Genomic DNA, 56,607 nt, shown 5'->3' with positions numbered 1-56,607 from the left:
GGGCGACGATGTCCGGGTCGGTGTAGGTGAGCACGTGCTGCGCGCCGGCGGCGGTGGCCAGTGCCGCCTTTGCGGGTGAGCTCACGGTGGTGATGACGGATGCTTCGGCCCACCGGGCCAGCTGGATCGCGGCATGCCCGACCGCCCCGGCCCCGCCCGCCACGAGCACCACCTTGCCGGCCAGCGCCCCCGGCTGCAGCCGGCGCGGACCGTCTTCGGCCACCGTCAACGCGCGATGCGCCGTGATCGCCGGCACCCCGAGGCTTGCGCCCTGGTCGAAGCTCGCGTTCGCCGGCAGCCCGAAGACGCGCTCCGCGGGGAGCACGGCGTACTCCTGGGCCGAGCCGCTGTTCGCCCGCTGGTATGCGGCGAGCGCCAGCCAGACCCGGTCGCCCACCGCGACATGCTGCACGCCGGCGCCGACCGCATCCGCGATGCCGGCACCGTCCTGGCCGGGCACCACGTCGTCGAACGCGAGCTTCTCGCCCGGCGCCGAGCCGGCGCGGGACTTCCAGTCGGTGGGGTTCACCCCGCTGACCACGATGCGCACCCGCACCTCGCCGGCGCCGGGTTCGGTCACCGGCCGATCCACAAGCTGAAGCACGGACGGGTCACCGGTCTGGCTGTACACAATGGTCTTCATATCAGGGGTAACGCAGCCGCCGCCGGAATGGTTCCCGTGGCAGCACAACGGCCCCGCAGCGATGGTCGCTGCGGGGCCGTTCACGTGCGCGTGTGGGTTAGCCCTGCGCGATGGTCCAGGGACCGGTGGCGAAGACGGCGATGACCGACGGGCCGGCGCTGATCGGAACGGTGCCCGAGTAGGGGCTGGCGCCGTTGACCAGGCTGGCCCCGCTGAAGTTGCCGTTGGAGTATTCGACGTCGGTGTACTCGAATACGGCGAAGACGCCTTCAGTCTCGGAGCCGAGCACCAGGTTGGTCGCGTCACCGTTGTAGAAGAACACGTTCTCGCCGGTTCCGGCGGTCGGGAGCTCGGTCGCGTAGGAGATAGGCGCAACGTCGATCGTCCAGGGGCCATCTGCCGTGATCTTGAGCGAGACAGCAGGCTCCTCGGAATCGAGCCCATACAGACCGTAGGCGAGGATGCCGGTGTACGCACCGAAGGCATTCACGCTCATTGCCGACATAGTGGGCTGGTTCTGCGCGTCCAGCACCTCTACGAAGAAGTTACTTGTTCCCGCGTGGGTTGCCCGCACCAGTCCGGCCGCGGTATCAGCCGGCAGCGTGACGACCGAGTCACCGGTGCCGGACTGGCTGATGGCCTCGAACGTGCCGTACTTCTCGTCGGCCCAGGCGGCCAGGTCGGTCGGCTTGGCCACGGTCTCGGCCTCGACCGGCGCGGCGGCGGTGCCGTCCAGCTCCTGAGCGGACTGCGAGATCGCTGCCACAGTCGCCGCGGCGGTTGCGCCAGCCACGGCGCCGCCGATGCCACCAACCACAACGAAGATGCCCGTGATAATCCAGGCCAGGACCTTCTTCTGGTCATAGCCGGTGAGCGGCTGGCCCTGCTTGTCCTTCGTCTTACCGATGAGCACGATGATCAGGTCGATCAGCGACCAGATACCGAGGCCGCCGGCGGTCACGAGCTTGAGCACGCCGGTGCCGATCTTGCCGAGGTAGAACCGGTCGGCGCCGAAGCCGCCCAGGAGCCAGGCGAACAGCCAGGTGGCGACGAAGCTCCGCTGCGGGTGGACCGGCGTGGTCATCACGATCGGATCTTTGGTGACGGTGGGGGTGGACATGTGACTCCTTGGTGAGCGTGACAACTCTGGGAGCCGACAGCCGCATGGACCGACGTCGCGTGTGTCCCCCCAGAACACGTGTCTAAAGGATAGGGCCCTTGGCCCTGATCAACGGACAAAACAGACTCATATTTCCAAGCTGCGCTCAAGGCACCCCGGCAGATGTGGCAAAGCGCCCGCCCCGACTCGTCGACGCGGCCGGCCGGCCGGGCAATCAACGCGCACTACCCCGAGGACGCCTACGGAAAGACCAAGCCCGGCGTGCGTGACGCTCTCGCCGAGCTCGCGCGGTGAGCGCCCAGGTGAGCAGGGCGCCGGTCGCGAAGAACGCGCCGAGCAGGGCCGAGCCGGTCCACCCCGCGGAGTCGTAGAGGGCGGTGGTGGTCGTGGCGCCCAGAGCGGAACCGAGAGAGTAGAACACCATGTAGGCGCCAATCGTGGTGCTGATGCGGTCGGAATAGGCGGCGGTGAGGATGTGCTGGTTGCTCACGTGCACGACCTGCACCGCGAAGTCGAGCAGGACCACGCCGGCCACCAGAAGGATCAGCGACCAACCGAGCTGTCCGATGGCCAGCCAGGACACGACCAGGGCAACGAGCGCGATGCCCGCGATACGGTTGGCCTGCCCCGTGTCCGCCCAACGACCGGCGCGACCGGCACCCGCCGCGCCAGCGAGGCCGGCCAGGCCGAACAGGCCGATCTGCGCCTCGCTGAGGTACCACGGCGAAGCACTCAGGGGCAACGCCAGTCCGCTCCACAGTGCACCGAAGGACGCGAACAGGAAGAACGCGATCAGTCCACGGCCCAGAAACGCGGGATGCGTGAACATGCCGGCGAAGGAACTCAGCAGCGACCCATACCGGGAGACGCGCCCCCGGCCATCCGCAGGCAGCAGCAGCAGGACCAACCCGGCCAGCGTCGCCGCGAGCACGGCGAGCACCACGTAAATGCTGCGCCACCCCCACACCTCCGTCAGGAGCCCAGCAAGCAGGCGCACACCGAGGATGCCGATCAACACGCCCGACGTGACGATGCCGATGTTGCGGCCGCGCTCGGACGGTGCCGAGAGGGCCGTCGCGTAGGCGACCGCGGTCTGCACCACCACGGCGAACAGGCCCGCCATCGCGAGTCCGACAAACGCCAGCCACGCTTCCGAGGCGACCGCCACCACCATCAGGCCCGCCGCGACCACTACCAGGTGCACCAGGATCAGGCGCCTGCGGTCGAGGAGATCCCCCAGCGGCACCAGGAGAATCAGCCCGACCAGGTAACCGAGTTGGCCCACGGCCACGAACCATCCCACCGCGTCGACCGGCACACCCAGATCACGCCCCATCTGGCCCACGACCGGCTGCCCCGCATACACACTCGCCACCGCGACCCCGCAGACCACCGCAAGCAGCACCCTTGTCCATCCGTTGATATCAACCACCCCTTTCAGTTGCAATTTGCTACTCAACGAAAGCTAGGGCAAACTGGTTGCACAATGCAACTCAACGGAGGTGTGATGCCGGACGCCCCACCCGCACGCGTCGTGTGGACAGACCCGAACTGCCCGGTGGCCCGAACGGCCGACCTGGTCGGTGACCGCTGGAGCCTGCTGGTCATCCGGGACGCGATGGACGGCGCCCGAACCTTCACCGATTTCGTTCAGCGCACAGGCATCGCGCGCAACATCCTCACCGACCGACTGCGCAAGCTCACCGCACACGGCCTCCTCACGCAGGTAGATGCGCCGTCCGGCACCCGCAAGCTCTATCAACTCACCGACGCGGGCAAAGACTTCTTTGCGGTGATCGTTGCCCTGCGGCAGTGGGGCGAGCGTCACGCGTTCGCCGACGGCGAAGATCGATCGGTGCTGCTCGGTGCGGATGACGCCCGCGTTCCGCAACTCGTGCCGAGAGCGACGGACGGAACGGTTCTGACAAGCGAGAACACCCACGTCCGGCGGACGGCGTAACGGCACGAATCCGGCTATCTCGACTTCCAGCAACTCAACCGGCAGCTACGGAACCGGCGCGCCGGCCGCTATGCCGTCGGCTCGAACGTGATCGCGCCCGCCCTGGCGAAATCCCGGATCAGCACGAGAGCCTCTTCCACCAGGACCGAGTCGAACGTTCGTCCCTGGTCCTTTTCGTTCTTCTCGACGCTGAGCCGCCCCTCGTGGTCTGCGAGAACCTCTGTCTTTACAGCTAGGGCTATCTCTCCCAGAGTGCGCTCACCGTCGACGAACGGCAGAAAGCGCGCACCAAGCTCCGAGACAGCGAAGGGTGCGTCGTCGCCGGCACGGAGGAGATATCCCTCGTCCAGGTCCTCGACAACGGCTATGTCCCGCCGCGGTACCGGCACCACTGTGAGGTCCTCAAAGCCGGCGTCGCCCGCCACCAGCGCTATGAAACCTTGACCTGCCAACCAGCCGAGCAAACCCAACTCTTCCGCCGTGAAATCACGGTCACCGACGGTGGGGTCGAGCGAGCTGATCAAGGTGCAATACGCCGGAGTCAGCTTCACCCCACGCTTGTCGCCACCGGTTCGGTCACCCACCGTAAGCGTGTGGCCGCTCTCAAAAGGCGTCAAATAACCCAGTCCCACGTAGCGAATTCCGGGGTTCACCATGGCCGGGTCGTAGTGGATGGTCATATGCATCGCGCTCAGGCCTGAGCTTTCTGCCCGAATTCCCCGAGTAGTTGATTCAATTCCGCAGGGTTGGTCGAGTGCGGTGCCCGTGCGAGTGGCATCTCAACGGCGATGAGGTCAGACTGCGCCGGGGGCCGCCCGTGGCCGTCGAAGAGCGCAAGCTGCATGAGCCGATCAGCGTAGCCTTCGGTGCGCGGTGACTCGTACCAGGTGAACCCTGTGTAGCCAGGCTCCACGGCAAGGGGATCGAAGCGCCAGCGCTCGACCCGTGCCCTCGACTCGTTCTCAACGGTCTGGTCTTGCCGCGCTGCCCGCTGCTTCTTCCGGCGAACAACGATGAGCGCGATGCCCAGCCCGAGGAACAGGGTAAGGGGTATGGCCTGCGGGATAATCGATCCCGCAGCCCCAGGATTGATGGCCTCGCAATCGGCTTCGCTGAGGAGGATATTGGATGGGTCGTCGAGGGTCGCCAGACATTCTTCGTAGGTGAACCCGCCCGTGGCAGGCGCGGAATCCGTGACGCTCAGCGCGAAAAGCTGAACCAGCAGGCCGAGCATGAACAAGCCGGCCACAGCGAAGCTCACTATGGAAGCAACTTTCAGACCGGATTGACGCAGACTTGCCGGGCGCCGCATGAGACGCTGCTTCTCGTCATTGGGGATCTCGGCCTGGGCCTGCCCGATAGCCCGCGCCCAACCCTGCAGCCAGTGAGAATCACGATCGCGCAGTGTCTGCGCAAGCGCGAAGGCCGGCTCCCGCCAGGCCAGAAACGCGACCCCTTCGGGTGTCTGCCGCCACCTGGCGAATTCATTCCATGTGATCTGCTCGGCCAGCTCATTCTGGCGCTCGGCCATGACGTGCTGCAGCGCAAGCTGCTCCTCTGCTGCCCGCGCCGCGCGAGCCGCCTGGAATGCAGTTGCGGCCTGGAAACCCGCGCCGACCCAGGCGCCGGTCGCGGCGCTCCGTGCGGCCTGGCTCGTTGTGGCGTTGCTCTGAGCCGACTGCGCCGTCGAGCGCGCGGTGTCCTGTAGGTGACGTTCGCTGTTGTGCAGAGAGTTGCGGATGTCGCGGATGTCTTTGGCCATAGCTGTGTTCCCCCGTTGTCTGAGCCGGCGCCGGTGACGTGGCACAGTTGCCCGTGCCCTCCTCTGCCGACCTCCACCTCATCGGAGTGTAATGGCCGGACCAACCGGGCGACAGCAGCATTGGTCGGCGTCAACCCCCGACGGAATCTCCACCGAGGGCGATAAACTCGCATTACCTCGTGAATGGCTGCGGCGGCTACGCCTCCTCGGCGTCGAACCGCTCCCGCGCCCGCTCCACCTCGGGCATGTTCTCGGTGGTCCAGCGCAGCAGCGCGTCAACGAGCTCGTTGAGCGTGTTGCCCACCGGCGCGATCCGGTACTCCACCGCTACCGGACGGGACTGCAGAACCACTCGCTCAATCATGCCGTTGCGCTCGAGCCGGCGCAGCGACGCGGTCAGTGACTTCTGTCCGATCGCCGGGATGGCTCGGCGCAACTCGTTGAACCGCAGGTCCTTCCCACACAGCACGTCGAGCACCTGCAGCGACCACTTATCGAGCACCTGGTCGAGCAGCTCGCGGTGCGGCGCATCCACCTGGAGAAGTTCAGATCCGGCCGGAGAGGTTTCATTCACGACACCTAGTCTCGTTGAAGTTCCCTTCGTGCACTAGGTAGACAGGAGATACCACTTGAAAACCTCGACGAAAGCAGCCCTATGAGCGTCCAGACCCTGTCCCCCGCCAACATGTTCCAGCCCGTCCCGTACCATCACGTCGCCATCGGCACGGGCACCCGACACGTACACGTCGCCGGTCAGATCTCCCGCGACGGCGACGCCAACCGCATCGCCACCGGCGACCTCACCGGGCAGGTCGCCCAGGTGCTCCGCAACACGGCTCTCGGCCTGGCCGGCGCCGGTGCGACCTTCGCGGATGTCGTGCGGCTGCGCTTCTTCCTCACCGACGCATCCGCACCAGGCCGGGTCGAGGACTTCATGGCCGGCATCGAACTGGTGGCCGACGAGCTGGGGCTGCCGCAGCCGCTGCCGCCGGTGTCCGTCATCGGCGTGGACTTCCTCTTCGAACCCGACGTGCTCGTCGAGCTCGAGGCGTACGCCGTGCTCGACTGAGCGAGTGCGACGTTTCGCGGGTCAGGCGCCGTTGCGCACCAGGCGCGCCACCCGCGAAGCGGCGCTTGGCCCGCGCAACTCGGAAGGCCGGCCGCGCGGCACCCACCCAGTCGGCGGGAACTGACGTGCGATGCACCTACTGAACTCCCGAGAAGTCGCTTTTGAGCCCTCGGAGCGCCCCCAACGGGCCCCAACTGGTACCTCGACGGAAGCACTCTCGCGAGGTGACAGCTGGGACCGCTTTACTCACCACCAGCGGAACCGGCGGGGCACCGCGCCGGCCAGTGTCGCCAGCCCGCCGAGGGCGCAGAGCGCACTGACGCCGGCGAGAACTCCATCGCCGGCTGGCCCGGTGAGCAGCAGGATACCGACGCCGAGCGCCACCACCCCGAGGGTCAGCCGCCACGCCAGGCGCACCCGGGGACTGTGCTCTCGTCGGGCGACGCCACTCCTGCTCGGCCAGCCGCTGCGGGGGCCGGGTGGGTTCGGGTTCTCCACCTCCGGGCCGTCGACGACCGCGGCGAACTCGTTGACCCACCGGCCGGTTCCTACCTCGGGGCAGTTCGCGTGCACGCTGTCCCTGATGGGCCCGAAGTCGGCCGGCGACCCCCGGTACATCGCGGCCGTGAGGCTCACGTCGAACTCGACGCGGCCATCCGCCCAGCAGGCGTCATACCGCACGCGGCGCACCGGCCGGCGACGCCACCGGGATTCACCGATGAATCCGGTGGCGCGCACGGCGACGGGATGGTCTGTGGTTGCAGGCATAAGTCGATGCTCACACACCCAGTCCGCAGCAGCGCCCGCCCACGCCACACCGCGGCGGTCGTGATTGTGGAGACCCCGCACCCCGCACCGGCGCTACACTTCGCGAGCCGGGCCGCGGATGCGAGGTACACCAGCCGCAGCGCGCCCCACGTACAACGGCCGAAGGGCGACCCCGCACCGCGGAGCCGCCCTCTGGCGATGCAGAAAGAAGCTAAACGGCCTCGGCCGCCGCCTCCTTCTCCGCCTTGCGACGAGCCTTCTCGGCGTCGAGCACGGCCTTCTCGGCCGCCTTCTCCTCCGCAATCCAGACGTCACGCTTGGCCCCGGGCACCCAGCCCTTGTCCACAACGCGGATCTGGTAGACGATCGCGACGCTGACAAGCACCACGGCGATAAGGATCGCGAGAATCACTGCGAGGCCGCCGCCCACGCCCACGCTGACGCCCACGAGGGTGCCGAACCAACCGAAGTCGGCGTCACCGAAGGTGCTGTTGGCAAAGCCGAAGTCGCCGAGCACCAGCAGCAGAATGGCGGGCAGGATGGTGATGATCACGCCGTTGACGAAACCACCGATCATCGCGCCGAGGCGTCCGCCGGTCGCGTTGCCGTAGACACCGGCTCCACCACCGGTGAAGAAGTGCGGCACCATGCCGGGCAGGATCAGCGCGAGGCCGAAGACCGGGTTCAGCCAGACCGCCAGCACGCCGAGGGCGAGGAGGCCACCGGCGAAGGAGCTCAGGAAGCCGATCAGCACGGCGTTGGCGCCGAACGGGAACACGATCGGGATGTCGAGCGCCGGACGTGCGCCGGGGACGACCTTCTCAGCGATGCCCTGGAACGCGGGAACCAGTTCACCCAGCACGGTGCGCACACCATAGAGGATGATCGCGACGCCGACACCGAACTGCAGGGCCTGCGCGAAGGCGGCCATGATGAACGCACCCGCGTCGGCGGAGCCGAAGATGTCCAGGGCTTCCTGCAGCGGCAGGGCGATGAGGCCCCAGATGGCGAAGACCATGTAGATGAGCACCATCGACAGTGAGGTGGCGACCATCGAGTCGCGCAGGAACTTGAGGCCCTGCGGGAACTTGATGTCTTCGGTGGACTTGCTGCGACGGCCCACGGCCTGACCGGCGGCACCGGCGGCGATGTAGCCGAGGGTGCCGAAGTGGCCGATGGCGATGGTGTCGTTGCCGGTGATCTTCTTGGTCCACGGGTGCACGAACGCGGGCATGACCACCATGATCACGCCGAGCAGCAGCGCACCGATGAGAACGACGAGCCAGCTGGCCCCATTGCCGAAGCCGACGGAGAGCACCACGGTGAGCATGGTGGCCATGAAGACCATGTGGTGCCCGGTGAGGAACACGTACTTAAGAGGAGTGAACCTGGCCAGGACCAGCATCACCAGGAACCCGAGGGTGAGCACGTAGGCGCTCTGCGCACCGAACTCGTCCTGCGCGATCGCGGTGATCACCTCGTTGGTGGGGATGACGCCCTGTGCGCCGGTCACCGCGAGGATCAGGGTGCCCAGCGGGTCGAGGGAGCCCACTACGACGTTGGCGCCGGCACCGAGGATCAGGAAGCCGAGGGCCGCCTTGAGTGCGCCTCCGATCACCTGCCCGGAGTTGCGCTTGAGCGCCATGAGCCCGATGGCGGTGATGATGCCGATCAGGTACGCAGGCACGTTGAGGATCTGCTGTCCGATGAAGTTCAGTACGACGACGAGCCACTCCATTGTGGGAGCTCCATATTCTGTGAGAAGGGAAGGTGAAGGGGACTACTCGACGGCGGCGGTGAGCTTCTCGGTGATCTCCTCGAGATCGAAGAAGTTCTTGATGATGATGACCTCGGCGGGCACATCGCCGAGTTCCTCGGCCAGCTCCTCCGAGGTGAGCACGATCTCGGCCGTCTGCGCGGCGCCGCGAGCCACACCCATGTCGGCGGCCTCAACATCCGCATCGATACCGAGCTTGGCGAGAACCTTCTCGGCGTTCATTTTCAGGAGCACTGACGTTCCAATGCCCATTCCACAGACGGCGACGATCTTCATGGGGTGCCTTTCGATTGGGTGAGACGAGAGAGTGAAAAGGGGATGCGTGGGGGCCGCGTTACGCAGCAGCGGCGGCGAGTTCGCCGAGCACGGCGCGCACCTCGTCGGAGGAGGTGGCGGTGCGCAGCCGTTCCATGGCCGGCCCGTCGGAGAGCACCCCGGCCAGGGCTCGCATCACCTGGAGGTGAGCGTCGTGGTCAACGGCGGCCAGGCCGATCACGACGGTGACCGGGTCGTTGGCCTTGTTGCCGAATTCCACCGGGGTGGCCAGGCTCACCCAGCTGAGTCCACCGGTGAGCACCGCGGGCGACGGCCGGGAGTGCGCCAGGGCGATGCCCGGGGCGATGACGATGTAGGGGCCGTGCTTCTCGACGGCGTCGATCATCTCGTCGGTGTAGGCAGCCGTGGTGGCACCACCGGAGACCAGACCCGCGCCCGCCAGACGAATCGCGTCGCGCCAGTCAGAGGCATCCGCCTGGGTCTGAATCGACGACAGCGCTTCGGCGAGGTTGAATGCCACGGGTGAACTCCTTTGTTGGGTGCGAGCCGTCTCAACCTGCGAGAGCGACTGGGATGACTGTATAAGCCTAGGCGACCTTTTGTCTACAAGTGCACCAAAGTTTATTGAGATGCCGTCATCGACCCTCGAGAGTCAGTGCCTACGCGCGGAGCGACACACCGCTGCCGCCGGCGCGGGTGAGCCGGCTGATGCGGTCGGCTTCGAAGAGGGCGTCCTGCGCGATGAGAGAGGCCCCGGTGACCCCGGCAATGTGTCCGAGCCGGGTTTTCTCCACGACCAGGCCCTGCAGAGCGAAGTCCCGGGCGCCGGCGAAGATGGCCTCCCGGATGGGCCCGAGGAACGGCTCGCCGGCCTGAGCCAGGTTGCCGCCGATCACCACGGCCTGCGGGTTGAGCAGCCCCACCACGTGGGCCAGGCTCCGCCCGATGGCGGTGCCGGTCTCGCCGAGCAGCCGCAGCACCTCGGCGTCGCCGGCCAGCGCGAGGCCCACGATGTCGTTGCTGGTGCGCACGCTCCGGCCCTGGGCCAGCAGCTCCTGGCGCATCACGGCGCCGCTGGCGATCGTCTCGAGGCGCTGCATCCGTGCGCCGCCCGCGCCCACCGCGCTCAGATCGCCGGCGCCCCCGCGCGAGCCGTGGTAAATCGAGCCGTCGAGCACAAACGCGAGCCCAACGCCGATGCCGGCCTTGAGCACCGCCACGTCGCGGTAGGCGCTCCACGCGCGCCGCACCTCGGCGAGCGCCATGATGTTCACGTCGCGGTCCACCGCGAAGACGGCGTGTTCGTAGCGGCCGGCGAAGTAGTCCTTCACCAGCACGCCCTCCCACTGGGCGTAGACCTGCGGGGTGGCGAGCCTGCCGGTGACGAAGTCGACCGGGCCGGGCACGCCCACGCCGATGCCCACCACGTCGGCGCGGGTCTTGCCGAGCCTGTCGAGCATGTGGTCGAAAACCTGGCCGGCCCACTCGAAGATCTCCGCCGGGCCCTCGCTCAGCCCGATGTCGGCCTCGTCCTCGCTGAGGATGGCGGAGACCAGGTCGGTGATGGCCAGTCGGGTGTGCGAGCCGCCGATGTCCACGGCTAGCAGCAGCCCGGCGTTCGGGTTCACCGCGAACTCCTCCGGCGGGCGGCCGCCGCGGGAATCGAGCTGCCCCACGCTCACCACGATCTCGGCGAGCAACAACTCGTCGAGCCGCCGGGCCAGGGTGATGCGCGACCAGCCGAGCTGATCGATCAGGTCGCTGCGGGTGGTGGCCCGGCCGGAGCGGATCAAGCCCAGCACCACACCCGAACCGGTGGAGAGAGTGTGCGCCATCGAATTCCCGTTCCTTCCGAAGAACCGGACTGCGCGCTGACACGGCAGCCAAACCTCTTGTTGACTTAAGTACATTTGTATACCAAAGTGTCTCGCATGGCTACCGAAACGAAGAAATCCCCGTCAACGACGACGCACACCGAGCTCGACGCCCGAGCCGTGGCGAGCGCCCAAGCCTTGGCCGCCCACGTGGTACAGGCCAAAGGTCACGGACACGGCGGCACCGCCATGGCATTGGCACCAGTGTCCCACGTGTTGTTCTCCCGGGTCCTGCGCCACTCCCCCGCCCAGCCCGACTGGCCCGCCCGAGACCGGTTCGTTCTTTCCGCCGGTCACGCCAGTCTTTTGCTCTACACCCAGCTGTTCCTCACCGGCTACGGGCTCACCCTCGACGACCTCGCCAAGAGTCGCACCCTGGGCTGCAAGACCCCCGGCCACCCCGAGGTGCACCACACCGTGGGCGTGGAGATGAGTACCGGCCCGCTCGGCCAGGGCGTCGCATCCGCCGTGGGCATGGCCATGGCGTCCCTGCACGAAAGCGCCGTGTTCACCCCCGGCTCCGCCCTGCTCGACCACACCACCTGGGTGCTCGCCGGCGACGGCTGCCTGCAGGAGGGCGTCTCCGGTGAGGCCTCCAGCCTGGCCGGCACCCTCGGCCTCGACAACCTGGTGCTGATCTGGGACGACAACGGCATCACCATCGACTCCGGCACCGACGCGACCTTCACCGAAGACGTGCGCGCCCGGTACCGGGCCTACGGATGGCGGGTGCTCGAGATCGACACCCCCAACGACCTCGACGCCCTCGAGGCCACCCTGCGCGAGGCCGCCGAGCGAACCGGCAAGCCCACCCTGGTGGCCCTCCGCACCGTGATCGGCGCCCCGTCGGCCAAGTTCGGCGGCACCTCCGCCGCGCACTCCGGCGGCTTCGGCGCCGACGAACTCGCGCTGGTAAAGACCACGCTAGGTTTCGCGCCCGACGCGCCCCTCAACGACCTCGTCGCCCCCGACACGCTCGAGCACACCCGCGGCGCCCTGGCCCGCGGCGAGCGGATGCACACAGCCTGGGAGGCCGACCTCGCCGCCTGGGCCACCCGGGAGCCCGAGGCCGCGGCACGCTGGCGGGCCTTCCGCGGCGGCGAGTTCTCCACCGCTGCCCTCGACACGGTGAAGCTGGGCGAGCCCGGCGAGGCGATCGCCACCCGCAAGACCAACGGCGCCGTGCTCCGCGCCCTGCAGGGTCAGGCCACGCTCTGGGGCGGCTCGGCCGACCTGGCCGGCTCCACCACCGTGGAGGTGGACGGCGACAGGTTCTCCGCCGCCAACCCGGCCGGCGAGTTCATCAGGTTCGGCATCCGCGAGCACGCCATGGCCGCCATCCTCAGCGGCATCGCCCTGCAGGGCCCGTGGCGCCCGTTCGCCTCCACCTACCTGGTGTTCAGCGACTACATGCGCCCCAGCATCCGCCTGGCCGCCCTGATGGGGCTCGGCGCTGTGTACGTCTACACCCACGACTCCGTGGCCGTGGGCGAAGACGGCCCCACCCACCAGCCGGTGGAGCAGATCGCGTCGCTCCGCACCGTGCCCGGCCTCGATGTGGTGCGCCCGGCCGACTCCGTGGAGGTGGTCGCCGCCTGGCGCCGCATCCTCGCCGCCCCCGACCGCCCGGTCGCGCTCATCCTCAGCCGGCAAGACCTGCCCGTGCTGCCGAGCACCGACTCCACGATCGCCGGCGTGACCGCCGGCGGTTACGTGCGCTGGCAGCACGGCGACGGCCACGACCTGGCGATCCTCGCCACCGGCAGCGAGGTGCACCTCGCCATCGACGCCGCCACCCAGCTCGCCACCGAGGGCATCAACGCTCGCGTGGTCTCGATGCCCTGCGTCGAGTGGTTCGCCGAGAAGAGCGCCGACTACCGCGAGTCGGTGCTGCCGGCCGCCCTCCGCGCCCGGGTCGCCGTGGAGGCCGGCCGCGGCGACGCCTGGTACCGCTGGATGGGCCTTGATGGCCGCGTCGTCTCGGTCGAGGAGTTCGGCGAATCGGGCAGCGGCCCCGAGGTGCTCCGCCGCCGCGGCGTCCACCTCGACGCGGTCATCGCCGCCGCGCACGCCGCCCTCGCCGGCACGCCTGCTGCCCCGCACGGCACTCCCGAACTCGTCACCAATTAAGGACTGTTTTCATGACCAACGTCTCCCTCGACGCCGCGAGCGTCGCCCGCCTCATCGACCACACCCTGCTCAAGCCCGAGGCCACCGCCACCGCCGTGACCGCCCTCATCTCCGAGGCCATCGAGCTGGGCACCTACTCAGTCTGCGTCTCCCCCTCGATGCTGCCGCTCAGCATCCCCGCCGGCGCCGACCTCAAGGTCGCGGTCGTCTGCGGCTTCCCCAGCGGCAAGCACCACAGCACCATCAAGGCCGCCGAAGCCGCTCTCGCCATCGCCCAGGGTGCCGATGAGATCGACATGGTCATCGACGTCGGCGCGTCCAAGGCCGGCCGCTTCGCCGACGTGCAGGCCGACATCGCGGCGGTGCGCGCCAGCATCCCGGCGCCGAAGGTGCTCAAGGTGATCATCGAATCCGCGGTTCTGACGGATGCCGAGATCGTTGCCGTCTGTCAGGCCGCCGTGGCCGCGGGCGCCGACTTCGTCAAGACCTCCACCGGCTTCCACCCCGCCGGCGGCGCGACCGTGCATGCCGTGCGCCTGATGAAGCAGACCGTGGGCGACCGGGCCCAGGTGAAGGCGTCGGGCGGGGTGCGCAGCTTCGACGATGCCCTCGCGATGATTGAAGCGGGTGCGACACGCCTCGGCGTCTCAGGCAGCGCGATCCTGCTCTCCGTTGCCACGGCAGCCGGGCAACCGGAAGGCTACTAACTACCCTCACGCATTCCGCGCTGCCGGACATTGAGTTACTGTTTTCCTCGGGTTCTCAGTTGTTTAGTCTGGTCACCGAAACCTTGAATCCGAGGCTTGCGAGTTGTTTGCCGTGCTGCATCAAGTTCAGCTTGCTGAAGAACGGCAGCCACTCCATACCGGGCTTCGTTGATTTAGCGAGTACCACGTAGGAGACAACGTAACGAGACTTGTCGACGGCCGAGGTACCATCCGGTACGAGGTCAAGCCATGCTCCCTGGGAAGCGATTGGCACTGACGAAACGATCTCCTTGCGTAGCTCGTCCCGGTAGCTCGGGTCGGAAAGAAACGTGCTGGCTGACACCGATCCTTGAGCGAAGAGGTGGCTAAGCGTTGAAGAGCGCGACTTCCGTTTAACGTGCAGTATTTCCCCGTTTGCGGAAAGGAGGTCGCAAAATTCTATGCCTGAAGCAGCACCACCCGGGCGCCTGATCTTCGCATCTAGAAGTAGAAATTTGTCGGGGTTAGCGGACGCCATTCTGGCGTTGTAGACGGGCTCGGTTTCAGCCGGCGTGCCGTCCGTCAGCCCAGCGGTGGAAGCCGGCAACGCGTTCACAAACAAGTCAACCTTGTCCACCAGCGACTGGCTCACATTGAACCATCGCCCCTCGATCAGAACGTATAGCTGCCCGTTGACACGCTGCTCGCTAACCAAGCACTGAAAGATATTCCATATTCCGTCGGGGTCTCCACCGCGTGCATAGCGCACGGACACTGACCTTGATTTTAGAAGTTCTATCGTCAGTGCCGCAGCGTTTGCGCCCAGTGCACTGAGATACGAGGGCAAGTCAAGGTCGTCGTATTCCGTTGTTCGCGTGCCTGCAATTCGAAAGGCGGCTATGTCCTCCCAATCGATAGGCTCGGGCATCGCCATATGCGTGTTGCTCGAATCGTTCACCCGAAGCTGATCAACCAAAACAGCGTTGAGAGTGCCAATAGTGCCTATGTCGTTGACCAGGGACAGATGATCTATCCACTCAAAGTCCGCAAGATAGGCAGTGTCCTTATAGGCGGCCAGAAATTCATCACATTTTGCTGGGAGGTCGTTGACCTTCGTAGCCAGGGTGACAACCAGCGCGTCGGACCCGGAGAGCCGCTTGGCGAGAGTTTTGTCCCTAGGCTCGCCGGTGACGGCTCGAAGGATATCCCGCGACACGTCCACTCCGAACGATGGCAGGTCGGAACTCTTACTGGTCTGAGTGTTCCTTGTAACCACCATGTCTTCGAATGTCTTTGTGTCCATACTCCGAATCTGAGCTGGGTCAATGCGGTTCAGCGCGACTCTCAGCCCGAATTGGCGTTCAATTTTGGAGGGATCTAAGTAGGACTTCGCGTACCCGAACGTAATCGCGAAGAAGCGCGAAGCACCCTTAATCACGAGAAGACCGGATGCTGAAGCAGACGACAGGCCGGTCATCGAAGTGTCGAGTACCGGCTGGACGAATGACATCCAAGCGGGAGGACGCGGGTGGGAGGGCGTGAAGTAAAACGCTCCGTTCAGACCGCTTGCCGGGACGAGGGCGACCTCGGTGAGATTCTTATCGGGCGAGATGGCATCACCTGGTTTCATCACGTCCTTGAGTAGAAGGATCGTGAGTCGTGTGCTTGTCATTCGTTGCCGCTGGTGTACGTGCGTCCGAAGACCAATCGTGACATGTCGTCCCTCAGGGGCCGAGTTGTCTGATGCCCAGTGCGAAGGCCCGGATACACGCTCATGCCGCACTCCCCGTCACAGTAGAGCCCGGAAAGAGAACACCAGTGATACTCGCAATAAATGGCGGCGCTACTCCGCTCTTACTTCCCATCGATTTCCCCCCAAGTTAGTGATTCTTATTAAGCGTGTCAGTGCGGCGCTGGCGCCAAGGCCAGTTCTCACCCCCAATCCGGGTACGGGCCGCGCACACCCACCACCTGTTCTTTCCAGTGTTATGGTGCGGTATCTGACTCTTTCAGCGGCGACCGTATGTGCGGTTGCGGTGAGCGCCCTCGCTTCATTGCAACGTGGACGAGGGACAAGGCTTGTTTGAGAAGCCATCTTGCCGAGGAGGTTCGTCCCGCGGCCTGCAAGGGCGCTGGTGTCGGGGAGCGTTGCAATTCAGCGACCCGGAGGTTCGATAAGCGAGTTCGTCCGACCAGAAGTCAGACTGATATGGCTTGAGACCGGGGACCGGTAGCGCTCGGGTCGTCGACGTTCTATCGGGAGGTCGCGACCGACGCCCTTACCATCGCTGTCCGCTTGCATTCAAAGTCAGGCAAGGGCAGTTCATTTTGTCTTCCTACCGAGGCAGGTTCACCTTGTCTGGTTCCAGCCTCCCGTGGACGCCTTGTCGGCGGCTCCCGATTGCCACGCAGATTTCCTGAGCCACTTCGGCCGGTGACTGATGGCTCCAGAACCGCATGGTCGTCCAGCCAGCGAGCCTCATAGTCTCGTTCGTCTCAGCGTCGCGCTCCACGTTCCGACGAATCTTGGGTGCCCAATAGTGGGCATTTGTCTTCGGGGGGACATAGTGAACCGGGCAACCGTGCCAGAAGCAGCCATCTATGTACACAGCGACTTTCCATCGGGTAAATACGATGTCACCGGTACGTCGCAAATTCGGTATCGGCCGCATATTCACGCGAAACCGCATTCCTCTCCGGTGAAGAATTCTGCGGATTGCAAGCTCAGGGCCCGTGTCCGTGCCCCGATTCGCAACCATAGACTTTCGAACCGACCCTGACGAGGCCCACGAACTTGACGCCATTGTTTAAGGATAGGTGAACGACGGCCGGTGTGGAATTGCGCACCTGAGGCAAGGACAAAGCGACGTTCGATACTGGGCCATGCGTTCCATCGTCGATCTTTGTGGTCGAACCCGTTAGTCAGACGTCGCGAAATTGCTGGCTTTCCTGAACCGCAGAAGTACACATCTGGCTCACCTGATCGTCTGAAAGCGCTCGAGTATCCACGAATCCAAGCCTTCTCCTTAGACGTGCGGTCACATCGCGAATAAGGGGTCGCCGGTCCCCGCCCCCTCCTGGTGTTGCCACCACTACCGCTTGCCCAAGGGCTCGGACTAGCCGCGGGTCCCCTCCAATCGAGCGCCGTTCAATGAGCTGGTTCAAGTCGCTTTCGGAAAGCTGTTGAAGTAGTTCAGGATCATCCTGGAACACGACTGCCTGCCACCAAAGTCGGGCCCATGTATGTCGGGTGAGATCTGACGCAACCCACCTCTCCTGGTTCCCCAGACCAAATCTCCAAGCGGTGACTGAAGGGAGAACAACAAGGGATAAGAAATTCCACACATCGCGCGAGCCAGCTTCAGCCCAGGTGAAATCCAATTCATCGTGGAGAACGAAAGCTGCCTCTCTATCGAAGGCGATGCGGTTGGAATCGCTTGCAGCCAGTGGATAGCCGAACTTCTTGGCAACCCCAGTCATCAGATGAATGAGACGGTCGATGGACGCTTCTGTTGCGCGGCCACCTCCTACTGGCGCGTAGACCTGTTCCGGATGCACGGACTGCTGCTCGAGCGGGCTGTCCGCGTGTAGGGCCAGGAAAAGTGGCTTCGCCACTGCCAATGGCAACCGGGGATAAAGAACGCTCATCGCAACAACCGCCCGAACCCGGCCTCGCGGGCGACACTTGTAATTCTCGACCGGTATTCCGAGAGCTCGCCTGCGTCCGTGGGCGGATGAAGGTTAGATGCACCAGGCGACTTCAGCCACCGCGAGAGCACCTCGCCCACCGACTCCGGGGGCCAATTCTCCACGAACTCCAGTTCCTCTCGACGTTCCAGACCGAGTTCGATGAACAAAGTCGCCACTTCAAGCTCTAACTGGTCGATCAAGAAAACGTCTCTCGGCGCCTTGCCGCCTCGGCCTATTGCTTTCGCCAGTTCGGTGTCTCTCTTATTGACCATGAGGAGATAGGAGCCCATGAAGGGGGCGTCCAGCTCGAGGGATGTCTGCAACGCCCAGCTGGACTCAGTCCCATAGTTGGTCCCGGCAAAATCAGTCATTGCAATTGGAAACCGTGCCGCCGTGCCCTCAAGGCTCACGCGCCACAGGTCCTCGGCAAGAATCGAACCGACGACTCCCGCGACCCCGCGCCGAGCTACCGACATGGGCTTTGTAAGTGCAAGTGTTGACCTAATCGAAAGCACGCCGCCAATCTGCTTGGATGGCAGGACGAGGTCGACCCGATGCAGCCCGCCGGATTGAACCCTCTTGCTCCAAGCCGCCGACGTCATACCGGTGGACGAGGATGTCCACGAGACAGTAATTGACATCTCCGCGTCCTCGGTGAGACCGGTCCCGGCCAAGACCTTCTCCATGTCAACCGAGACGGTTCTCGACATGGAAATGTCGGTGTCAGGATCCCACCACTCGATCACCTCGGGCAGTGTGGTCGGTCCCTCAAGGCCCTCCAGAAGCCACCCGCGAAACTCTACGGCACCTTCTTGAGGCAGGAGGTATGGGAGCACATCTCTGGTCATGCCCCGTCCAATCGAACTTGGAAGCGCACGAGAGCATCTGGAACATACGACACGACCACCCACCACTCTTCCTCGCGCCCACCGCGCGAAACTAGCGTCGCTCCCAGTGATTTCTCACTGCCGTCGAGCGGCTGCCATTCCAACACGACCGGGACTTCGGCGCCTCGTGGCGGTTCCGTCTCTTTTGCACCGCCATCGACGACAACTACGACACTTGCGACCAGGGTTTGTGCCTTCTCTGACGCCGGGAGTCGCACTCTCGCGACAAGATACGGCTCGCCGTCGAGGAGAACGATGGCTGGCGGTTGGATCACTCGAGGCTGCGCGGACTGACCATGACTTCCGCCGCCGGCACGTCCGCCTGACTTAGTACTGCTTGCTCCAACCGAGCTGACCGTTGGAACCAAAGATGAGAGTCTCGCCGCTAACGCGCCCAGGCCCTCTCCGCTCTCACCGGTAACGTTGACGCCGATTCCCAGCACATCGTTCACAGATTTCAGCGTGAACTGGCGGGCACCAGAAACGACCCCACGGTCTACGCCGGACAGGCCCTTTTCGACCCAATCGTCGTGCGTCGGAGGTTCCGCCAACGCGAAATGGGCGTCCGCGTCCGTGGAGGCCCTGAACACACCTGCATAAGCCAAGAGGTTGTCAGGATGTTCTGGTCCCTCGAGATAGTCGACAACCAACTCGGTCCATCTCATCCGCGCGACATGCCTACTCGGACCGTCGAAGGGGCGCGCAAGTCCAGAATTCTCTGAGTAGTCTTTGGCCGCTACTTGCACAATTCCTAAGCTGCCCCCAACTTTGGGCGTCACGGTACGTGTGTAGGTACTCGAAGCACCTGAACGCACGATATCGAGCGCCTCAACGAACGGAGTAAGTCCTCTAACATCCCGCGGGTTCGGCAGCTCCATCGGAACATCATCTACCAACACTGCGAAATTCATTTTCTGGGCATCTTCGTTGTCTGAGAACTTAGGCCAGAGGTTCCACAGGATAGACGAGGCAATGAACTCTGCGGCCTCGGCGGGAGTGCGCGGACGCACTCTCGTTCCATCGCCTTGAAAGCCCAGGTCGGGCGAGAGCACGACAATATCTGTCCCGGTTCGACCATCATGAAATCCGGGCATCCCCAGACGTGAGGCTACCGTCTCGGCATCGGTCCCGAGCAACGGGTCGGGGATGCCGTCGTCGGCTATTGATCCCCACCAGTGACGACCAGTGAAACGGCGATCCTGCGAGTCGTAATAGCTGCTACCGAGGCAGGCGCCCATGAGCCGGCGTGACTCCTCGTCATTCCCGCCGAGATAGCTATCCACGAAAATTGTCGAAGATTCGCTCAACCGGTAAAAGATCCCTTTTCCGAATCCATACGTGCCGCCGCCCAAAACCGTGTCGCTCGGCTCCCCCACGTTCCTAAGAAACTGAACGAAGTCGTTGCGCTCGTTCACCTTCGGCCTTTGACCTGCTCTAAGCGGACCTCGAAGGCCCACAGTGCCTCGATCCGAGATGGTCAGAATGGTCGACGCCGCTTCAACGGATCTCGACAAGTCAGGCATGCTCCGCCCTTCGGACGAGGGGAGCAGGAGCGATTTCCATGCAGCAGTATTTTCGCCGACGGTCGATATGCGAATGGTGAAGTCAATCTGGGATGCGCTCCCGCGAGCGTCCCAACTGTTCTGGGCGGCCTCCCGGACCATGACAGTCAGTTCATCAAGAGAGGGTCGGCCCAGTTGTTTAGCGATTCCCTCTGCCGCTACAGAACCTTCCGCCGCATACGCTTGGGACCACCACCCGACCGTCACGAGCACACGTCGCTGAGGACAGAACGTAGGTCCTTGCCGCTATCGTGCGGCGTGAGCGAATGAAGCCCAACTTTGTAATTCACTGCGGACACACCCGCTGGCAATTCGGATCCGATGAGGTCTAACTCAGTTAGCCGGGGCACATCAGCGATGATTGGCACATGGTTCATCTTGGCGATGGTGAATCTGTCAGTACTGAACTGATTCTCTTCGTATTGGCGGAGGCCAGCGCGCACGAGCAAATCTGCGAGATGGCTGTCTGAATTCGATAGTCTTTTCGCGTCGAGCGTGAGGTCCTGAAGGGATGATCCATCTGGATCCGCAATGATGGTGAAAACGAGGAGGTCGAGGGGCTGATGCCCGTGGCCTTCCATCTGCTTGATTCCATGGATTGTGATCGTGTCGCTTTCCCTACCTACCGCTTTAACCTCAAAGCAGCGTGCCGGCGCTTCGAAGTCGTGCGTCTCCTTTAGCGGCCCACGCCACCATTTGGAAGCAACTTCGGGATGGAGCTCGAGCAAGCCGCACAGGACTGTAAGTTCAGCAAAGAGTCCCAACTGTTGGCGATAAGAAAGAGCATTGAGCAGTCTCGCCCGGAACAGTTTTCTCCAGCGCGAAATGCACGCAATCGTCGCGACTCCCGGCTCGGTCGCTGTTGCGACGTCATCGAGTACATCGAGAATGACCTCATCGAACTCGCGGTTCAAGTCAGGATCAGCACAGAAGACGTCCACGAAGGATTCTGGCCGACCTCTTTCAAATACAAGTGTCGTCGCTTTAGTTCCTAGAACTGACGCGGTGTTTTGGACGACAACAGCACCGTCCGAGACCGGGATCATCAGGTGCCGAACGCCCGCCGAATCAAGAGCCACTCGGCACGCCCGACCAATTACCAGAACAGCAAGCGGGTAGGCGGCGATTGGCTTGTGTAGAGGCAAGTCGAGCACCGCCCACGCCCGTGACAGGTCCTGGCTTGTCGCCACGCTCATTCGGCGTCATCCTCGGTGTCATGGTCCAGAGCCTCCTCAAGGTCCTCCTTCTCGACGTCAGAGAGGTCAACCGCCACATGTGAGCCGGTGATTTGGTTCTTCAACTGCGCATTGCCCGGGAAGACGATGCCAAAACCAATCACCGTTGTCGCGGCATCAAGAGCAACGCGCCGCACAACGCCATCTGTCGGCTGGTCCCTGACGGGTTCGCTCACCGAATTGATCGGGTATATCACAATGAGTCCCTGATCATGATGGACCTTGTCCGCGTTCCGGAGCGTGACGAGTTTGCCTTCCGGCGCGGACTTGGCCTCGGCCACCGATAGGTCGAGGTCCAGAGCACGATCTTGCTTGCTCATGAGAGTCTTGATGTCCGCGCGGTCAGGGTTATTGTCATTTAGCTTCGACCGAATCAAAGTTTTCACTGAAAGGCCACCCAGGTCAATTGTCGACTCGCTACCACTCATCACCGCTACAGACCAGGTATGCAGCGACGAAGGCGATTCACCAATTTGGCGCTCGATGTACTTTGTCATCAGATTGCTGTCAAGGTCAGGCGAGTCGCCGTGGACCGTGTACTGGCTTAGGAACTGCAGGATTGGCCGAACAGGGACGTTTCGCAGAAGCTCATAGGAATCAGCGCTTTCCCTATCACCTGTAGCCAGGGCAGTTTGTACAAGATCACGCGCGGCGTCCAGATTGTCTTCGAGCCAACCGATGTCGTTCGACTGGAAATACCGCGTCTGCAATCTGCGTCCTGCGTATGAAACGAATGTGGGACGAGCCGCACCCATTTTTGCCGTAATCCGGAGAGAAGGATGGGTACGGATCCGAACGCCAACATCCAGCGGGGTCAGGTTTTGCTGCTGGTAATAATCGATATCGGCTCGCATCTCATGCTCAACCATTGCCAAATGACGAAATGCGCCTTGGAGCGCTTTCGTCATCCAGATTCTCGGAAGGTCTTCGTAACCACCGCGAAACCCGAACCAGCGGCCCATCTGGAGCAGAGTGTCGTAGGCAGTTGCGGCGCGAACGAAAAAGCTGACGACAAGCCCTTCTAAAGTGAGCCCTCGCGAAAGAGTGTTTCCTCCCACGGCAATGGCGACGGTCGGCTCATCATCGCTGTAAACGAGCCGATCCGTGCTCCGATAGTTATCGAGGACGACACGGGTGCTATCGATTGTCTGCCGGAGGTACGGAAGGATCTCGTCGAAAGTATTCTGTGTTCGATCCCAGTCCACTGCAGGAACGCGAGCGGACTCTGCGTCCCAAAAGGCTCTCCAAGCTGCGAGCTTCGCCGGGTCGAACCCGTCGAAATCGGCCAGCGCTTGCTCCCGCAGCTTCAGCAACGGCTCGCGGTACGAAACGTGGACATCATTCTTCACCGAGGTGTGTACGAGCATTGTGCTGTGCCCGTTGTCTCCTCGCGCGCGTCTAGCGGCAGTTGAGACCCAGAACCATCGAACTGCATCCGTCAGTTCTTTGGTCATTGTTGGTGAGAATGATCCAGCCAGCACTTTACCCATTGGCCTAAGCAGCGGAATGTCTTCGTTCGGGACGATTCGCACCATGTCATAGCCGTCAGGTGCAAGTCCAGCATCCTCACCCTCCGCCAGGTCCCGCCCGAAGATCATCTCCGGGCCGAAATAGCCATCTGGCCGGGGCAAATTCAGAATAAAGTCCCTCGGGTAGAGGTCATCGTTGGCTGATGGATCGATGAACACGTTGGCGAACGGGGTAGCCGTATAACCAACGTAAGTACTTCGCGGCATGAGATTGAGCAGCTTGCGGATTAGAGGGTTGATTCTGCCGGTAGCGACTGACGCTTGATCAGCCTCGTCATCAATGACGAGCACTCGCGCGGTGCGCAGGGCTTTTTGACCATCGGGCTTGGCTAGCCACTCTATGAGCCGTTCCAAGACGGTCGCGTTCTTCTTAACTACCGCCAAAACACACTTGTCCGAGAGCAGAGGTGCGGAAGGTGAAGCATCTGGGATGTGGAAGTCGCTCAGCTCTCCAGTCAGCGGCCACCACTTATCTGGATTCAGCTTTTTCAGCTGTTCATCCAGACGTCTTTGCGTCTGCTTACGCAGGCCATTGTGAATCCCAGAGAGGACAATCACCATTCTGTAGTCTTCGTCAGCTAGTTTCGCAATGACAGAGAGGAAGTTCGTCGTCTTTCCACTCTGCACGAATCCGACAACAAGGCCCCTCGAATCGAAGGCCGATTTGTCCGGCCTTGGAGTATGAGCGACGACAGTGCTTGACGCTGTGTCTAGTGAGTCCACTCGGTCTGCAGGCCAGTTCATCGAAGTGAAACTCTCCCGAAGCGGCGGCCAAAATAGATCGTCCTCACCGGGGCCGCTGTACCAGCCGGGCTTTCCAGCGGCGATCACTGGTGGTCCACCCGCCTGGACTTTGGCAAGATCGTGCTTGAAGAGATCGCGGTAAGCCCCTGCCTCCTCCGATCCCAATGAGGACTCAAAGCGAGAAAACGCGTTCTCTAATCCATGTTTTTTGGCCCAACCGGCAAAGACTGGATAGAGATCCATTGTTTCCCCCACATGCAATAGCTTCCTAGATCATTACTAACATGCGGGTTCACCTGCGCATCACCCTATGGGCCGTGAATCCCGAACTGGGGCCAAGAGACGATGAGAGCGTTGGCTTCAGGCTTGACCGATTCATCCAGGCAAGGAATGTCTGCGGTGCCGGCTAGGATCAACTCAGTATGAATACCATCTCTGTCCTAGATCTATTCGCCGGAGCAGGCGGACTCACCGCCGGCTTCCATGAAGCGTCCGACCGTTTCAAGACCGTGCGCGCCGTAGAAATGGACACTGCGGCTGCAGCCTCGTACGGCGAATCGTTCGGAAGAGACCTTGTCTACGCGGGATCCATTCAGAATTGGCTTGAACATGAAGTGGTCCCTCACGTTGACGTCATTGTCGGAGGACCTCCCTGTCAAGGGTTCTCCACACTTGGCAAGCAGGACGCCGAGGATGACCGCAATTCGCTCTGGCAGCAGTATGCGAAAACGATCGTGATGGCGCAGCCAAAGTACTTTGTCGTCGAGAATGTTGCAGCCTTCAGGAAGTCGCGGCAGTTTCAGGATTTCGTTGAATCCACCCAGCGGGGGGGATTGATCGAAGACTATGCCTTCGAGGATGCCATTCTCAACGCCGCTGACTTCGGTGCGTTCCAGGCGCGCAAACGGGCAGTCGTAATCGGGTATCGCCGCGATCTGAAGTTTCCAGGGTTCCCGATACCCACCCATCATGCACAACCGACCCTCCTAGCTGCGCACAAAACCGTTCGTCAAGCATTCGAGGGAATACCTTCGGCGGCGGCGGCCTTCGACCTTCCGAAGGACCGACAGGTCGTATTGAACGGCGACACCCTCAAGGGCCCGTTCACAGCAAATGAGCTTCATTTCGGACGCAATTATTCCCAACTCTCACTCGATCGTTTCGCAGCCATCGGGCCTGGGGGGAACCGATTCCAACTGCCCGTGCCATTGCAGGCACCGTGCTGGGTGAAACACAAAACCGGCTCGGGCGACGTCATGGGGCGCCTTCATTGGGACAGGCCCTCCGTCACCATCCGGACAGAGTTCTTCAAGCCGGAGAAGGGACGCTACTTGCACCCCACAGCGATGCGGGCGATCACGCATTACGAGGCTGCAGTGCTCCAAGGCTTTCCGCCGCAGCACAAGTTCGTGGGGTCAAAATCGGCCATCGCCCGTCAGATCGGCAATGCCGTCCCGATACCACTCGGCGCGGCGATCGCCCGGCAGCTCCTGGATTGCTTCCCGGAAGACGTCTAGCCCGCCACAACTTGAACGTCACTGCACAGGCCACCGAGGTTAGAGGATTGCTAATGGACTGACACAATTTCGACCATCGTGGTGCCATTGCGATGGATGGTCGGGACAGAACTGCCTGGCCTTCTCCCGCGAGGTCTTCGGTCCAGGCGAGGTAAACGTGCTCATCGGGCCGGGCTTCGTGGTGACCGTGCGTCACGCGAAAACCCCGATTGGGCCAACGTGCGCCGACGCTTGGAACAGAACCCGGTGCTGGACCAGGTCGTCGACGCCTACGCGCGAATGGTCGCCGGGCCGGAAAAGGAGATTCCGATGGACCTGACACCCGTTCGCCTAGGGCCGCAGAGTTCCCTGCCGGGTTCGGAGTGAAGTCCGGCCGGGGTGTTTCCGCAGCCCCGGGAAGACCTCCACGACGGCGCTCCTTAGCCGACCTTGTGCTTGAACATGTCAACATCGAGAATCAAATCAACTGCTTCTCCTAATCGGCCTCCTTTTCTCACCCAGTGGCGGCTGCATCGGAGCTATTTCTAGCTGAACGGTATGAACTGCTGCAAGTGCACACGAAGAGCTGGATCGCACACGTAGATAAAGGTGCCCCGGATACCGCGCGTCAGCAGGACAGCGTAGATATTGGTGATGAAACGCAAAAGGTCTTCGTCGGTATAGACCTTGCCAAGGACCGCGTTGTTTTCCTTGCCCTTTTTGTCGAAGTACTGTGACCGATCGACGACAAGGCGCCCAGCGCCGGCGTCGTAGCTCAGGTCGGGGCCGATAATGACTCCGGCGTAGTTGAGGTCGTACCCCTGCACGGTGTGGATAGACCCGACCTCCTCAAGCGAGGTCGAAGAGGCGATCCAGTCAGTCTGCGTGCCGTTCCAGCGAAGCTGAACGCCCGGAAGCTCGATGTCATAGGCGGATTTGTCAGTCTTAGTCGTCCAAGCCCAAGCGAATCCGGCCAGCAGTCTCGATAGGCCGACCTCAGCATCCAGGCGACGGATTTCGGCGTGCATGTCGGCGACGCTGTCGAACAGGCGAAGGTCGTATCCTTCAAATGCCTCAGGGCGCATTGGCAGCGAAACTCCCCCGACGTTTGGGCTGAGCATCCGTCGGACGTACCCGACGTAGTCCGCGCCGGCGCGTACCCGCATTTGGGTAGCGAGCGGATAGTTGCGATTGGCAGCGCGGGCACTCTCCACGAGCTGCGAGAGGACTTCGGGAGGAAGGTCCGCGGGCCGAACGCTCTGTGCGGCGTCAAGCAGGAGGATCTGGTGTGTGCTCTTGGCCCGGATCCAATCGAGCTGAGTCTTCGTTGTGTCATCGGTGCCGAACAGCTTCTCGGTGATCACCTGGAACTTCTTGTTCTGCACGCCTGAAGGTTGATTGGCTCGCTGATTCAGACGATGCGATTCGTCGACAATCAGCAGGTCAAAGTACTCGTCAGACTCCCCAACCTCGAAAGCTGTCATCACCATGTTGGGCCTTAATCCCGGCGTCTTCTTGAACACCTTCTTGATCGAGTTCCGCAGCGACTGTTGGGGAACCACTAGGCCGATTCGGATTCCGGAAAGGCGTTTCTTGTACTCACCGCCGAAGAACTCGGAGAAGAGGGAGTCACTATCAAGGTCTTCAGTCGGAACAGAATTTGCAATGTCCACGAGCAGCTTCAGCATGTAAATGGCGACAACGGTCTTACCAGTGCCGGGTTCACCCTGCACGACTGTCGTGCTCTTAGCTCCAGAACCCAGGTCCTCGAACAGGCCCTCGAGGATGCCCTCAACCGCGACTGCCTGGTCCAAGGTCAGTGCCTTGAACGGCGACAGCTTGAAGAGATCGCTGTTTTCTATCTCCGGGATACTCCGAGTGAAGACCCCATCTCGCCTGAGCTGATCGAAAACTTCCAGAAATGAGGCTTGATAGCGGTCTCGATCGAAGTAATCCGATTCGGTGATTCCATCGTTCCGATTCAAGACGCGGTACGAGCCGTCGCCCGCAAGCATCCGGATGAGATACGACTCGAGGTCGAGGCAGACCGACTTGTTGAAGGACTGGTCAACGATGACCCTGACAGTGTTTAGGTGTCTCTTGTCCGGGGCGACCAGATGCTGGCGCATCCGCGCCACGGCGTTTCTGGACTCGCCTACGTAGACGTCGTTTAGTCGCCCGCCCCGCGTTGTTGGGCGGCTGCCACTGGCATCATCCAGGACGTAAACAACTGGCCAGTTTGTGTTGCGGTGGTCGCCCGGGGCCCACGTCGAGATGGCGGTTTGAGTGAAGTTTAGATGCTCGATCTTAAAGCGCGTCATATTTGGTGCTGCGCCCCCGGGCCTTGTCGGCAGGGTATTTCGCTCTCGTGGTCACAAGCTTGTCGCGAACGATCTGATCGGGGTCCGCGCCGATGCGGTCGGCGAGCATGATGCAGTAGGTGAGAACGTCAGCGAGTTCTTCGCGCACCCGGTCCATGTCAGCATCGGCGTTCCATTGGAAGCACTCGAGAAGCTCGCTTGCCTCAATCGAGATGCTCTTTGCGAGGTTCTCAGGAGTGTGAAATTGTGCCCAATCGCGCTCCGCTACGAAAGCTGCGATCTCCTGCCGGATTGTCTGATCGACCATTCGGCCAACCTAGCAGTTGGGACATAGGCGGTCTGTTAAGTCAACGATGACTCGACGGGGACCGTAAGAGTCTGGATCGCGCTCCGGCACTAGGCTCCGGACATGACCGACGAGATCGAATGGCTGGTTCCACCCGCTGCAGAACCACTCATTAGCACGGACCCATTCGTTGGGATGCCCGGCGACGCCCGAGTTCAAGACTTTTGGCAGTTCGCTTTGGGCGACCTTCGAATGAATAACGCGCGTGGGTATCTCGCTGAATTCCTGGTAGGCAAGGCGCTCGGGATTGAACCGCTTATCCGGATCGAGTGGGACTCTTTCGATCTTCTCTTTGGCGACATCACAATCGAGGTCAAGTCATCCGCTTTCCTGCAGGCCTGGGAGCAACCAAGAGTTAGCAGATTGTCGTTCTCCGGGCTGCGGGGCACTCGCTACCACCCTCGAGCCCTCATGGGTGGGGAGGACCCATTGGGCAAGAGGTACAACGCCATGGTCTATGTCTTCTGCGTGCAAACCGCCACGACTCACGCTGAGTACAATCCGCTCGATGTGTCCCAATGGGAGTTCCATATCGTGCCGCGAAGCGCACTCGCGGCGATCGGACTACAGAGCATAGGCATAGGCAGGGTTCGGAAGCTGACTAAGGGGTCGACTGCCTGGGCAGATTTAGCCACCAAAGTCACTGAGGTGGCGGTCGGTGAAGCGAGAGACGATGACGACCCCGACTGGTGGAAGGCCTCTGTGTAGGAGTCGCTGGTGCGTGGCTATGCCCGTCAAGTCGCCAAGGGTCATGCGCCGTTTCAACCGACGTATCTGTTGCTCTTCCCGAGGTTGCACGACTGGCAGCGCTCTGAGCGACAAGATCGGCCGGTGGGAGCGCTGGCGGGATGACCGGCTGCCGTCGGTGCCGCGGGTCGCAGCCAGTGCCGATGCTGTTGCCGCGAACGCCGCCGGTCTGATCGCTCGCGGCGTGAAGCCCCCCCCCGCGGCAGGTTCGCGGTGGGTGGCCAAGCCCGGCCGGCGGCTGAGGATGGGCCTCGGCGCGGGGGAGCTCATCGGAGTGATCGCGTTCGGATTGCTGATGATCGGCGGCGTCGTCTCGTTCTTCTACGCGCCCTGATACGCGCGTAGGCCGCGAGCGTCGCCATGTAGAAGGCGATGTGGGTGCGCACGGCGCAGTGCGCGTGAGGTACCGTCGAGAAGGTATCCGCCATACGGCGCCTGTGGGGAAGGGGATCAACGGTGAGAGGCAACGGTTCGCCCGCGACGATGCAGGATGTCGCCCGCCTCGCTGGGGTCTCGGTCAAGACCGTCTCCAACGTTCTCTCGGGCTACGAGCACGTCAGCACGCGCATGCACGACAGGGTCATGAGCGCCGTGACGGAGCTGGACTACGAGATCAACATCTCCGCCCGCAACCTTCGGTCGGGGCGCACCAAGGTAATCGGGCTCGCCGTTCCCGAACTCAGCCAGGCTTACTTCGCCGAACTTGCGGATGCCGTCATCCGGGCCGCGAAGGCGCACGACTACACCGTGCTGATCGAGCAGACCAGCACCGACAACGACGAGATCGCCACGGTCGCCGCCATGCGCCGCCACGCCATCGACGGCCTTATCTTTAGCCCTATCGCGCTGGGCCCCGGCGACGTCAGCGGCCTGTCGGTGGACTTCCCCGTGGTCGTTTTGGGCGACTGGGTCGAGGGCAGCCCTGCTGACCACATCACCCTGCCGAACACGGCCGCGATCCGGACCGCCACCGAGCACCTGCTCGACCTGGGGCGCCGGCGCATCGCCGTCGTCGGCGCGCATCCGGAAGGGCCGGTCGGCACCAGCGCCCTCCGGTTCAACGGTTATGCGGAGGCACTCACCGCTCGGGGCCTCGAGATCTCGCCCGAACTGGTCGCCGAGGTGCCGCTCTGGCACCGCGCCGATGGCGCGGCCGCCGTCACGCAATTACTGTCCGCCGGCACGGATTTCGACGGGGTTGTCTGTTTCAACGACGCCCTCGCCCTCGGCGCCCTGAGCGCATTGCAGCTTGCCGGCCTGCGCGTTCCCGAGGACGTCGCCGTAGTGGGCTTCGACGACATCGAAGACGCGCGTTTTTCCAGCCCGGCACTCACCACCATCTCCCCCGGCCGCGAGGAACTGGCCCGCCTGGCCGTTGACCGGGTGCTCGCGCGCATCGAGGCCGGCAGAGACGCTGCGGAATCGGTGCACGTGGAGGTCGGCTACTCGCTCGAGGTGCGCGCGTCTACGGTTAGCCCCTCCGCGAAGCCCGTCCCCGCGGCCATGGAGCCCCTGCTCCACGACTAAGCCGGCCGATGCGCCCGTTTGGCACCGCGGTGTTGACAGCGCTCAAATCATGCCGTACCTTCAAATTTACATCGATGTAAATTACGTCGAAACCCATTTCTAGTGGCTTCCCGACAGCGTTGTGGGAAGCAGATTGCAGGTACCCAGTGAAGAAGCTGTTGGCCGCCTTTGCGGCTTCCGCCGTCGTCGTTTCCGGTCTGTCCGGCTGCGCCGCCGCCACCCCCGCCGCTAGCGAGGGGCCCGTCGCCCTGACCTTCTGGCACGGCTACACCGAGGCCGACGGCGATGTGCTCAACGGCATCGTGGAGGACTTCAACGCATCGCAGGACGACGTGGTGGTCACCACCCAGACCAAAACCTGGGCCGTCATCGACGACACCCTCCTCACGGCGCTGTCCTCCGGAGAAGGCCCCCAGATCGTCGCGATGCCCGCCGAGCGTCTACCGGTCTACGCGTCGAAGAAGGCGCTCGTCAACCTAGATGACTTCTACGCGGATGACACGAGCAACACCGCCGAGCTGAACACCGAGGCCGTGGCGATGGAGACCGTCGAGGGTTCCAAGTACGGCGTGCCGACCGGTTTCGTGCCGCTGTCGGTCTTCTACGACAAAGACAAGCTGGCCGCCGCCGGGGTCACGACCTTCCCGGCCACCTGGGACGACTGGGTCGCCGCCGCGAAGGCCACCACCATCGACGCGGATGGCGACGGCACGCCCGAACAGTACGGCATGGCGCTGCCCGACCACGGCACCGTCGGCAACGGCGTCTGGGCGAGCCTCTTCGAGGGCGGCGGCGGCTCGATCACGAACGAAGACGGCACCAAGGCCACCGTGGACTCGGCCGCCAACATCGACACCCTCACCTACTGGGCCGACGCCGTGCAGCAGGATTTGATCTCCCCCACCGGTCTGGACGGCATCGACGCCGACGCCCTCTTCACCTCGGGCAAGGCTGTCATGCACATCGGCGGCCCCTGGATGACGGGTCTCGCCACCGACGCCGGCATCAACTACGGCATCGCGGCCATTCCGGCCGGCCCCGACGCTCAGGCCGCGTCGGCGATTGGCGTCTCGATGGCCGTCACCGCTCAGGCGACGGACGCCGAACAAGCCGCCGCGCAGGACTTCCTGGCTTACTTCAACAAGAAGGATGTGGCCACAGCATGGTCGCTCGGTTCCGGCTGGCCGGCGCTGCGCACCGACGTGACCGCGGAAGACGTCAGCGCGAACGCCACCGTCGCCGCCCTCACCGAATTCTCCGACACCAGCCGGGCGCTCCTGCCAGGCGTCGTGAACAGCACCGATGTGCTGACCGCCGTGGACGAGGCCACCCAGAAGGCACTTGCCGGCGGTGACCCCGCCGAGCTGCTCGCCGCCGCACAGGCGTCCGTGCAGCAGGCGCTGGACAACTGAGCCGGAATCCGATGACGACCTCATCTCTCCAACGACGCCGACCGTGGCGCCCGCCCGGTCAGCTCGGCGGCAGACGACCGCTGAACGACGGCTTCCGCCGGCGGGCCGTCGTCGTCGGGTTCCTGGCCCCGGCCCTGATCATCCTCACGGCTTTCGTGGGCTGGCCGATGTTCTCGGCCCTCCGTCTCTCCTTCACCGACGCCAGCGGATTCGGGCAGGAGACCTGGGTGGGCCTGGAGAATTATGCGCGGGTCTTCACCGATCCGAGCATCCTGCAGTCGATCGGGAACACCGCGTTGTACGCCGTGTTGTTCACGCCCGTCGCCCTGATCGTGGCGCTGGTGCTCGCCCTCGCGGTCAACAGTCCGCAGCTGCCGTTCCGCGGATTCTTCCGCACCACCCTGTTCCTTCCGTTCATCGTGTCGCTGGCCGTCGCGGCGTTCGCCTGGTCGTACCTGCTCGACCCGCAGATCGGGCTGTTGAACTATTGGTTGCAGGCCGTCGGTATTCGGATCGGCAACGTGCTGGAGGACCCGGCGCTGGCCATGCCGACCGTGGTGCTCGTGGCCGTGTGGAAGAGTTTCGGCTTCTACATGGTGATCTTCCTGGCCGGCCTGCAAGACATCCCTAAGAGCCTGTATGAGGCGGCATCGCTCGACGGCGCGAACGGATGGCGCCGGTTCACGAACGTGACCTTACCGATGCTCAGCAACACCATGGCGTTCGTGGTGGTGATCGCGCTGATCGCGGCGCTGCAGGCATTCGACCAGATCTACGTGCTCACCGGAGGCGGACCCTACCGAAGCACGCAGACGATCGTGATGGAGATCTACCAGTCCGGGTTCAAGGACCTCGAACTCGGCTTCGCCTCCGCGCTGTCCTACGTCCTGCTGGTGGCAACTCTGCTCCTCAGCCTCGTGCAGTTCCTGTTCTTCGGTCGGCGTGGAGAGGACACCAGCTCATGACCAGCACCCTCAGCCGGGCGGCGCTGCCGACCCCGGCATCCACCCGAACCGGTCGCCGACGCCCACCACGGATCAGTCTGACCCGGGCGCTCTACTTCGTCGGCTTCCTGGTCGTGACTGCGGCGATCATGCTGCCCGTCATCATCATTGTGTTGACCGCGTTCAAGCCGGCCTCCGAAGTCAACGCCTTCCCACCCACGCTCACCCCGACCCAGTGGACGCTCGACAACTTTCGGGCGATCTTCTCCGAGCTGCCATTCGCGCGGCTGATCGGCAACAGCTTCGTCTTCGCCGGCGGGGTCACCCTGTTCGCCCTGGTGTTCGACTCGCTCGCTGCCTACGCGTTAGCCCGGCTGGATTTCCGTGGCAGCAAGGTGCTGTTGATCGTCATCATCGCCAGCCTGATGATCCCGTTTCAGGCGACGCTGATCCCGATCTACCAGCTGGTCTCCGACCTGGGCTGGGTGAACACCTTTGCTGGGCTGATCCTGCCGCGGGCGGCCGACGCGTTTGGCATCTTCTTCCTCCGGCAGTTCTTCCTGTCCCTCCCGCGGGACCTCGACAATGCCGCCCGCATCGACGGGGCCTCCGAGTTTCGGGTGTTCTGGAGCGTGGTGCTGCCCAACGCCATCCCGGCGCTGCTCACGCTAGGCATCTTCACCTTCGTCAACAACTGGAACGACCTGCTCTGGCCGTTGGTGTTCACCACCGAATCGGACCACGGCACCATCACCTCGGGCCTGACCCTATTGACCGGCCCCGGCGGCATCATCCCCCAGGGCGTGATGATGGCCGGCGCCCTCATCGCCGTGCTGCCCCTCGCGATCCTCTTCCTGCTGGTTCAGCGGCGCTTCATTGAGAGCGTCGCGAGCAGCGGCCTGAAATAGCCCGCCGCCATCCACTGACCACCATCACCACTGAATCGAGCAACATGACCTGGTTTGACGACGGCCGACTGCACTTCGCGGTCGGCATCGAGGACACCTTCGTGCCGCAGGCCCGCCCGGGCGAGCGCGCCATCGATGAATACGAGCTCACCGAGCACTACGCGCAATTCGCCGGCGACCTGCAGCTGGCCAGCGATGTGGGCGCTGAGTTGGTGCGCTGGGGGGTGCCGTGGCATCGGGTGGCCGTCGAAAAGGGCCGATGGGACTGGTCGTGGGTGGACGGCGTGATGGCGCGGTATGCCGAGCTGGGCTTACGCCCGGTGATCGATCTGCTGCACTACGGCACTCCCCTCTGGCTCGAGGGCCAGTTCTCCCACCCGGACTATCCCGACCACGTCACCGAATACGCCCAGCGGTTCGCCGAACGGTACGGCGACGTCGCCACCGATTACACGCCGGTCAACGAGCCCGTGATCCACGCCCTGTTCTCCGGCGAGTACGCGTACTGGCCGCCATATCTCTCGGGCCCGACCGGCATGGTGAGCATCGCCACCGCCCTCGCTGAGGGGTTCGTGAAGACTCAGCACGCGATTGCGTCGGTGCTCGGTGACCGGGCCACCTTTGTGCACGTTGATGCGGGCATCCGGTACTCGGGCGCCCTGGATGCCCCCGAGCACGCGGACACCGTCACGCGGCTTCGGCACCAGGGATTCCTCGTCGAGGATCTCGTCACCGGCGCCGTCGGGCCGGACCACCCGCTGCTGGGCCAGCTGGAACGGGGCGGCGCCGACGACTCTCTCCTCGACTGGTTCCGGGCGCATCCGGTTCGGCCCGATGTCATGGGCGTCAATTACTACCCGCTGCACTCCACCGAGGTGTTCGAGGCGGGCATCCATCACGGCGGCGGATTCGCCGATCCTCGGCCCTATGAGGACACCGGCACGGAGGGCCTGAAAGACGTACTCACTACCTGGGCCGACCGGTATGGCGCACCCGTGATGCTCACGGAGACGAGCGTGACCGGCACGGTCGATGAACGGCGTCGATGGCTCGATGCCTCGGTCGGCGCGCTCCACGAGCTCAAGGCCGACGGCGTCAACGTTGTGGGGTACACCTGGTGGCCGCTGTTCGACATGTACGAATGGACCTGGCGCCACACCGAGGCACCCCGGGCAGACCACTTGCTGACGATGGGTCTGCATGACCTGGTGGAAACACCGTCGGGGAGCCTGGCCCGGCGGCGCAATCCCGTGGCCGATACCTTTCAGCGGCATGCGACCCAGGCTCGGCTGGCGCCCGATGCGATGGTTGAGGATTCGGCTGACGTCGTCGCCTGACACCGGCAGCAGATACCTCACCTCGACCAGGGCCGTGGGCACCCACACTGGGGGTTGGCGGATGCGCCCCGTGCGCTCATACGCTTCAATTTGCGTCGTGTTGGCGCGCCCACGCGACGGGAATCCCTTTGACTCTGCCTTTAGCCGGTTGGTACCGAGACCCTGAAGATGGCGCGCTGCTGCGCTGGTGGACAGGCGCAGAGTGGTCAGATCAGCGGCGCACCGCCGAACCCATGCCGGTACCGCCGCCTGCCTACGTGTACGGAAACACAGTCGGGCCCGCAACCGCAAAGCCGGCATACGTACCAATGGCGAGTCACAGCACAGCGGTGTCGTATGCACGGAAGCCAACGCGCAAGGAGAAGGACCGAGAGATTCGTCGGAACAACTCGATGGCGTACACCGGGCTGGTCTTGGCCCTCGTCTCATGCCTCATCAATCCGGTGGCGATCCCGAGCGTGCTGGGAATCGTCTTTTCGGCGATTGGCATCGCGAAGTCCGCTGAACTCGAAGGCGCCGGGCGGCAGCAGACCGGCCGAGGAACGGCTATCGCCGGACTCGTGGTTAGTATCGCGTCCACGGCGTGGTTTCTGTGGCGGATCTCGACGCTGGTCTAGGCGAGGCTCGATCTCACCCTCCACACTCGTGCTCGATCAGTCGAGCCCCGCTCGCGCCGTTTATGCGTCGCAGGCGATTCCGTCGCCGTCACGGTCGAGGTCGTAGACATCCGATCCAACGATGCGGAGAGGACCGTCGACGTACGCCGGACCGTTACCACTGCCGCCGGCGCAGTCCACATCTGACGCGATCGGCACGCAGACGTCGGCGTAGTTGGAGTCGCAGCCGTTACTTTCCGGCACCGGCTCCGCTGCGACCACCGGCTCGGGCACTCGGGTGCCGACTGAGGTAACTTCGTCGACCGGCTGAACGCTGGTCTCCTCGCGTGCGATTGATCGCTGTCGCTTCCTGGACCTCAGCCTCAGTGGCGATAGCCGTCGGGGTGGGGGTCGGAGTTGCGATGCGTTTAGGCTTCGGTGTGGCGTTCGCGGTCGCGGTCGCCGGAGATACATTGGACGCGTCCGAGATGAGACTGGCTTGCGGCGACACACCCTACCCACGTGCACTGTCCACTCCCCAGTGCTGGTGGCAACGATTGGTAGGTGCAGTCGCTCCAATTGATGCATCCTGGTCACAGCTGACTCGACCGCCGCTCGGCTCCTCGAACGGCGGCAATTCGGCGGCTAGAGTTCTAGCGAAACGGCACCGACGGCTCGGAAGGGAAGAGCAATGTCATACCAGGCCTACCTCGACGCGATCGAAACGAAGACGGGCAAGACGCCCCAGGAGTTGCTCGACGAAGCCAGCGCCCGCGGCTTCGATTCGACAACGAAGGCCGGCGAGGTGGTCGCCTGGCTCCGTGACGACTACGGCGTTGGACGCGGGCACGCCATGGCGCTCTACGGCGTCCTGAAGAACGGCGCAGACGGCGCGGTCCCCGACAAGCATGTGGGCTCGGACGGCAGCCACCGGGACGAGTCCTCAACGCTGCGACTCGACGGCCTCGCCAAGCGCGAGAGCTGAATCACGCCGAGCCGCCGCACTGCCGGCGGCCGACACTGCCCGACGTCTCGCTGATCTCGGCCTGCTGGGCGGTCAGTCGAGGCCGTTCGCTCAGCCACAAGCTGGGCACTCTCTCTCGATAGGATCGACTCTGGCGGCCGTTCCGGGTGGAGCGGCGGATCGCCACGGGGGATACAAGGGAAACGCGTCCGGCATCCGGGCGCGGGTATACATGCAGACTTTGAACAAAACGTCCATGCTGGCCGCCACCACGTTGGCGGCAGCGACAGCTCTACTGCTGGCGGGCTGCTCTACCGCGTCGACCGGCGACGGCGTGGACAGCAATGCAAGTTCTGATGGAGCCCCCAAGGCCGGGGTCTTCGAGTTTCAGACCCCCGCCTACGGCTCCGAAGGAGAACTGGTCATCCGCATCCCGGAGTCCCTCGTCGAGGCCGCGGGATCCGATGCCGACGGGCTGCTGGTGGGCGAGGTGACGGCGAAAGCACGCGAACTGGACTCGTCCAAGTCGTGCGCTGTCGACCTGGCAATCGACTATCGCGGAGACGGCCTCGACGCGCTGAGCCGACCGTCGATGACGAAAGAGGAATACGCCGCCGAGGGCGAAGCCGAACTCGAAAGTGTGTTGATGCGGCAGTTCGGCGTCGAGACCGTGGAGGAAGCCGAGGCGAGCGCCCCGGGCGGCGCCGCGGAGGTAGAAGAGATCGTTGCCAACCTGGAGCAGGCGCCGTATTCCGCTAAGCCGGCGTGGTCGGCGCTGGACGCGACTCCCATCGACGATCTCGACGCCTCCGACCCCGAGCCGGGCAAGTACGTCTCCGACGATTCCAAGACCCTGACATTCGTGCAGTCGTGCGCCTCCGATCCGCTCGACGACGGCAGCTCGGATCAGTTCGACTTCCCCATCGAGACCGACGGCACAATCGACGCATTCGCCACTGTGGAGATGACCGTCATGAAGAACGGCACCCTCACCATCATTGAGGCGAGCGTTGCCGACTACGAGCTGGACTCGAACGGCGACTGGATCGGCTTCTAATCCTGTAAGAGCCGGGATGCGGCGGCTTGGTCGAGCCCCCGGGCGCACGCCCGGTGCTGAGTGAAGAGGGCGCGGAGCATCCTAGGCTCAGAGGTATGGCACCCGAGATCAGAGCCGCGTATGCCCGCCGTGCGGCGGAGTATGCGGAGCACCTGGGCTCAATCACGTCGGTGCATCCAGCGGACCTGCAGCTTGTCACCGGGTGGGCCGAGCGGCTCGACGGCTCACTGATCGATGCCGGCTGCGGCCCGGGGCAGTGGACCGGTCATCTCGCCGAGCGTGGGGTGAGCATTCGGGGTGTCGACCTGGTGCCGAACTTCATCGACCACGCCCGACAGGCCTATCCGGAAGTGTCTTTCGCGATCGGCGACATCGGTGCACTGCCGGAAGCACCCGGCACGGTTGCGGGCGTCCTCGCCTGGTACTCCCTCATTCACCACGAGCCGGCCTCACTCCGGGGTGCGCTTTCTGAGTTCGCGCGCGTGCTGCGCCCGGGCGGCGAGCTTCTGCTTGGCTTCTTCGAGGGCCCGGTGGTCGAACCGTTCGAGCACGCGATCACGACGGCGTATCGATGGCCCGTAGCCGCCCTGAGCGACGAACTCCGCGCCGCTCACTACGACATCATCGAGACCCACACCCGCACCGGGCCCGGTCACCGGCCTCACGGCGCAATCCGCGCATGCCTCTCCGCCAGAGCGGATGCCGCCCCGTCGAGCTAGCGCAGGCAGGAGTGATCAGCCGAGCACTGGCACCCTATCGAGTCATATCCCACAGGCAGCGCTAGTTGCGACGTGCGAGCAGCAATCCGGTGAGGTCGCGGTTTCGTTTCCGGGGGGGGGAAATCCGTGCCGGCCTTGACCAGGATGATCGAGCACACACCGCGTTGCGGTGGCAGACACGAAACGCGTCCGTCGCCGCTCCCCCGTGCTGGGACGGGGCGGCCAGGCGCCGGGCCAGATCGACGAGTTCGATGGCGGTGCTTGGCCAGCCGTTGGTGAGCACCAGCGACAGGGCGCCGGTGGTCTCGGCCCCACAGCGCAGGCAGCTCAGTGGGGTGCCGGCGACCGTGGCGCGGTGCCAGGGCAGCGTGTTGATCCGGGACTGCTGAGCGTCCAGTCGAAGCCATCCGCCCAGCACTCGACCAGGCGACGCAGTTCGGCCTGGTCGGTGCCGGCGGTCCAACCGGTGACCGGCCAGTCGGGTGAGCAGCGGGTGCGCCGGAGCCGATCGCGCAGGTCATCGACGTCGCTGGTGGGAACATCGAGTGGGAAGGCGGAGCTCATTAGGCAAGTCCTCCTACGCGGGCATTGTCGACGCGCCTGGGCGATCCAGCCCATCTCCATGAGCCCTCGTACTGATCGCCTAGGAAGCGAGGTCGCCGCTGACCCACGTCCTGAGATCGTCTTTCTCGGAAGCATCGAATTCCATCCGGGCACCTCCGCACAACGCCTCGACGTTCTTTGCCCAACCCGTGGCCAGTTTCTCTGCCGTGGCCTCGGAGGTGAGCGAAACGCCAGCGTAGAGCAAACCGGTGATGACAAAGTTGATGGCAGAACGGCTCACCTGCACCCCAGCATGAGTGCAATCATCCCTGACCTGTTTGGCCGTCTCGTTGCGGATGAAAGGACCTGCCTTCAGTCGTGATTCCAGAGACAGGAAGAGCTGCCTGAACTGTGCCGTAGACAGCGGAGGTACGTCAGTCACGCGCGTGACCTGTTGTTCGATCGCCGGGCGGGCATCGATCGCGATGGGCAGGTCTTCTGCCGAGAACCGAGCCGCATCCCAGGCCCATCCGGGTGGGGGTTTGGTGGAATACCCCACTCTGCCTTCGAACTGCGCCAGCCATGCAGTGAAGGAACCCATACCGGCCCAGTCACCCGCGAGAGCAGGCTCTGTAATCTGCGCATGCTTTGCCAGGATCGCCGTGGTGACGACCCCAGGAGCGCTCGTAACGAAGTCCAGCACGGCCACGGCGGCCGAGCTTGCGACTGCTCCCGCCTCGCTTCGCGGCCGATTCACTCCGAATGTCGGCGAGGAGGTGCTACTCGACGCGGACGCATCCTCGACCAGCACCTTTGCGTCCGCCGGGGGCTGCGCTACCTGGCCATGAAGCATGGACACGAAGGCATCGGACTCAACGACTCGATCGGCCGTGCTGCGGTAGGCGCTGGCGACGGCTCCCGCCACGATGACCGTGGTGAACCGATCTGCCGCCCTGAAGCGCTGAATCAGGGAGGTGAAATCCGCATCGGCAGACGCGATGAAGAACTCCTCGATCCGCACAGGTCCGGCGAGGATATCGACGGCGTCCAGAACGAGGTTGATGTCTGTGCTGCTCTTTCCTTGTTGGGTCAGCGATGGGCAATCGATCACGCGATATCCAGCCCGTGTCCAGTACGCCCTGTACTTCGAAAAGACGGATGGATTCAAGTAGCAATTGCGAACCAAGAAACGCCGGCTGCCTGGGCCGCTGCCGCCCTCCCCGCCTGCCATGGCGTCGGTCCACGGACCCGGATCGGTAGCGAACTGCTCTGCGGCCACGGCATCCAGCTTCTGCAAACCGATATAGACATTGTCGAAGTCCACGAAAAGAGCGGCCCGAGTTGGCGGCTGCTGACCGAGAGTGATTGGCGCGAGAGACATGGTCGAAGTGTGTCAGACGACCGAGCACTGGATACAGGTCCCCAACTGGGGAGCGCATCGTGCGCCCCCGAGCCGGTCCTTTGCGCCGCTCTGGCTAGATCCTCGACCCACGCCATCTGATCAAAAAGGTTGACGAATTGTCGCACACCCCCTAGCTTTGGTTTACGGTAAACCGTTATCGGTTAGCGAAGAGGAGTCAATGATGACGAGCGTGTCTTTCGTGAATGGACGAAGCCCCGTGCCCCAGGCACAGGCGCTCGGCGACCACGTTGTCACCCAGTTACGCCACGCCATCGTCGCCGGCGAGATCCCGCCGAACACCCACCTCGTTGAATCCCAGCTGTCGATCCGATTCGACGTGAGCCGCGGTCCCATCCGCGACGCCCTGCGCCAGCTGGAATCCGAGGGCCTGGTCGAGAGCCACCGTCGCGGCGTCTTCGCCGTGGGGCTGCGCGCCAGCGACGTAGACGAGCTGTACATGCTCCGCGAGATCCTCGAGGTCAAGGCCCTCGAACTGGCCCACGCTCACTCGACAGACGCCAACTGGGACCTGGTGGAGGGAAACCTCAACATCATGCTGGACCGGGTGGCAGCCAACGACTCCCTCGGCTTCTCCCGCGCCGACCTCAACTTCCACTCTGCGTTCTACTCCGTGGCCGGCGGCAAACGGCTCGAGAGCATGTGGAAGATGTACGAGCCCACCTTCGCGGTCATGCTCGAGCTGACCAACGCCGAAGACCGCGACCTCGGACCCACCTACCAGGACCACCTGGAGCTGTACACGACCCTGCGCAACGGCGACATCCCTACCGCCGTCGAGATGCTTCGCGTCCATCTTCAGGGCTCCCGCGACCGGCTCACCAACGCCTTCAACCGACTGCACGCCGAGGCCTAACCCTCCCCGACTTTCCCGCTGTTCCTTCGCGTCATCCCGAAATCCGTACTGCCCGTTTCACTCCGCACTGCCCCGTTTCCAACAAGGAAGTTGAAAAATGACACTGCCCCGCACCCTCAAGCTGACCGTCGTTCTGGCGGCTGCCGCCCTTACCCTCACCGCGTGTTCTTCCTCCCCCGCCGCCGACGGCGTCGAGGAGGTCTCGGCCTATCCCGAGGGTGACATCACCTTCATCGTGCAGGCGGCGGCCGGCGGTGGCTCCGACCTCACCTCGCGCGCCCTGGCCAGCGAACTCGAGAAGGAGCTCGGTGTCTCGGTGATCGTCGAAAACCGGCCCGGCGCATCCGGCTCAACGGCCATGCAGTACATCGCCGATTCAGACCCGGATGGCTACACCATCGGTTTCGTCCCCGTCGAGATCTCGATGCTCGCCCACCAGGGCTTCGACATCGACCCGGCCAACTACGACTTCCTCGGCCAGATCATGCTCGCCCCCGGCGTGATCTCGGTGCCCAACGACAGCCCCTTCAAGACCCTTGACGACCTGGTCGCGGCCGGCAAGTCCGGCTCCGTCACCATGGCCAACTCCGGCGCCGGCTCCATCTGGGAAGCCGCCGAGCTGGGGCTGGCCGACCTGACCGGCGCCACGGTTGTGCCCGTGCCGTTCGACGGCGGCGGCCCGGCCGTAGCCGCGGTGATGGGCAACCAGGTCGACGCTGCCGTCGGCGGCACCGCCGAGACGGCCGCCGCACACAACGGTGGCCAGCTGCGCGCCCTCGCCGTGCTCCACGACGAGCGCCACCCGCTGCTTCCCGACGTGGAAACCGCTGAGGAACTCGGCTACGACCTCAACTTCGGCGGATGGGGCGGCGTCTACGCACCGACCGGACTGCCGGATGACGTGCGCGAAGCCCTCGCCGACGCGATCGCCACCTCCGCCCAGTCGGACACGTTCGTCGACACCATCACCAAGAGCGGCGCCCTCTCGGTCTACAAGACTCCGGCGGACTTCACCAAGTTCATCGATAGCGAGTACAACCGCTTCGCCAGCCTGCTCGAAGTCAAGTAATCATGAGGCCCAGTTCGTCCACGACGAGTGGCCCTGAGGACGCGGTGGATGCAGGCGGCGAGCGCTCGATCACGGCGCCACGCTGGCCCGAGATCACCATCGCGCTCACCGCCGTGGCCCTCACCGGCTCGGTGCTCCTCCTCGCCAACGCCATCGAGTTGCGGCTGGAGCTCCCGGGGATGACACCCCGGTCCTGGCCCACCTTCCTGGGCGCGCTGGGCCTCGGCTTGTCCCTCATTCTGCTGATCACCGCACTCCTGAAGGCGCCCCGCCCCAACGACGACAACGAGGCAACAACCCGGGCCGGCTGGATCAAACTGCTGCTCACGGTCGCCGCCACCATCGCCTTCATCGTGGTGTGGCCGCTTACGGCATTCGTCGCGGCAGCACCGGTGTTCGTCTCCGCGGTCACCGCGATCGGCGGCGGCCGCGGAATCCGCGCCCTGATCATCTACCCGGTCGTGATGACCGGCGCGCTCTATGCCATGTTCAACCTCCTTCTGAGAGTGCCCCTATGAACCCCCTGGAATCCGGGCTGAGCGCGGTCCTCGACCCGGTCACCCTGCTGTGCTTGATGATCGGCCTGCTCGTCGGCACCCTGGTCGGCGTCTTTCCCGGCATCACCGGGTCGATGGCGGTGGCCCTGGCCGCCGGCTTCACCCTCACCCTCGAACCCGTTCAGGGTCTGGCCGTGCTGCTGAGCATCTACGTCGGCGCCAACTACGGCGACCGCATCCCCGCCATCCTGGTGAACACACCCGGCACCCCCGCCGCCATCGCGACCACCTTCGACGGCTATCCGATGGCCAAGCAGGGCAAGGCCGGGCTCGCCCTGGTGGTCTCCGCGCTGGCCTCCACGGTGGGCATTCTGGTGTCGATGGTGGTCTTCATCATCGCCGCCCAGCCCGTGGCCAAGCTGGCGCTCAACTTCGGGCCACCGGAGATGTTCGCCCTCGTGGTGTTCGGCCTCACCATCATGATCTCCATCTCGTCGAAGTCGATCGTGAAGGGCGTGCTGGCCGGCGCGGTGGGTCTCACACTGGGCACCATCGGACGCGACCCGATCACCGGAGACCAACGGTTCACCTTCGGACTCAACGACCTGTCCGGCGGGCTGGATTTCATCGCCGTCATCATCGGACTCTTCGGCATCGCCGAGCTGTTCGACCAGCTGCTCACCCACCGCGACAAGCGGGCCAAGCCGATCTCTTCTCTCGGCCGCTGGTGGCCGACGAAGAAGGAATACAAGGAGATGGGCAAGCCGATGGCGCTCAGCACCGGGATCGGCATCGTGGTCGGCATCGTTCCGGCAGCGGGCGGCGACATCGCCGGACTGATCGGCTGGGACCGGGCCCGAGCAGTGTCCAAGAACAAGGAGAAATTCGGCAAGGGCTCCATCGAGGGCATCACGGCTGCTGACGGCGCCTCGAGCGCCACCCTGGGCGGATCGCTGATCACCACGATGGCGCTGGGTATCCCTGGCGACTCGGTAATGGCCGTCATGATCGGCTCCATGATCATCTGGGGGCTGCAGCCCGGCCCGCAGTTGTTCACCAACAACCCCGACCTGGTCGTCTCCATTGCGGCGATCATGATCGTCGCCACGGTGGTGTCGCTCGGCATCAGTCTGGTGCGGATGCGCGGCATGGTGAAGCTGATGGACCTGCCCAACTACTACATCTGGTCGGCCATCCTCATCTTCTGTGTTGTGGGCACCTACACAGTGACCAACAACATGTACACCGTGATCGTGATGCTCATCTCTGGCGTAATCGGGCTCGTGATGAAGCGCACGGGCTTCCCCGCCGGCCCCGTGGTTCTCGGGCTGTTGCTCGGCCCGCTGGCCGAGGCCAACCTGCGCCGCGCACTGCTCATCGACGGACCCACGATCTTCTTCACCCAGCCGATCTCAGCCGTCATGCTCGTGCTCGCCGCCCTGGCGATCGCGGTGCCTCTCATCGCCAAGGTGCGTGGCGCCCGGCGCGGCACCGGTGACCCCGGGTCGCTCGAAGATCGACTCGCCGACCGCACCCAGCGTGAAGCCGCCGAGTCGAAGTCCGAGCGCTGATGGGCGCCACCGCTGACCCCACCACCGAAATACCTCTCCACATCACCGCCGGCATGACCCGCGACTGGGCGGCCCGGCCCGGCACCACCGGGGGCGTGCAATGCCACGCCTCCACGGTGTTGGCCGTGGGCAGCTCCCTGCTGTGCGCCTGGTTCGCGGGCAGCGCAGAGGGCAGCCCTGACAACGGCATCTTCGTGGCCGTGCGGGAGCCCGGCGGCAGCTGGGGCGACCCCCGGCCGGTCGTGGGCACCGGCGACACTGCCGACGCCGTCGCTCACTGGAACCCGGTGCTCGCCCACGCCGCGGACGGCTCGGTATGGCTGTTCTTCAAACGTGGGCCGCGCATCTCCGAGTGGTCGACATGGCTGTGCACCAGTGCAGACGACGGGGCCAGCTGGACGGAACCACGAGAAGTGGTTCCCGGCGACACCGGTGGGCGCGGGCCCGTGAAGAACCCGCCGGTGCGCGCGGCCGATGGGGCCTGGCTCGCCCCGGCATCCATCGAGAGCTGGGCGCCGAACGGTGCGATCTGGGCGTCCTTCGTCGACCGCTCCACCGACGACGGACGCACCTGGAACCGGGTCGACATCCCGGTCGACCGCGCCCAGCTGTCGGGGGCGGGCGTGATCCAGCCCGCGCTGTGGGTCACCGGCGATACCGTGGGCGCGTTGTTGCGGTCCTCGGAGGGGCACGCCTACCTCGCGTTCTCCCCCGACAACGGGCGCACCTTCACGACGGCCGTGCCGAGCACCCTGCCCAACAACAACAGCGGTCTCACCGTCACCCAGTTGCCCGACGGCACGCTCGCGTGTGTGCACAACCCCACCGGCACAAGCTGGGGCGCCCGCTGTCCGCTGGCCGTGTCCGTCTCCCGCGATGGCCTGCACTGGCAGACCGTCGCGATCGTCGACGACGGGCGGATGCCGCTCGGCGGGTTCACCCCCAGCCTGCCCGAGGCATCCGGCACCGGTTTCGATCCGCACGACTCCGGCGTGCGCACCGACGGCACCGGGGAGTACTCATACCCGGCCGCGGTGGTTTGCGACGACGACCTGTTCATCACATACACCTGGCAACGCCGCGGAATCGTCTGTGCCACGGTGCCCCTCGCTCTGCTTACCCACCCCGAACCGAACCGAAAGGTCCACCCATGACCGCACAGATCGTCAGCGCCCTCCCCATTCCTTTCAACGGCGACGGCGCCATCGAGTGGGACACCTTCGACGCACTATTAACCCGGGTCTCCCCCCACGTTCACGCCGCTCTGATCGCCGGCACCACCGGCGAATTCCCGGCGCTCGACGACGACGAACGCCAGGAGGCCTTTCGCCGCGCCTGTCAGGTGCTCGGCGCCGAGCGTGTGATCGCCCACATCGGTCATGCCAGCTTGCACCAGGTGGTTCGGCTGGGACGAGCCGCCGCCACGCTGGGCATCACCCGCATGGCCACCCTCACGCCTTACTACCTCCCGGCCGATGACGCCGCCGTGATCGAGTTCTACCGCGGCGTCACCAGCGCGCTGCCCGGCATCGAGCACTACGTCTACCTGTTCCCCGAGCGCACCGGCATCGTCGTCTCGCCGGCGGCGTTCCACGAGATCATGGCACTGCCCGGCGTGCGTGGCGCAAAGCTCTCCGGCGCCGCCACCGACCTCCTGGTGGAGTACGTCGCCGAGCTCCAGCGGGGTCAGGAGCTCTACTCCGGCGACGACTCCACCCTGCCGACGGTGCTGCGAGAGGGCGGCACCGGGGTCGTATCCGGCGTGTCGGCCGCCTACCCCGAAACCTTCGGCCGGCTGGCCGCGGCCCTCGATGACGACGCCGATGGCGTCGCCGCGTCGAGCCTGCAGGCCACTGTGCAGACGCTGGTGGCACTCACCGGGCCGTCGATCATCCGGTTGAAGGCCGCGGTATCGGGCAATGTGCCCGGCAGCTGGGACTCCCGCATGTCGATGGCCGCCATCGACGACACCCTGCACGGCGAGCTGCTCGACATGGCCGCCCGCAACGCCTGACCTGTATTCGCAACCAAGGAGATCCTGTGACCAGCTACGCCTTTCCCCAACCCCTGCAGCGCCCCGCCCTACGCCCGAAGACCGTGTACATCGTCGCCAGCGGCGACCTGCGGCTCAGCGCCAACACCGCCGGCTGGGCCACCCAGCAGCAACTCGAAGCCGATTTCGCCCGCGCCGTCGCCGGCTTCGGGTTCGCGGCTCACCGGGCCCACGACGAGAACCCCGCTACCGGGCACGGTTTCATCGACAGCCAGCGCGCCGGGCTCGACGTCTTCCGCGGCATCCCTACCGACGCCCCGCTTGTGATCGTCGACGCGGTGTGGCAGTACAGCCACCACGTCCTCGCCGGTCTGCGCTCGCACCAGGGCCCCATCCTGGCCGTCGCCAACTGGGCCGGTGACTTTCCGGGCCTGGTCGGGCTGCTCAACCTCACCGGGTCGCTCACCAAGGCGGGCATCGGCTACTCCTCGTTGTGGAGCAAGGATTTCAACGACGAGTGGGCGGTGGAGAAGGTCGGCGAATGGCTGGCCACGGGCAGCATCGTGCACGACGTCAGCCATGTGCGCGACCTCGATTCGCTGCCCGACACCGAAGAGGTGGCGCTGGGCCGCGGCCTGGCCCGGCAGCTGCAGGATGAGAAGGCCATCATCGGTGTCTTCGACGAAGGCTGCATGGGCATGTACAACGCCATCATCGACGACGAACTGCTCAACGCGCTCGGCATCTATAAGGAGCGACTCTCTCAGTCGGCGCTACTCGCCGAGATGTACACGGTGACGGATGCCGAGGCGCAGGCTGTGCGGGGCTGGCTCGACGGGGTGGGCTTCACGTTCCACTTCGGACCAGACGACGCCACCGACCTCACCGAGGCACAGGTGCACGAGCAGATGAAGATGTACGTGGCGGCCGTGCGGATCGCGGACGATTTCGGAGCCGATGCCATCGGCATCCAGTACCAGCAGGGCCTCAAAGACATGGTGCCGGCCTCCGACCTCGTGGAGGGCCTGCTCAACAACGTGGAGCGCCCACCTGTGCTTTCCCGCGACGGCTCCCGCGAGTTGTATGCCGGCGCCGCCCTGCCGCACTTCAACGAGGTCGACGAGGGCGTGGCCGTCGACACCCTGGTGACGAATCGCATCTGGACGGCGATGGGCCTGGACCCGGCCAACACCCTGCACGACATTCGGTGGGGTGAGCAGTACGGCGACGAGTTCGTGTGGGTGTTTGAGATCTCCGGCGCCGTGCCCGCCTCGCACAACGGCGGCTACGCCAAATCGCACGGCAACCGCCAGCCCGCGGTGTTCTTTCCCAAGGGCGGCTCCACGCTGTCGGGCACCTCGAAGCCGGGCGAGATCGTGTGGTCGCGGGTGTTCATCATGGACGGGGTGCTGCACGTTGACCTCGGCCGCGGCCACGTGGCCGACCTGCCGGAAGAAGAGACCCAGCGTCGCCTGAACGCCACCGACAAGCAGTGGCCCATCATGCACGGTGTGCTGCACGGAGTGTCACGTGACCAGCTGATGGCCCGGCACAAGGCCAACCACCTGCAGGTGGTCTACGCCCCCGACGCCAAGACCGCGGACAAAGCCCTCGCGGCTAAGGCCGCACTGTTCGCCGAGCTGGGCGTGCTCGTGCACCTCTGCGGCGACGTCGCACTGTAGGTCGCTCTGGACTGTTAGGCATCGCAGGCGATGCCGTCGCCGTCGCGGTTTAGGTCGAAGACGTCGGAGCCAACAATGCGCAACGGGCCGTCCACGTAGGCCGGTCCGTTGCCGCTGCCGCCGGCGCAGTCCACGTCGGACGCGACGGGCACGCAGACGTCAGCGTAGTTGGAGTCACAGCCGTTGCTTTCGGGCGCGGGCTCCGCGCTCCCACGCGGTTGCAGGCTGGTGCGCACGCTGGCTTTGACGAGTGAAATCCGCTGAGATCGTTGCCAGACACCAGTCAGTTGGAGAGTAGGCGGTAGGGGCCGTGGAGGCCCCTACCGCCCACTAGCAGTCGGTGTGCCACACCCACGGAGCCCACACCGCGGCACCGCGGCAGATGGTTCCTCGCGGCACGGGCACCGCCTACCCCGTTCAATCGTTCTGCTTGATGCGAATGGCCGCAAGCTCGGGGCTCATCGCCATGTCTGCCGGCCGTGCGGTGCGGGGCCAGGTCCAGGCGGAGCGCAGGATAAAGGCCAGGATCAGCACCTCGACTCCGATGGTGAAGCCGTAGTAGAAGGCCCAGTCCCAGGACGCCCCGGCCGCGTTGAACACGCAGATGGGGATGAAAAGCACGGCAACGACGAGGTTCGTGGCGCGGTTCACCCGGGCGGGCAGCGTCATGGAGAGCAGCACCATCAGGGTCGGGATCGCTATGAGCGCGAAGAAGATTGAAATCAATGTCCCGCTGATTTCAAACGCAAAGATGTCGCCGCCCCGGATTTCGTCGATTTCGCCGGGCTGGTAGAGGTGGAAGTAGTCGATGTATATGACGAGGAACATGAAGCTGGTCCAGGCTGCCGCGAGCTTGGCCTGCACTGGGATCCGCTGGTCTTCCAGCGCGGTGGTGGTGTGTTGACGTGTTTTCATCAGGTACTCCGTTGTTGTGGTGAGGATGGGTTGGTCCACGATCGCTGACGACGACCGCGGGCACTTTCTGTCCTTACGGTTGTAAGGATGAGAGCCATGCTAGCCTTACGGCCGTAAGTGCACAAGAATGGATCTATGGCATCGCGCACACCCCTCAGCAGGGATCGGATCATCAACGCCGCCGCCACCGTCGCTGATGGCGCGGGGGTCGCCGCCGTGAGTATGCGCAGTGTCGCGAAGGTACTCGGCGTTGAGGCGATGTCGCTTTACCATCACGTGCCGAGCAAGGAGGCGCTGCTCGACGACCTGGCCGACTGGGTGTTCGCGAGGATCGAACTGCCCGAGGTCGGCGATAGCTGGCGGGAGGCGATCACCGCCCGGGCACGATCGGCACGGTCGGTGCTCACCGCTCATCCGTGGGCGCTGGGGATGATGGAATCGCGCCCCAATCCCGGCCCGGCGCTGCTGCAGCACCACGACCGGCTACTCGGCGTACTCATGACCGAGGGCTTCAGCGCCGCGCTCGCAACACACGCTTTCTCCGCGATCGACGCCTACGTGTATGGGTTCGCGCTGACCGAAACGAGCCTGCCCTTCGAACCGGGGGACGGCGCCGAGGAGGCGTTCGCCGTCAAGGTCGCGGCGCCGGCGGAGCTGTATCCGCACATTGCGCGCTCGCGCGCCGAGCTGTTCGGCGGGGGCGGTTATGCGTTCGCGGACGAGTTTGACTATGGGTTGGAGCTGCTGCTGGAGGGCCTGGGGCGTCGAGTCGCCGACGCGAGCCCCGCGTTACCTGGGCGGGTAACGCATCCCTGATGGGGCTGAGTCAGCTCTACCCATAAGCGCTCGTCACAAGTCAGATTTCCAATCTCGACGCCCTGGGGTGCTACGGTATCCGAGGCCCACGCAGGGCCACGACAATCTTCGATCGAAGGCAGGTGAGCGGCCATGGCTGGTGATAGTCCGCGCTCCACTCCCTCGGCGAATGTCGTTTTCGCTCTGACCTTCTAGGCCGGGCGTCGCGCTGGGAGTGGCGCGCAACTGAACCTCCATTGCGAGGTGACCTCTGGTGCACCGTCGAATCCCGACGTCTGCCTAGTCACCTCCGGCTTGCTCACGTGCTCTCGTCGACCGAACGACGGAGTAGGACCATGGCACTCATCGACAACGGCATCTACGTGACCGGGCAGCGCACCTCCAGCCCCCACAGCCTCGACGAGACGTACCGCCAGTTGCGCGAGTGCGAGGGAATGGCGTGGATCGGCTTGTACCGGCCCGATGCGGACGAGATCCGCAGCGTCGCCGACGAGTTCTCGCTGCATCCGCTGGCCGTGGAAGACGCGCTCAAGGGCCACCAGCGGGCCAAACTGGAGCGGTTCGGCGACACCCTCTTCGTGGTGCTGCGGCCCGCCTGGTACCTCGACGCCGAAGAGCGAGTGGAGTTCGGCGAGGTGAACGTGTTCATCGGGCCGGGCTTCGTAGTGACGGTGCGGCACGCCGAGAACCCCGACCTGGCCAACGTGCGCCGGCGGATGGAGCAGAACCCTGCCCTGCTCGCGCTCGGACCCGAAGCGGTACTGCACGCCGTGCTCGACGAGGTCGTCGACGCCTACTCCCCCGTCGTCGCCGGGCTGGAGAACGACATCGACGAAATCGAGAACCAACTCTTCGGCGGCGACCCGTCGGTGTCGCGGCGCATCTACGAACTGCTCAGCGAGGTCATCGACTTCCAGCGCGCCACCGGGCCGCTGCGCGGCATGCTCGAGGCGCTCCTTCGCGGCTCGGAGAAGTACCAGGTGGACGTGGAGCTGCAGCGCTCGTTCCGGGACGTGCTCGACCACGTGCTGCGGGTCACCGAGCACGCCGCCTCATTCCGGGCACTGTTGGAGAACGCGCTCACCGTGCACGCCACCCTGGTGACGCAGCAGCAGAACGACGAAATGCGCCGCCTCTCGGAGGCCGGGCTGGCCCAGAATGAGGAGACCCGGCGGTTGTCGGAGGTGGGCCTGGCACAGAACGAGGAAGTGAAGAAGATCTCCTCGTGGGCGGCGATCCTGTTCGCGCCGACGCTGGTAGGCACGATCTACGGGATGAACTTCGACAACATGCCGGAGCTGCACTGGCAGTTCGGGTACCCGGTGGCCGTGGCGGCGATGGGAGTGATGGGGCTGGGGCTGTGGGGGATCTTCAAGCGGCGGAAGTGGTTGTAAGGCTGGCTCTGAAACCGTGCAGGGCGCCGAAGAAGGCTTGGCTGGTTCGTCGCGCAACCTTCGGAAGCGAACTAGCGAACGGATGACCGCGCGCGGCCGGAGTACCGTTTAGTCGTGCCCCCTCGCCGCAAGTTCTCAGCCGTATCACCCGCAGCGCGTGCGCGTTACGCGAAGCGCCGGCAACGACGGCTCGCCCGCGTCGACAACGACCTCACCGCGTCACAGTGGGCTGACCTCCTCGCCGCTTGGGGAGGGTGTGCATATTGCCAAGCAGAGAGCCCGGCCCTGCAGCGTGACTGCATCATGCCGATTTCTCGGGGCGGCCGGTACACCCTCGAGAACGTGGTTCCCGCCTGCCCGTCCTGCAACGCGAGCAAACACAACAACGAAGTCACCGGGTGGCTCCGGCGCAAGCATCTCGACGAGCGCGCGTTCCTGCTCCGTTACGCGACGATACTGCCGACGCTCCTCCCTGCAGGTTAGGGCTGCCAACGCTCTTTGGGCGCATGGCCCCGGGCGGGCGCTCTCTGCCATAGGTTGCCTCTTCGGGGGTTCGTGGGGCCACGATCGGCGGACGCTCTCTGCCGGCTATGGCTTGCACCTTAGACCTGCTGAATGGAGCTGGGCGGGGGCCGGCCCGCTGCGGCCGGGCAGGTACCGAAGCCGCCGTCGGGGAGCCTGGCCCGGCGACGCAACCCCGTGGCTGATACCTTTCAGCGGCACGCGACCCAGGCTCGGCTGGTGCCCGATGCGAAGCTGTCTTCGCCGTCGATGACACTGCCGTGAATATTGGTCGGAGATTGATTTGATAAGCACCTGAACACGAGTAGCTTTGAGGAGTGGCTGAACGGTTCGGCTGCGTGCCCGGGGGAGGACGTTGCAATGGGTCCGGTCGCTGCAGACGGCGCAAAAGAGACTCTCGAAACGGTCGATGGAATTCTCCATCTGCGCTGGCAGCCCGGGGCTCACATTCAGATCGAAGATGCCCACCTCGCGATGGCGAAAGTTAACGACGCGTGCGGGAACGAACGTCGGGGCATGCTCGTCGATATGGCAGCGGTCGGGTCGGTGAGCCGAGAGGCCAGGTCCGTGTGGTCTATTCCCTGCAGCGCCTCGCGCATTGCTCTTCTGGGCAAATCACCTGTTGACCGAGTTTTGGCGAATTTCTTTCTCGGTGTGCACATTCCGCCGTGTCCGACCAAATTCTTTACCTCGCGCAGCGAAGCCATGAAATGGCTTACTGCCGGTGTCTAAGCGTGCAGAAGCGCTGCGCAGAGTGCGTCTTTGGGTGATATGAGCTCGGGAGACGACGCCGATGACCCTCGTTTGCAGCAGTTGGTGGAGGGGGTTGTCCGGTTGGCTGCCGGCGACCTGGACGCGCGGATAGAGCCGTCTGACTTGAGGGATGACATCGACGCTGTGATCACCGGCGTCAACCTCCTCGCCGAGGAACTCAGCTACATCTACTCGAATCTGGAACAGCAGGTTTCTGACCGTACCGCCATGCTGCGGCAAACTCAGGCCGAGCTGGAACAGATGGCAAAGACTGACGACTTGACGGGCCTTGCGAATAGGACCCTGCTCAACGAGCAAATCAACGAGGCAATCCTGGCCAGCACGGACAGTGGAAAACCCCCGGCTGTGCTGGTGCTGGACGTGGATTCCTTCAAAGCCGTCAATGACGCTCTGGGCCATGGGGCCGGTGACGCAGTACTGATCGAGGTTGCCCGGCGCCTCAAGCGCGCCGTACGGGCCGTCGATACCGTGGCACGTCTGGGTGGGGATGAGTTCGCCATCCTCATCATCGAAGCGACGGAAGAGGAAGTCCTGAATATTGCGCACCGGGCGTCGGCGCAGCTTCAGGACAGCGTGCAGGTTGGAACCGAAACCGTCTGGGCGATGGCCAGCATCGGGGTGCGTATCGGCACGCCGGGCCATCCAGCTGAGTCGCTGATTCGGGATGCTGACATCGCCATGTACCAGGCGAAGGCGCATGGCCGCAACAACATCCAGCTGTTCCACCCCGACATGCTCGACTCTGTCCGTGAACGCTCACGCATCACAGCCGAGCTTCGTAACGCCGTCGCCGGCGGCGAGCTGGCGCTGCGTTACCAGCCGGTGGTTGAATTGGCCTCAGGAACAGTCATAGGTTTCGAAGCCCTCCTTCGGTGGCACCATCCGTTGCGCGGACTCATCATGCCGGATAGCTTCATTCCCATCGCGGAAGAAACCGGCCTGATCCTGGAATTAGGACGTTGGGTGCTTCACGAAGGAGTCGCCCAGTTGCGACGCTGGAGCGAAACCGAGCCTGAGCTCACAGACTTCTGCCTACACATCAATCTTTCCGCCGCCGAACTGCTGCGCCGTGACCTGCTGGAAGATGTCAGGGAGACGCTCGCTAGGAATCATGTGGCTCCGCCGCGATTGGTTCTGGAGATCACCGAGACCGTCTTGATGTCGAAGGGAACGGCGGAAGAACAGGTCTTGGGCGAGCTGCGAGATCTCGGTGTGGGGCTGCAAATTGATGACTTCGGCACCGGCTATTCGTCCATCAGCTATCTCCGAACGCTTCCAGCAGACACGGTCAAAGTCGACCGTTCCCTGATTCAGGACATGGCATCGGACCCACAGCAGCAAAAATTCGTTGCTGCCATTCTCCAACTGATTTACTCGGCGGGCCTGAAGGCGATCGTCGAAGGCATTGAGACCGCCGAACAGGCGATTCTGCTGCAGACGATGGGTTGCCTATACGGACAAGGCTATTTCTATGACCGCCCGCTACCGCCCGAGATGGTTCTGGGGAGGCTCAGGAGTCTCGCGCACCGTCAGTAGAGTGAGAGCATGTCAAAGCTTTGGGAGCAAATGCTACTTGTCCCATCGGTAGTGCGCCTCACTTCCCGGGCACCGAAGGACCCGTCAGCGGCGTGGGACGGGTACTGGCGAGGAATCCGCACCACCGGCCGTTCGGGAGACGTGCTGTGGGACTCCGGATCCCAGACCGAGCTCGAGCAGTACACCGACTCCGTCCTGGGCCATTTCAATCCGGCTCTTCCCGTCATCGACATTGGATGTGGCAACGGAACCAATACCCGCTGGCTTGCTGGTCTTTTCCCGAGGGCTATCGGCATTGATGTATCCGTCGGCGCCATCGCGCTAGCGAGGCGGGAAGCCGCAGGCCTCCACAACGTTGAGTTCCTGGCTATGGATGCAACGGAACCCGGTGCTGGAGAGCACCTGCTGGAGTCGGTGGGGCCTGCCAACGTTTTTGTTCGCGGAGTTTTTCATGTGCTAAAACCAGACCAGCAAGCCAGCCTGGCTACCAACCTACGCACCGTTGTCGGGAACAACGGCCGGGTATTCCTAGCCGAAACCAACTTTCCCGGAAGCAGTCTCGCCTACCTGCAAGAGCTGGGCGCCACCCGGCGAAGCATGCCACGGCAGTTGCAAAGGGCCCTGGAAAACCTGCCCCGCCCCGGACATTTTGGCACGCAGGAACGGCACAACACCTTCCCGGACTCGGACTGGCACTTGATCGCCGACGGGCCGGCACACATCGAAGTGACTCCTATGAACGCCAACGGCCATTCGCAGCATGTTCCGGGATATTTCGCTCTATTAGCCGGCGCCTAAACACCTCGCCGTGAGCGGCTATGGCTGGTGATGGTCCCCGCTCCACTCCTTCCGCGGGTGTCGTTTTCGCCCTGTGGCTCCTTCTCTGCTCAGCCCCGCTCGTGCACCGCTCTGGCACTCGCCGGGGGCTCTCCGACCTCTTGGATCGAATGGCCGCCGCAGGCCGTCTTGGTTACGCTGGCCCGTTCGATGCGAGACACGGTGAACCATCGCATTGCGTCACGCAGTCGGCACCACCCGACCAGGTACCACTGGCCGTTCGTGCAGGCGAAGAGCACGGGTTCGACGTCGCGTGTGGTCGTGGTCCCGTCTCCCGATGTGTAACGAAGACGGAGTACTCGCTGCTCGGCCATCGCCTCCTCCAGTGCCGATCTGATTGCTCGTGAAGCGGAGGGCGGCGCGTTGACCCACACTCGGCCGGCCAGCTCGTCGGCTCGTGCTCGGGTTCGGGGATCGAGGACGTCCAGGATCTTCTTGATGCCGGCTGCGGCCAGATCGGCGTAGGGGGCATCGGACGCAGCGGACACCGCTGCCATGAGCGCCACGGCCTGCGCTGGGGACAGGCTGACCGGCGGCAGGGACGCGCCTATGGCCAATCCGTAGCCGCCGCCCGGACCTGGGCGCGACCAGAGAGGCGCGCCGCTGTTCTCTAGCGCAGCGAGGTCTCTCTTGACGGTGCGCACCGACACTTCGAACTCTCTCGCCAGCCGCTCGGCGGTGCAACCCCGCGATCCGTTGCGGCGGAGCATCTCGGTCAACGCATGGAGTCGTTCTGTTCGCTTCACCGTTCGGCCCGCAGCAAATTCATGACACAAATAGTGACACACACCTGCCGGTAGTGCCTACGAGAGTAGTGACATGACAACTACATCGAGCAGTCCCACCATCATTCTCATCGCCGGTCACTGGCTCGGCGCTTGGGCTTGGGATGAAGTCCTTGAACACCTGAAGACCGACCTCTCTCGGGCAATCGCGCTCACTCTGCCCGGTCTCGACGGGGACGATCCTGAGCGTGCGGCGAAGACCCTCGACGATCAGGCCGCAGCGATCCTGGACGCCATCACTCGACTCGGGAAGTTCGAGGATCGGCCCGCGGTCATCGTCGCTCACAGTGGCGCAAACGCCCCCGTCAGCCTCGTCCTGGACCGGCACCCTGAACTCGTCCATCGGGTGGTGTGGGTCGATTCCGGCCCAGTGGCGCCGGGAAGCGTCTACGCCCCCGACCTCCCGGAGGGAATGGAGGAGCTTCCGCTGCCGCCGTTCGACGTTCTCGCACAGCAGGCGAGCCTCGAAGGTCTCAGCGCAGAGGTCCTCGAGCGTTTTCGGGCCCGGGCGGTGCCTGAGCCCGGCCCCGTGCTTCGTCAGCCCGTCGAGCTCACGAACGACGCCCGTCGCATGGTCCCGACCACCCTGGTGTGCTGCTCGCTCCCGAGCGCGCAGGTGCTGGAGCTGGCCCGTGCAGGCCATGCCATGTTTGCCGAGGTCGCGAACCTCGAGCACCTCGACGTCGTCGACCTCCCGACAGGCCACTGGCCGATGTGGAGCCGCCCCGGCGACCTCGCCAAGGCCATTCAGTCGGCGGCATCCCGAATCGACTGAGCCCGCATGCGCGCGGCCGACCTCGCGAGTACCATTCCGGGCATCACTAATCCGTGACCGGTTCGCCAGCACTGCCAGCGCGGAGCCACCCAGAGGAACGCACCGTGCGCGCATCCAACGAAGACAACAGCGGGACCGCGGCTGCAGGGATCGCCGCGAACACCAATCGGGCAGCGTTGCGTGCCGGTGGAATCACGGTGGTCATTGCCGGGCTCGGCGGAATCGTCTGGTTCACCCTCGAGCTGCTGCCACCGGTGCTCGGCTTCGATGACACCGACAACCCCGCGGTGAGCCTCGACTACCTGCGCCAGTACCCTCAGTTTTACCCTCTGGCCGGGGTCGTACTTGTCACCATGGCTCTCGCATTCGTGGTGGCGAGTTTCGCCGTCTCGGATGCGCTCGCACCCCGCGCCAGCAGCATCACGCGCCGAAGCCTGAGCGCGGTCGGAGTCCTGTCGGCGGCGTTTCTCTTCATGCACGGGGTGTTGCGTTTGTCGGTGGGGCCGTTGCTTTACATCGACGGAATGAACAGCAGC

The 56,607-nt window shown here is 64.2% G+C and carries 56 protein-coding genes and 2 pseudogenes (2 of these 58 running past the window's edge); 32 read left to right on the top strand and 26 right to left on the bottom strand.

The features are described 5' to 3' along the window. The 3 genes from E3O57_RS14745 to E3O57_RS14735 form a co-directional block, all read right to left on the bottom strand. Positions 1–643, bottom strand: partial view of an NADPH:quinone reductase gene (locus E3O57_RS14745; RefSeq protein WP_103478676.1) — the 5' portion only. The gene continues 392 nt to the left of window position 1, outside the view; 643 of the gene's 1,035 nt are visible here — the first part of the coding sequence; its start codon is at positions 641–643; the stop codon falls past the left edge of the window. Between the two features lie 97 nt (positions 644–740). After that, on the bottom strand, positions 741–1,763 hold the full coding sequence (locus E3O57_RS14740; protein WP_241990440.1) for a TM2 domain-containing protein: 1,023 nt from the start codon (positions 1,761–1,763) through the stop codon (positions 741–743). Positions 1,764–1,977: 214 nt separating this feature from the next. Then, on the bottom strand, positions 1,978–3,195 hold the full coding sequence (locus E3O57_RS14735) for an MFS transporter (protein ID WP_241990439.1): 1,218 nt from the start codon (positions 3,193–3,195) through the stop codon (positions 1,978–1,980). Between the two features lie 54 nt (positions 3,196–3,249). On the opposite strand from E3O57_RS14735, the gene E3O57_RS14730 reads away from it, so the two are divergent. Continuing rightward, positions 3,250–3,723 (top strand): helix-turn-helix domain-containing protein, encoded by a 474-nt coding sequence (locus E3O57_RS14730; protein WP_241990438.1) that lies wholly within the window; start codon positions 3,250–3,252, stop codon positions 3,721–3,723. Between the two features lie 68 nt (positions 3,724–3,791). Here the strand turns inward: E3O57_RS14730 and E3O57_RS14725 are convergent, their stop codons facing one another. The 3 genes from E3O57_RS14725 to E3O57_RS14715 all read right to left on the bottom strand — a co-directional run bounded on the left by E3O57_RS14725 (position 3,792) and on the right by E3O57_RS14715 (position 6,059). Next, complete coding sequence (locus E3O57_RS14725; protein ID WP_133159705.1) at positions 3,792–4,403, bottom strand: hypothetical protein; 612 nt, start codon at positions 4,401–4,403, stop codon at positions 3,792–3,794. 11 nt (positions 4,404–4,414) lie between these two features. Beyond that, the gene (locus tag E3O57_RS14720; RefSeq protein ID WP_103478674.1) at positions 4,415–5,485 is read right to left on the bottom strand and encodes a hypothetical protein; all 1,071 of its coding nucleotides are present in this window, start codon (positions 5,483–5,485) and stop codon (positions 4,415–4,417) included. A 196-nt stretch (positions 5,486–5,681) separates the two neighbouring features. Beyond that, positions 5,682–6,059: a helix-turn-helix domain-containing protein gene (locus E3O57_RS14715; RefSeq protein WP_103478673.1), complete on the bottom strand. Its 378-nt coding sequence runs from the start codon at positions 6,057–6,059 to the stop codon at positions 5,682–5,684. Positions 6,060–6,140: 81 nt separating this feature from the next. On the opposite strand from E3O57_RS14715, the gene E3O57_RS14710 reads away from it, so the two are divergent. Then, positions 6,141–6,554, top strand: a complete 414-nt coding sequence (locus E3O57_RS14710; RefSeq protein WP_103461718.1) for a RidA family protein — start codon at positions 6,141–6,143, stop codon at positions 6,552–6,554. 246 nt (positions 6,555–6,800) lie between these two features. Here E3O57_RS14710 and E3O57_RS14705 read toward each other — a convergent pair whose 3' ends face one another. The 5 genes from E3O57_RS14705 to E3O57_RS14685 form a co-directional block, all read right to left on the bottom strand. Then, entirely contained in the window at positions 6,801–7,322 is a 522-nt protein-coding gene (locus E3O57_RS14705; protein ID WP_103478672.1) for a DUF202 domain-containing protein, read from the bottom strand. Between the two features lie 211 nt (positions 7,323–7,533). Then, positions 7,534–9,060, bottom strand: a complete 1,527-nt coding sequence (locus E3O57_RS14700; RefSeq protein ID WP_103461720.1) for a PTS ascorbate transporter subunit IIC — start codon at positions 9,058–9,060, stop codon at positions 7,534–7,536. Positions 9,061–9,102: 42 nt separating this feature from the next. Continuing rightward, entirely contained in the window at positions 9,103–9,375 is a 273-nt protein-coding gene (locus E3O57_RS14695; RefSeq protein ID WP_088456877.1) for a PTS sugar transporter subunit IIB, read from the bottom strand. Between the two features lie 58 nt (positions 9,376–9,433). Further along, on the bottom strand, positions 9,434–9,895 hold the full coding sequence (locus E3O57_RS14690; protein WP_103461721.1) for a PTS sugar transporter subunit IIA: 462 nt from the start codon (positions 9,893–9,895) through the stop codon (positions 9,434–9,436). A gap of 139 nt (positions 9,896–10,034) precedes the next feature. Next, positions 10,035–11,210, bottom strand: coding sequence for an ROK family protein (locus E3O57_RS14685; RefSeq protein ID WP_103478671.1), 1,176 nt, complete (start codon positions 11,208–11,210; stop codon positions 10,035–10,037). A gap of 96 nt (positions 11,211–11,306) precedes the next feature. On the opposite strand from E3O57_RS14685, the gene tkt reads away from it, so the two are divergent. Both tkt and deoC read left to right on the top strand, forming a co-directional pair. After that, positions 11,307–13,379, top strand: a complete 2,073-nt coding sequence (tkt, locus tag E3O57_RS14680) for a transketolase (RefSeq protein WP_103478670.1) — start codon at positions 11,307–11,309, stop codon at positions 13,377–13,379. Between the two features lie 11 nt (positions 13,380–13,390). Further along, positions 13,391–14,086: a deoxyribose-phosphate aldolase gene (gene deoC, locus E3O57_RS14675; protein ID WP_103478669.1), complete on the top strand. Its 696-nt coding sequence runs from the start codon at positions 13,391–13,393 to the stop codon at positions 14,084–14,086. Positions 14,087–14,141: 55 nt separating this feature from the next. On the opposite strand, the gene E3O57_RS14670 is transcribed toward deoC, so the two are convergent. From E3O57_RS14670 to E3O57_RS14640, 7 genes are all read right to left on the bottom strand, one after another. Further along, entirely contained in the window at positions 14,142–15,737 is a 1,596-nt protein-coding gene (locus E3O57_RS14670; protein ID WP_103478668.1) for a DUF6119 family protein, read from the bottom strand. Positions 15,738–16,401: 664 nt separating this feature from the next. Then, on the bottom strand, positions 16,402–16,824 hold the full coding sequence (locus E3O57_RS14665) for a very short patch repair endonuclease (RefSeq protein ID WP_241990437.1): 423 nt from the start codon (positions 16,822–16,824) through the stop codon (positions 16,402–16,404). Positions 16,825–16,987: 163 nt separating this feature from the next. After that, on the bottom strand, positions 16,988–17,713 hold the full coding sequence (locus E3O57_RS14660) for a DUF6339 family protein (RefSeq protein WP_133159704.1): 726 nt from the start codon (positions 17,711–17,713) through the stop codon (positions 16,988–16,990). Further along, positions 17,710–18,603 carry a hypothetical protein gene (locus E3O57_RS14655; RefSeq protein WP_103478666.1) on the bottom strand — a complete coding sequence of 298 codons (894 nt, stop codon included), beginning with the start codon at positions 18,601–18,603 and terminating at the stop codon, positions 17,710–17,712. Before E3O57_RS14655 ends, E3O57_RS14660 begins: the two co-directional genes overlap by 4 nt. Continuing rightward, a complete protein-coding gene (locus tag E3O57_RS14650; protein WP_133159703.1) occupies positions 18,600–20,057 on the bottom strand; it encodes a hypothetical protein in 1,458 nt (485 codons plus the stop codon). Before E3O57_RS14650 ends, E3O57_RS14655 begins: the two co-directional genes overlap by 4 nt. A 350-nt stretch (positions 20,058–20,407) precedes the next feature. Further along, positions 20,408–21,400 carry a PD-(D/E)XK motif protein gene (locus tag E3O57_RS14645; RefSeq protein ID WP_103478665.1) on the bottom strand — a complete coding sequence of 331 codons (993 nt, stop codon included), beginning with the start codon at positions 21,398–21,400 and terminating at the stop codon, positions 20,408–20,410. Beyond that, positions 21,397–23,955, bottom strand: coding sequence for a Z1 domain-containing protein (locus E3O57_RS14640; protein WP_133159702.1), 2,559 nt, complete (start codon positions 23,953–23,955; stop codon positions 21,397–21,399). Before E3O57_RS14640 ends, E3O57_RS14645 begins: the two co-directional genes overlap by 4 nt. 179 nt (positions 23,956–24,134) lie before the next feature. Here E3O57_RS14640 and E3O57_RS14635 point away from each other — a divergent pair, with 179 nt between their 5' ends. Continuing rightward, positions 24,135–25,229 carry a DNA cytosine methyltransferase gene (locus E3O57_RS14635; RefSeq protein ID WP_103478663.1) on the top strand — a complete coding sequence of 365 codons (1,095 nt, stop codon included), beginning with the start codon at positions 24,135–24,137 and terminating at the stop codon, positions 25,227–25,229. A gap of 524 nt (positions 25,230–25,753) precedes the next feature. Here E3O57_RS14635 and E3O57_RS14630 read toward each other — a convergent pair. Continuing rightward, the gene (locus E3O57_RS14630; protein WP_103478662.1) at positions 25,754–27,529 is read right to left on the bottom strand and encodes a DUF2075 domain-containing protein; all 1,776 of its coding nucleotides are present in this window, start codon (positions 27,527–27,529) and stop codon (positions 25,754–25,756) included. Then, the gene (locus E3O57_RS14625) at positions 27,516–27,836 is read right to left on the bottom strand and encodes a nucleotide pyrophosphohydrolase (RefSeq protein ID WP_103461730.1); all 321 of its coding nucleotides are present in this window, start codon (positions 27,834–27,836) and stop codon (positions 27,516–27,518) included. The genes E3O57_RS14630 and E3O57_RS14625 overlap by 14 nt, the downstream gene beginning before the upstream one ends. A gap of 102 nt (positions 27,837–27,938) precedes the next feature. Here E3O57_RS14625 and E3O57_RS14620 point away from each other — a divergent pair, with 102 nt between their 5' ends. From E3O57_RS14620 to E3O57_RS19110, 9 genes and pseudogenes are all read left to right on the top strand, one after another. After that, positions 27,939–28,583 carry a hypothetical protein gene (locus tag E3O57_RS14620; protein WP_103478661.1) on the top strand — a complete coding sequence of 215 codons (645 nt, stop codon included), beginning with the start codon at positions 27,939–27,941 and terminating at the stop codon, positions 28,581–28,583. Positions 28,584–28,806: 223 nt separating this feature from the next. Next, a complete protein-coding gene (locus E3O57_RS18760; protein WP_165787864.1) occupies positions 28,807–28,956 on the top strand; it encodes a hypothetical protein in 150 nt (49 codons plus the stop codon). Between the two features lie 122 nt (positions 28,957–29,078). Then, a complete protein-coding gene (locus E3O57_RS14615) occupies positions 29,079–30,149 on the top strand; it encodes a LacI family DNA-binding transcriptional regulator (protein ID WP_241990436.1) in 1,071 nt (356 codons plus the stop codon). 146 nt (positions 30,150–30,295) lie between these two features. Further along, positions 30,296–31,561, top strand: coding sequence for an ABC transporter substrate-binding protein (locus E3O57_RS14610; RefSeq protein ID WP_103478658.1), 1,266 nt, complete (start codon positions 30,296–30,298; stop codon positions 31,559–31,561). 11 nt (positions 31,562–31,572) lie between these two features. Further along, complete coding sequence (locus E3O57_RS14605; protein WP_103478657.1) at positions 31,573–32,526, top strand: carbohydrate ABC transporter permease; 954 nt, start codon at positions 31,573–31,575, stop codon at positions 32,524–32,526. Next, positions 32,523–33,413, top strand: a complete 891-nt coding sequence (locus E3O57_RS14600) for a carbohydrate ABC transporter permease (RefSeq protein WP_103478656.1) — start codon at positions 32,523–32,525, stop codon at positions 33,411–33,413. The genes E3O57_RS14605 and E3O57_RS14600 overlap by 4 nt, the downstream gene beginning before the upstream one ends. Before the next feature lie 44 nt (positions 33,414–33,457). After that, complete coding sequence (locus E3O57_RS14595; protein ID WP_103478655.1) at positions 33,458–34,750, top strand: family 1 glycosylhydrolase; 1,293 nt, start codon at positions 33,458–33,460, stop codon at positions 34,748–34,750. A gap of 128 nt (positions 34,751–34,878) precedes the next feature. Continuing rightward, positions 34,879–34,977: pseudogene (locus E3O57_RS19270) on the top strand (DUF2510 domain-containing protein); the annotation flags it as partial. A 165-nt stretch (positions 34,978–35,142) separates the two neighbouring features. Continuing rightward, positions 35,143–35,367, top strand: a complete 225-nt coding sequence (locus E3O57_RS19110) for a hypothetical protein (protein WP_241990435.1) — start codon at positions 35,143–35,145, stop codon at positions 35,365–35,367. Positions 35,368–35,427: 60 nt separating this feature from the next. On the opposite strand, the gene E3O57_RS14585 is transcribed toward E3O57_RS19110, so the two are convergent. Beyond that, positions 35,428–35,640, bottom strand: a complete 213-nt coding sequence (locus E3O57_RS14585; RefSeq protein ID WP_103478653.1) for a hypothetical protein — start codon at positions 35,638–35,640, stop codon at positions 35,428–35,430. A gap of 397 nt (positions 35,641–36,037) precedes the next feature. On the opposite strand from E3O57_RS14585, the gene E3O57_RS14580 reads away from it, so the two are divergent. The 3 genes from E3O57_RS14580 (at position 36,038) to E3O57_RS14570 (ending at position 38,086) form a co-directional block, all read left to right on the top strand. Further along, a complete protein-coding gene (locus E3O57_RS14580; protein ID WP_103478652.1) occupies positions 36,038–36,331 on the top strand; it encodes a DUF4287 domain-containing protein in 294 nt (97 codons plus the stop codon). A 235-nt stretch (positions 36,332–36,566) separates the two neighbouring features. Continuing rightward, complete coding sequence (locus E3O57_RS14575; RefSeq protein WP_103478651.1) at positions 36,567–37,367, top strand: hypothetical protein; 801 nt, start codon at positions 36,567–36,569, stop codon at positions 37,365–37,367. Between the two features lie 95 nt (positions 37,368–37,462). Then, on the top strand, positions 37,463–38,086 hold the full coding sequence (locus E3O57_RS14570) for a class I SAM-dependent methyltransferase (RefSeq protein WP_103478650.1): 624 nt from the start codon (positions 37,463–37,465) through the stop codon (positions 38,084–38,086). Positions 38,087–38,147: 61 nt separating this feature from the next. Here the strand turns inward: E3O57_RS14570 and E3O57_RS19265 are convergent. Together E3O57_RS19265 and E3O57_RS14560 are read right to left on the bottom strand one after the other, a co-directional pair. After that, a pseudogene (locus tag E3O57_RS19265) lies at positions 38,148–38,650 on the bottom strand (epoxide hydrolase N-terminal domain-containing protein). A 79-nt stretch (positions 38,651–38,729) separates the two neighbouring features. After that, complete coding sequence (locus E3O57_RS14560; protein ID WP_103478648.1) at positions 38,730–40,010, bottom strand: NYN domain-containing protein; 1,281 nt, start codon at positions 40,008–40,010, stop codon at positions 38,730–38,732. 238 nt (positions 40,011–40,248) lie between these two features. Between E3O57_RS14560 and E3O57_RS14555 the strand changes: the two genes are divergently transcribed. The 7 genes from E3O57_RS14555 to E3O57_RS14525 all read left to right on the top strand — a co-directional run bounded on the left by E3O57_RS14555 (position 40,249) and on the right by E3O57_RS14525 (position 47,717). Then, entirely contained in the window at positions 40,249–40,905 is a 657-nt protein-coding gene (locus tag E3O57_RS14555; RefSeq protein WP_198416847.1) for a GntR family transcriptional regulator, read from the top strand. Positions 40,906–41,002: 97 nt separating this feature from the next. Beyond that, on the top strand, positions 41,003–41,974 hold the full coding sequence (locus E3O57_RS14550) for a tripartite tricarboxylate transporter substrate binding protein (protein ID WP_103478646.1): 972 nt from the start codon (positions 41,003–41,005) through the stop codon (positions 41,972–41,974). A gap of 2 nt (positions 41,975–41,976) precedes the next feature. Further along, entirely contained in the window at positions 41,977–42,492 is a 516-nt protein-coding gene (locus E3O57_RS14545; protein WP_103478645.1) for a tripartite tricarboxylate transporter TctB family protein, read from the top strand. After that, a complete protein-coding gene (locus E3O57_RS14540; RefSeq protein ID WP_103478644.1) occupies positions 42,489–44,042 on the top strand; it encodes a tripartite tricarboxylate transporter permease in 1,554 nt (517 codons plus the stop codon). Before E3O57_RS14545 ends, E3O57_RS14540 begins: the two co-directional genes overlap by 4 nt. Further along, complete coding sequence (locus E3O57_RS14535; RefSeq protein ID WP_103478643.1) at positions 44,042–45,196, top strand: exo-alpha-sialidase; 1,155 nt, start codon at positions 44,042–44,044, stop codon at positions 45,194–45,196. Before E3O57_RS14540 ends, E3O57_RS14535 begins: the two co-directional genes overlap by 1 nt. Beyond that, the gene (locus tag E3O57_RS14530; RefSeq protein WP_103478642.1) at positions 45,193–46,056 is read left to right on the top strand and encodes a dihydrodipicolinate synthase family protein; all 864 of its coding nucleotides are present in this window, start codon (positions 45,193–45,195) and stop codon (positions 46,054–46,056) included. The genes E3O57_RS14535 and E3O57_RS14530 overlap by 4 nt, the downstream gene beginning before the upstream one ends. Before the next feature lie 26 nt (positions 46,057–46,082). After that, positions 46,083–47,717 (top strand): fucose isomerase, encoded by a 1,635-nt coding sequence (locus E3O57_RS14525; protein WP_103478641.1) that lies wholly within the window; start codon positions 46,083–46,085, stop codon positions 47,715–47,717. Positions 47,718–47,731: 14 nt separating this feature from the next. On the opposite strand, the gene E3O57_RS18755 is transcribed toward E3O57_RS14525, so the two are convergent. Together E3O57_RS18755 and E3O57_RS14515 are read right to left on the bottom strand one after the other, a co-directional pair. Continuing rightward, positions 47,732–47,869, bottom strand: a complete 138-nt coding sequence (locus E3O57_RS18755; protein WP_165787856.1) for a hypothetical protein — start codon at positions 47,867–47,869, stop codon at positions 47,732–47,734. A gap of 265 nt (positions 47,870–48,134) precedes the next feature. Beyond that, positions 48,135–48,632 (bottom strand): DUF6326 family protein, encoded by a 498-nt coding sequence (locus tag E3O57_RS14515; protein WP_103478639.1) that lies wholly within the window; start codon positions 48,630–48,632, stop codon positions 48,135–48,137. A 135-nt stretch (positions 48,633–48,767) separates the two neighbouring features. Between E3O57_RS14515 and E3O57_RS14510 the strand changes: the two genes are divergently transcribed. From E3O57_RS14510 to E3O57_RS14485, 6 genes are all read left to right on the top strand, one after another. Next, on the top strand, positions 48,768–49,448 hold the full coding sequence (locus E3O57_RS14510) for a TetR/AcrR family transcriptional regulator (protein WP_103478638.1): 681 nt from the start codon (positions 48,768–48,770) through the stop codon (positions 49,446–49,448). Between the two features lie 335 nt (positions 49,449–49,783). Further along, positions 49,784–50,842 (top strand): magnesium and cobalt transport protein CorA, encoded by a 1,059-nt coding sequence (locus E3O57_RS14505; RefSeq protein ID WP_088456908.1) that lies wholly within the window; start codon positions 49,784–49,786, stop codon positions 50,840–50,842. A gap of 114 nt (positions 50,843–50,956) precedes the next feature. Further along, on the top strand, positions 50,957–51,325 hold the full coding sequence (locus E3O57_RS14500) for an HNH endonuclease (protein ID WP_103430116.1): 369 nt from the start codon (positions 50,957–50,959) through the stop codon (positions 51,323–51,325). A gap of 399 nt (positions 51,326–51,724) precedes the next feature. Beyond that, positions 51,725–52,096 carry an STAS/SEC14 domain-containing protein gene (locus E3O57_RS14495; RefSeq protein WP_103461756.1) on the top strand — a complete coding sequence of 124 codons (372 nt, stop codon included), beginning with the start codon at positions 51,725–51,727 and terminating at the stop codon, positions 52,094–52,096. A 39-nt stretch (positions 52,097–52,135) separates the two neighbouring features. Next, positions 52,136–53,674, top strand: coding sequence for a bifunctional diguanylate cyclase/phosphodiesterase (locus E3O57_RS14490; RefSeq protein ID WP_103461757.1), 1,539 nt, complete (start codon positions 52,136–52,138; stop codon positions 53,672–53,674). 9 nt (positions 53,675–53,683) lie between these two features. Then, positions 53,684–54,472 carry a class I SAM-dependent methyltransferase gene (locus E3O57_RS14485; RefSeq protein WP_103478637.1) on the top strand — a complete coding sequence of 263 codons (789 nt, stop codon included), beginning with the start codon at positions 53,684–53,686 and terminating at the stop codon, positions 54,470–54,472. Between the two features lie 89 nt (positions 54,473–54,561). Here the strand turns inward: E3O57_RS14485 and E3O57_RS14480 are convergent, their stop codons facing one another. Continuing rightward, entirely contained in the window at positions 54,562–55,257 is a 696-nt protein-coding gene (locus tag E3O57_RS14480; protein ID WP_103478636.1) for a YafY family protein, read from the bottom strand. 73 nt (positions 55,258–55,330) lie between these two features. Between E3O57_RS14480 and E3O57_RS14475 the strand changes: the two genes are divergently transcribed. Together E3O57_RS14475 and E3O57_RS14470 are read left to right on the top strand one after the other, a co-directional pair. After that, positions 55,331–56,071, top strand: coding sequence for an alpha/beta fold hydrolase (locus E3O57_RS14475; protein ID WP_103478635.1), 741 nt, complete (start codon positions 55,331–55,333; stop codon positions 56,069–56,071). A 104-nt stretch (positions 56,072–56,175) separates the two neighbouring features. Further along, positions 56,176–56,607: the 5' portion of a DUF4386 family protein gene (locus E3O57_RS14470; RefSeq protein WP_103461761.1), read on the top strand. The gene runs 351 nt beyond the window's last position; the window shows 432 of its 783 coding nt (coding positions 1–432); its start codon is at positions 56,176–56,178; the stop codon falls past the right edge of the window.

Origin of the sequence: Cryobacterium sp. TMN-39-2 (genome assembly GCF_004402745.1) — a bacterium.
GTDB lineage: Bacteria > Actinomycetota > Actinomycetes > Actinomycetales > Microbacteriaceae > Cryobacterium > Cryobacterium zongtaii.
The sequence above is the reverse complement of the archived record's forward strand: the minus strand, read 5'-3'. Positions and strand labels throughout refer to the sequence as shown.

Bases quoted from the DNA above. Each gene is read 5' to 3' on its own strand.
- E3O57_RS14645 (WP_103478665.1), bottom strand. From the start codon at position 21,400: ATGAGCGTGGCGACAAGCCAGGACCTGTCACGGGCGTGGGCGGTGCTC.
- E3O57_RS14490 (WP_103461757.1), top strand. From the start codon at position 52,136: ATGAGCTCGGGAGACGACGCCGATGACCCTCGTTTGCAGCAGTTGGTG.
- E3O57_RS14495 (WP_103461756.1), top strand. From the start codon at position 51,725: ATGGGTCCGGTCGCTGCAGACGGCGCAAAAGAGACTCTCGAAACGGTC.
- E3O57_RS14710 (WP_103461718.1), top strand. From the start codon at position 6,141: ATGAGCGTCCAGACCCTGTCCCCCGCCAACATGTTCCAGCCCGTCCCG.
- E3O57_RS14655 (WP_103478666.1), bottom strand. From the start codon at position 18,603: ATGACCAGAGATGTGCTCCCATACCTCCTGCCTCAAGAAGGTGCCGTA.
- E3O57_RS14540 (WP_103478644.1), top strand. From the start codon at position 42,489: ATGAACCCCCTGGAATCCGGGCTGAGCGCGGTCCTCGACCCGGTCACC.
- E3O57_RS14630 (WP_103478662.1), bottom strand. From the start codon at position 27,529: ATGACGCGCTTTAAGATCGAGCATCTAAACTTCACTCAAACCGCCATC.
- E3O57_RS14505 (WP_088456908.1), top strand. From the start codon at position 49,784: ATGGCACTCATCGACAACGGCATCTACGTGACCGGGCAGCGCACCTCC.
- E3O57_RS14635 (WP_103478663.1), top strand. From the start codon at position 24,135: ATGAATACCATCTCTGTCCTAGATCTATTCGCCGGAGCAGGCGGACTC.
- E3O57_RS14530 (WP_103478642.1), top strand. From the start codon at position 45,193: ATGACCGCACAGATCGTCAGCGCCCTCCCCATTCCTTTCAACGGCGAC.
- E3O57_RS14535 (WP_103478643.1), top strand. From the start codon at position 44,042: ATGGGCGCCACCGCTGACCCCACCACCGAAATACCTCTCCACATCACC.
- E3O57_RS14605 (WP_103478657.1), top strand. From the start codon at position 31,573: ATGACGACCTCATCTCTCCAACGACGCCGACCGTGGCGCCCGCCCGGT.
- E3O57_RS14515 (WP_103478639.1), bottom strand. From the start codon at position 48,632: ATGAAAACACGTCAACACACCACCACCGCGCTGGAAGACCAGCGGATC.
- E3O57_RS14725 (WP_133159705.1), bottom strand. From the start codon at position 4,403: ATGACCATCCACTACGACCCGGCCATGGTGAACCCCGGAATTCGCTAC.
- E3O57_RS14550 (WP_103478646.1), top strand. From the start codon at position 41,003: ATGACACTGCCCCGCACCCTCAAGCTGACCGTCGTTCTGGCGGCTGCC.
- E3O57_RS14695 (WP_088456877.1), bottom strand. From the start codon at position 9,375: ATGAAGATCGTCGCCGTCTGTGGAATGGGCATTGGAACGTCAGTGCTC.
- E3O57_RS14640 (WP_133159702.1), bottom strand. From the start codon at position 23,955: ATGGATCTCTATCCAGTCTTTGCCGGTTGGGCCAAAAAACATGGATTA.
- E3O57_RS14475 (WP_103478635.1), top strand. From the start codon at position 55,331: ATGACAACTACATCGAGCAGTCCCACCATCATTCTCATCGCCGGTCAC.
- E3O57_RS14705 (WP_103478672.1), bottom strand. From the start codon at position 7,322: ATGCCTGCAACCACAGACCATCCCGTCGCCGTGCGCGCCACCGGATTC.
- tkt (WP_103478670.1), top strand. From the start codon at position 11,307: ATGGCTACCGAAACGAAGAAATCCCCGTCAACGACGACGCACACCGAG.
- E3O57_RS14660 (WP_133159704.1), bottom strand. From the start codon at position 17,713: ATGAGCGTTCTTTATCCCCGGTTGCCATTGGCAGTGGCGAAGCCACTT.
- E3O57_RS14595 (WP_103478655.1), top strand. From the start codon at position 33,458: ATGACCTGGTTTGACGACGGCCGACTGCACTTCGCGGTCGGCATCGAG.
- E3O57_RS14600 (WP_103478656.1), top strand. From the start codon at position 32,523: ATGACCAGCACCCTCAGCCGGGCGGCGCTGCCGACCCCGGCATCCACC.
- E3O57_RS14700 (WP_103461720.1), bottom strand. From the start codon at position 9,060: ATGGAGTGGCTCGTCGTCGTACTGAACTTCATCGGACAGCAGATCCTC.
- E3O57_RS14575 (WP_103478651.1), top strand. From the start codon at position 36,567: ATGCTGGCCGCCACCACGTTGGCGGCAGCGACAGCTCTACTGCTGGCG.
- E3O57_RS14730 (WP_241990438.1), top strand. From the start codon at position 3,250: ATGCAACTCAACGGAGGTGTGATGCCGGACGCCCCACCCGCACGCGTC.
- E3O57_RS14510 (WP_103478638.1), top strand. From the start codon at position 48,768: ATGGCATCGCGCACACCCCTCAGCAGGGATCGGATCATCAACGCCGCC.
- E3O57_RS14560 (WP_103478648.1), bottom strand. From the start codon at position 40,010: ATGTCTCTCGCGCCAATCACTCTCGGTCAGCAGCCGCCAACTCGGGCC.
- E3O57_RS14665 (WP_241990437.1), bottom strand. From the start codon at position 16,824: ATGGTTGCGAATCGGGGCACGGACACGGGCCCTGAGCTTGCAATCCGC.
- E3O57_RS14740 (WP_241990440.1), bottom strand. From the start codon at position 1,763: ATGTCCACCCCCACCGTCACCAAAGATCCGATCGTGATGACCACGCCG.
- E3O57_RS14620 (WP_103478661.1), top strand. From the start codon at position 27,939: ATGACCGACGAGATCGAATGGCTGGTTCCACCCGCTGCAGAACCACTC.
- E3O57_RS14570 (WP_103478650.1), top strand. From the start codon at position 37,463: ATGGCACCCGAGATCAGAGCCGCGTATGCCCGCCGTGCGGCGGAGTAT.
- E3O57_RS14670 (WP_103478668.1), bottom strand. From the start codon at position 15,737: ATGACAAGCACACGACTCACGATCCTTCTACTCAAGGACGTGATGAAA.
- E3O57_RS14580 (WP_103478652.1), top strand. From the start codon at position 36,038: ATGTCATACCAGGCCTACCTCGACGCGATCGAAACGAAGACGGGCAAG.
- E3O57_RS14545 (WP_103478645.1), top strand. From the start codon at position 41,977: ATGAGGCCCAGTTCGTCCACGACGAGTGGCCCTGAGGACGCGGTGGAT.
- E3O57_RS14720 (WP_103478674.1), bottom strand. From the start codon at position 5,485: ATGGCCAAAGACATCCGCGACATCCGCAACTCTCTGCACAACAGCGAA.
- E3O57_RS19110 (WP_241990435.1), top strand. From the start codon at position 35,143: ATGGCGTACACCGGGCTGGTCTTGGCCCTCGTCTCATGCCTCATCAAT.
- E3O57_RS14685 (WP_103478671.1), bottom strand. From the start codon at position 11,210: ATGGCGCACACTCTCTCCACCGGTTCGGGTGTGGTGCTGGGCTTGATC.
- E3O57_RS14625 (WP_103461730.1), bottom strand. From the start codon at position 27,836: ATGGTCGATCAGACAATCCGGCAGGAGATCGCAGCTTTCGTAGCGGAG.
- deoC (WP_103478669.1), top strand. From the start codon at position 13,391: ATGACCAACGTCTCCCTCGACGCCGCGAGCGTCGCCCGCCTCATCGAC.
- E3O57_RS14485 (WP_103478637.1), top strand. From the start codon at position 53,684: ATGTCAAAGCTTTGGGAGCAAATGCTACTTGTCCCATCGGTAGTGCGC.